This window comes from Streptomyces sp. WMMB303 (assembly GCF_029351045.1).
Classification (GTDB): Bacteria; Actinomycetota; Actinomycetes; order Streptomycetales; family Streptomycetaceae; genus Streptomyces.
The window spans coordinates 1,423,115-1,479,827 of the sequence record NZ_JARKIN010000001.1; the positions used below are offsets into that span (position 1 = coordinate 1,423,115).

Below are 56,713 nucleotides of genomic sequence, written 5' to 3' on the forward strand. Positions count from 1 at the left end.
GGTGCCGTTCAGCAGCCGCCAGTACCCGGCCGGGTCGGGGGCCCCGGGGAAGGCGCAGTCCAGGCCGACCACGGCGACGGCCCGCGGGTTCGCGCCGGGCGGCGGGGCCCCGGTCGCGGCGTCCGGCTGCGGCGCGGCGGCCTGGTGGGGCGCGGCGTCCTGAGGGGGCATCGTCACACCTCCGGTGGTCCGTCGGGGCGGGCGGGTCCGCCGCGCGCGTACTCGTCGGCCAGGCAGCGGGCCAGCGCTTCGACCGTCGGGTGGTCCCAGGCGACGGTGGGCTCCATGAAGAGCGCGAACTCGTCCTCGATGTCGCCGTAGAGGCTCAGTGCGGCCACGGAATCCAGCCCGTACTCCGCGAAGGGCGTGCGCGGGTCGATGTCCCCGGCGGGTCGGCCCAGGAACTCCGCGAGGCGGTCGGTCAGCCATCGCGCGAACTCGCGCTCCCCCAGGTCCGCGGGGAGCGCCGCCCGGGTCGGGCCCGGTGGACGGCTCCCCGGCGGATCCGGGACCCGGGCCCCGGTCGGTTGCGGCATCATGGCATGCTCCTCAGCCGGCGAGCGGAGTGTCGTACAGGTCGTAGCTGCGTCCCTCGTGGTAGCGCGCGAGTACCTCGTCCAGCAGGTGCCCCTCCCCGTCGGAGGGCAGCTCGGGCAGCGGGCGGCCGAGCCGTTTGACGAGCCGGGCGAGGGCGGCGGTCAGCCACCCGGGGCCGGCGAGGAAGCCGGCATCGGCCGGCTGCGGCCCGAGGGCACCGGCGGGGCGCCGGTCCCCGTCCGGGTCCCGGCCCTGCCGGCGCCAGACTCCGAGGCAGGCGGCGGCCGCCAGCAGCAGCGCGTAGCGGTCCGCGCTCGCGTAGGCGCGGGGACTGGCCAGTACGGTGCGGTCCCTGGCGGGCATGGCCGCGCACTCCTCCTGGAGGGCGCGCAGCTCCGCCTCCAGCTCGCCCGCCAGCGCGGTCAGCGCCGGGCGGTAGGCGCCGGTGCGCGCGCCGTCGGCCGCCAGTTCCCCGGCGGCCCCCACCAGGGAGCAGGCCAGCGAGTCGGACGTCGCCACGAGGGCGAGCCGTGCCGGGTCCAGGGGCGGCAGCGGTTCCCGGATCCGGAACAGCGCGTCGGGCGCGGGCGGGCCGCCGTACCAGGCGGTGCGGGCCAGCCGGGGAAGCTGCGGGATGATCGTGGCCTGGCAGGCGGCGGTGCCCGCGTGCCCCAGGCTGATCATCGGCAGGTCCCGTACGTGCTTCTGGAAGGCGCCGTACTCGCCGCCGCGCACATAGAAGTTGGCGCCCAGCACGACGGACAGGTCGTAGGTGGTCTCCGTCAGCAGCTTGGGCAGCAGATACTTGACGGCTGCCGCGTACACGCTGGTCTCCGATGGCAGCAGATGGACGGCGCGGGTGGCGGCCAGCGCCAGGCAGTCGCAGATCAGCAGGTCGGTGAAGGCGCCTACGAGGGTGGCGCGGGCGTGCGGGATCTCCAGCACCGAGCGGTTGTAGAGCTGCCGGTCGAGGGCGAAGCCCACGGCGGTGCGCAGGGCCGTGTCGCCTCCGCCCAGGATCATCGACGGGACGACGCTGCGGGTGATCTGGAAGGATCTCAGGGCCAGTTCGACGCCGTCGCCCACCTCTCCGACGAGCGCGTCGCCGCCGACGGGGCAGTCGGTGAACTCGATGCCCGCGTTCTGGCAGCCGCGCACCCCGACGGTGTGGTAGCGCGGCAGATAGCGCAGCCGTCCGGCGGGAAGGCGGTCCTTCTCGACCAGCAGCACGGAATGGCTGCGGCTGCCCGCGGCCTCGTCGGTCCGGCTGAAGAGGACGAGCGCCTCGGCCCGTTCGACGTTGTTGATGACCTGCTTGACGCCGTCGAGCCGGAACCCGCCGTCGGCGGTGGGAGTGGCGCGGAACTCGTTCCGTACGAAGTCGTTGCCGTGCGCCAGCTCGTGATACGCGATGGCCAGCCGGCCGCCGTTCAACAGGAGTCCGGCGACCCGGCGGCGCTGGTCCTCGGTCCCGGCCGCCCAGACCGCCACGGCCGCCAGGAACGTGGTGGCGCCGTAGCCCAGGCCCAGGCTGGCGTCCCGGCGGAAGACGGTGCGCAGCACCCGGCCCAGGGTGTCGATCCGGTCGAGCCGGCCGCCCCGCTCCCGGGGCACGAACTCGGCGTTGAGCCGGAAGTCGGTGAGCACGTCCTCCGCCTCGGCGAGCAATTCGCCGCGCTCGTCGGCGGCCAGCAGCGCTGCGGTGCCCAGCGGGTTGCCCGGATCGTCCGGAGCGCCGAAGCGGCGTTCCAGATCGGCGATCCGGTGCTGGATCCGGCGCTCCTCTTCGGTCCCGGTGACCTTTCCCTCGGTCGGCGTCAGCATGGCGGTCCCTCCGCTGTGCGGCAGGTGAGCAGCGAGAACAGCTCCCCCGCCGCGTACTGTGCGGCCATCCGTTCCAGCAGCCGCTCGTACAGCGGCTCCCGCGCCTCCTCCTCCACCCCCCGGGGCCGCGGCAACGGCCCCGTACTGCCGGGTACAGCCTCCTCCAGCCCGCTCGAGAGCCGGTCCAGCACCGCATGGAGCCACAGCGGCGACGGTGCGGTCCTTCCTTCGCCGCCTCCGCCGTTCCCGCCGTCCCTGCCGTACCGCCACAGGCCCAGCGCGCAGGCGGCGGCCAGGCAGGCGCTGTAGCCGCGGGCCAGGTCGAAGCTCTCCACGGGCGCACCGCCGGGCAGCAGCCGGGCCGCGCCCATCCGGGTGTGCAGCCCGCGGCAGGCGGCGGTGAGAGTGCGGGCCACGCGCGCCGCGGGCACCAGCCGGACGTCGTCCGCGGCGGCGCGGACGAGCACCGAGGTGCTTCCGGGCAGCGAGGCGGCCAGCGTGCTGCCGTGCCGGGCCAGCAGACTCAGCCGGTCCGGCCGCAGTCGCGGCAGCGGCAGGCCCGGGGAGAAGGTGGTGGCCTCCCGCTCCCGGTGCCCGGTCGCGCCGCGTCCGGCCGGTGCCGCGAACCCGCGGACCAGCGTGCGGAACTGGGCGGTGAGCGCGTAGAGGTTGACCATCGTGTTGCCGTCGAAGATCCCCACGATGCGGTGGTCGCGCTCCAGTTTCTGGAAGCGCCCGTGCGCGTGGTGGTCGCTGAGGAAGGCGCGCGCCCCCAGCACACCGCGCAGCCGCAGCAGGATCCGGTCCACCGTGGTGGGCACCAGGTACTTGGCGACCGCGGAGGTGACGCTCAACTCCTCGGGCAGCGTATGGATGCTGCGGGCCGCGACCAGGCTGAGCGCCTCGGCGGCCAGCAGGTCGGCGTAGCACTCCGCCAGCGTCCGCCGTACCAGGGGCAGGTCCAGCATCCGCCGCCCGTACAGTTCGCGCCCCGCGGCGAAGCCGTAGGCCAGCCGCAGCCCGTGGTCGGCGGCGCCCAGCGACAGCCCGGTGCACAGCGACCGGGTGATCTGCAGCGCCTTCAGCACGGTTTCGGGGCCCTCGCCCTCCCGGCCGACCAGCCCGTCCCGGCCGACCGGCGCCGCGTCGAAGGCGATGCCGCTGATGTCGGCGCCGCGGATGCCCAGCGTGCGCACCTTGGGCAGCGGGCGCCACGTGCCGTGCGGCAGCTCGGCCTTGTCGACGAGCAGCAGGCTGAAGCCGCGCGGCCCGCCCTCCGGCGCGGTGCGGGCCAGCAGGCAGACCAGCCGGCCCCGGGTGGCGTTGTTGATCAGCCACTTCTCGCCGGTGATGCGATAGCCCTCCGGCACCGCCTCGGCGACGACCTCGCCCGCCATCAGGTCGCTGCCGTGGGCACGTTCGGTGAGTCCGAGGGAGACCAGCTCCCCGGCGCGCACCAGATCGGCCAGCCGCGCGGTCCCGGCGTTCTCCTCCGCGACCCAGACGCAGACGGCGCCCAGGAAGGTCTTGCCGTGCGCCACGGCACTCGTCAGGTCCCGGCGGGCCAGGGTACGGACCACCTCCAGGAGCTGCGGCAGCCCGGTGAGCGCGCCGCCGTACCGCGCGGGTACGTAGTAGTGCTGCACTCCGATCCGGTCGAGTGCGGCGCAGGCGGCCGCCGGGAACTCCTCGGCGGCGTCCCGGCGGGCGGCGGCCGCGTAGCCGAGCGTCCCCGTACCGTCCTCGGGGTCGCCGAGCAGCGCGTCCAGCCGTTCGGCCAGCGGCAGCTCCGGGGCCGGTTCCGGGTGCGCCGGTCCGGGTGCCCGCTCCGGCGGTTCTTCCGGTTCCTCCCGTTCCTCCGCGGCCCCGGACGACGCTGCGGAGGCGGGAGGCGGGGCGCCGACGGCGGACGGTCCGGGCTGCGGCGTCCGCCGCCCGCGCACCACCCTCATCCTCGCTCCCGCGCGCCGTGCCGGCTGTCGGCCCGCGCGTCGGCGGCGGCCTCCACGAGCTTGCGCACCTCGGGCGCGACCACCTCGTGCAGCGGGTGGATCTGGCCCTCCAGGAACATCTGCCGCATGGCGCGGCGTTGCAGTTTGCCGCTGGTGGTCCGGCGCACCGTGCCGGGGCGCACCAGCAGCACGTTCTCGGCGGCGACCTCGAACTCGCTGGCCACACGCTGCTGCACGTCCGCCGCCAGCGACGCCAGCCGGGTGTCGTAGCTGCGGCTGGTGCGCACCTCCTGGACGACGACCACGTGGTCGCGCTCCGACTCCACCGAGAACGCGGCGCTGGACCCGAAGAGGGCGCTGACCTGCTGCACGCTGCGCTCGATGTCCTGCGGGTACAGATTGCGCCCGGAGACGATCATGATGTCCTTGAGCCGCCCGGTGACGAACAGTTCCCCGCCCTCCCGCACGCCCAGGTCCCCGGTGCGCAGGAAACCGTCGGTGCCGTCGGCCAGGGTGGCGCGGAAGGCGTGCGCGTTGTCCAGCGGCCGGTTCCAGTAGCCGTGCGCCACGCTCTCCCCGCGCACCCAGATCTCCCCGACGCGGCGGTCCGGCAGCGGCGCGTGGCTCTCCGGGTCCACGATCCGCACCTCGCAGCCGCGCGGGATGCCGGAGCTGACCAGGGTGCGGCTCGGCCTGCCCGGTCGGGCCGCGCGCACGGTGTGATGCTCCAGGTCGGCGCTGTCCACGGTGCGCTCCAGTGCCGGCGCTCCGGGCGACCCGCCGGAGACCAGCAGCGTGGCCTCGGCCAGCCCGTAACAGGGGTAGAACGCCTCGCGGCGGAAGCCGGTGGGCGCGAACCGCTCGGCGAACGCGTCCATGGTCTCCGCGCGTACGGGCTCGGCACCGTTGACGGCCGTCGTCCAGCGGGAGAGGTCCAGCCCGGTCAACTGCTCGTCGGTGACGCGGCGCAGGCACAGGTCGTAGCCCAGGTTCGGACCGCCGCCGGTGGTGATGCCGTAGGTGTCGATCATCCGCAGCCAGTTGACCGGGCGTTTGACGAAGCTGATCGGTGGCAGCAGTACGCCTCTGCTGCCCAGCCAAAGCGGGTGCAGCAGGTGGCCCGCCAGGCCCATGTCGTGGTGGAACGGCAGCCAGCCGCCGACCACCGAGTCCTCCGTGGTCCGCATCCCCTGCTGGATGGCCTCCTGGTTGGCGAGCAGGTTGCGGTGGGTCACCATGACGCCCTTGGGGTCGCTGACCGACCCGGAGGTGTACTGCAGGTAGGCGACATCGTCGGGGAACAGCCCGGGCTCGTGCCACTGCGGCTCCCCGCCGCCGGCCTCCGGGGTGCCCGCCGCACCCACCGCCCGGTCGGTGGCGAGGCAGACGACCTCGGGGTGGCCGATGGATGCCAGTAACTGGGAGACCGCGGAGGCGTTGGCCGAGTCCGTCATCAGATAGCTGACGGCGGCGTCCTTGATGATGTTGGCGACCCGCTCCACGTTCTGCCGGGCACCACCGGGCGGCGGTGCCGGGACGGCCACCGCTCCGGCGAACAGGCAGCCGAGGAAACTGGTGACGAACTGGGCTCCGTCGGTGTGCAGGATCAGCACCCGCTGGCCGTGGCAGCCGCGCGCCTGGAGCCAGGCGGCCAGGCGGAGGGAGCGCGCACCCACCTCCCCGTAGCTGAGGGAGTCGGCCTCGAGCCGGTCGTCGTGCCCGGCCCGGACGAACTGGTAGGCGGTCGCGTCGGGCCGCTCGTGGATCCTGCGCAGTGCGAGTTGCGTGAAGTTCCTGGGCACAGCAATCATCGCCCCCATAGCCCCGTTGGCGACCCGCCCGACGGGCGGGCCTTTACAGACGACCGCGAACGTGTCATCTCTGGCGAGAGCTTGACGTGGTCTTCTCAAGTCCCCCTTTATTCACCGTGGACCGGGCCTGTTCCTCCTCTTCCTGCTCCGTCACGTCGAAGTGCGGCACCACCCAGATCAGTCCGTACGTGGACAGCGCCCGCCACACCGCCGCCAACACCTTGCGCACCCACACCGTGACCTCCCGGGATTCCGAAACGGGCGCCCAGGATGCGCGCCACCGCTCGACGACGGCTCCAGAAATCCGCAGCGTTCGCCCGCCCCACCGGGCAGGTCCGCGCCGAGGGCCGGGGCCGGCCGCTCGTTCCGGAGCGGCCCCACGGCTCCATCAGCACAGACGGTCGCCGTGGAGCACCGCTGGAGCACCGCTGGGGTGCGGCGGCGGGCGAAGTCGCTTCCCCGGCCGCGGCGGGAGTGTGGCGCCGTCCGGAACGCGCGCCGGGACCGGATCAGCGACGGGGCGGCGGAGCCTGATGCGGGCCGCGGTCCTCGGCCGCCAGCACGTGGGTGAGCAGCCGCCGGCGGGCCGGGGAGAGCCGGCCCCGGTTCCAGTGCGAGGCGGTGAAGCAGGCCGCGGCCGTCCGGGGGCCGACGGTGGCCCGGCCCGCCTCGAAGTACCCTTCCCGCCAGCGGGCCGCCACCTTGCGCACCGCCTCGGCGTGCCGGGCCAGCGCGGCACGGTGCTCCGCGGGGAAGGCGTCCAGCGCCTCTTCGCGGGAGATGTGCCAGTACGCGGCGATCCGGGTGGCGGCCTGCTCCCGTGCCGCCCGAGCGCCGGCCACCGCGAAACCGCGTGGGCCGGCCCCGGCCTGGCGGCTCAGCGCGTGCCACACCCCGCGGTGCTCCCGGCCGACGATGCCCAGCCCGGCGAAGAGCTCGCGCAGGATCAGCAGCGAGTGCCGCCAGGCCGCGGACCGGTCCTCCCCGCCGGGATGCCGGGCGTGGTGGTCCAGCCAGGCGAAGGAGTCGACGCTGAAGAGATCGTGCGCGTACGACATCGAGGACGGGCCGCCGAACAGGTAGTGCTCGTGCTCGTAGACCACCGGCACCGGCCGGGTACGCGCTCCCCGGCAGCGTGCGAACCGGTGCAGCAGCGCGGCGCGCAGCTCGGCGGCGTCCTGCGGCCCGAACGCCTGGAAGCGCACCCGGACCGCGGGGTCCCGATGTGTGAAGAAGAAGTTCCGCGCCCGCTCGGCACCCAGGAACTCCCTCGCGACGACGCCGAGTTCGGCGCAGAACTCGGCCCGGGCCCGCGCGTCCCGCGCCACGGTCAGATTGACCTGCACCCAGGGCGCTCCGGCCTCGGCGTCCCGGGCCGCGGCGAGCCCGGCGGTGAGCCCCGCCGACAGCGCCGCCCGGCCCCGCGACCGCAGCTCCCGAAGCCGCCCCCCGGCTGCGGGCCGGGCACGCGCGGGACGCAGCAGATACCAACCCTCGGGCACTTCCCGCCCCCTTCACCAGTGACCGCGCCGGCCGCGATCACGTCCTGGAAGGGAGGTGCCCGCCCTCGGGAGCACCCAACAACCGCCCCCTGTTCTTCATATGACCGGCAGTTGTACGCCGGTGCGGAGAGGTGGAGCAGCGGGCGCCGGAGCATCTGCCGTACCCGGGTCCGGCGCGGGCGGCGCCGGGCGCGGAGACCGGCGCCCGAAGCCGATGCGAGCGCTCGGCGCTGCCGGCGCACCCCGCACAGGCGAGGCCGGTCGACGCAGACGAGAGCACCGGTCGCGAGCGCGGGCATGCGGCTCAGGCGAGAGCGCCCGTCACAAGAGAGAGCGCCTCAGCGGGTCTCCGCGCCGGGGAGGGCGCCCTCGCCGGCCGCGGGGCAGCCGTCCGGTGCGCTGCTCCTGCCGGGCGCGGCCAGCTCGGCGGCCCGTTCGCGTGCGGTGGCCGCCAGAGCCGCCCGGCCGACCGCGTCGGCGAGTCGGGCCTGGCCGAGCCAGTTGTAGGGGCTGGTGGGGCGCAGGGCGAGCCGTTCGCTCAGCAGGGTGCGGGCCAGGTCCAGCCGCCCGGCGCGCAGCGCCGCCTCCAGGAGGGTGCGCTGTACCGCGTCCCGCTGGGCATGGCTGCCGCCGAACGTCGCGAACCGGCCGCGCAGCGGGTAGAGCAGGTCGACGGCGTCCTCGTACCGCTCCTGGGTGAAGGCGAGGAGCGCGCGGCAGACCGGCAGCCCGATCTCGGCCGTCATGGCGTGGTCGGTGACGCCCGGATGCGGATGTGCCGCCCACTCCTCGCGGTCGGCCAGCAGTGCTTCGGCCTCACGCACCCGTCCCGCGCCGAGGTAGGCCATGACGGCATGGGTGTCGTTGAAGGCGTAGTGCGGTCCGTCGCCGCGGGCGGCCCAGGCATCCGCCAGCGGGGCCCACCGGTCCCCGACCGCCGAGCGGTCGTCGTCGCTTCCCAGGTGGAAGCGCCACAGCAGGGCGGAGGCGTCCAGCAGTTCGAGGGCGAGGCCGCTGGTGACCGCGGGGTCGAGGGCGGCGTCGTAGATCTCCAGCACCCGGCGCGTGTCGCCCGCCTCCAGCGCGTAGAGGGCGTAGTGCCACCAGTTGTGCACCGCCATCATGTTGCCGGCACCCCACTCCGGCCTGCGGGCGTCGAGGAACCGGATGCCTTCTGCGAACCTGCCCTGCATCTCCAGGGTGTGCACGACGGCGTGGATGCCCCAGACGTCGTTCGGCCGGCGCTCCACGGCCGCCCGGGCGGTCTCCTCGGCCCGGGCGTAGTGGCCGGACTCCTCCAGCCCGAAGCCGAGCATGCCCAGCAGCGGGCCGTAGTGCGGATCCTCCTCGTCCCAGGCCGTCAGCGCCCCGGCGATCCGGTCGCGCAGCGCGGCTGCGTTGCCGGTGAAGAAGTCGATCTGGTGTCCGACGGCCAGCGCCAGGGTGTCCTGGGGCCAGGCGACGGCGATGTCGCGCAGCACCGCGCCGGCCCGTGCGACGTTCCCCTCCAGCCAGGCGGCAGCGGCGGTCAGATGCGCCTGTTCGCGTGCGGTGCGAGCCCCGTCGTCCGCCGCGGCCCGGAAGCGGGTGAACTCCTGGCGAGCCGCGGCCGCCTGGCGCTGCTCGGTGCCGAGCAGCCCGAGATACGCGGCGAACGCCTGGCCCAGCGGCGCGCCGGGCGCCACTCGGCGCAGCTCCGCGACGGACTCCGCGACATCGCCGCGGAAGAAGAGCAGCGAGTCGACGGCGCTCTCGTACCAGGTGGCCGCAGCTTCGCCCGCCTCGCCGCTGCCGAGCCCGCTCATCTCCAGCCCGTGCCGGTCCCGCCGTCCGGAGAGGCGGCTCCCGGCAGCGGCCCCGACCGCACCGTGCGCACGGGAGACCGACATGCGGGCGTCGGCCGCTGCCGGCCCGCGCTGCGCGGCACCACCCGGCACCTCCGCGACCCGTACGGCGTCAGCCGGTACCGCCCCAGCCGGCACGGGGCCGGCCGGTGCCCAGTCAACCGATGCCATGTCAGCCCGTGCCATGTCAGCCGCTGCGGCGTCCGGACCCTTCGGTACCGCCGCCGGCCGTCCCGCCCTTCCGTCCGCCGCGTCCCCCGCGCCCGCTACGCCGCCGCCCATTGCCGCTCCTCCCGCCGAGACCGCTGCCCCCGCCGACCGCGGTGGCCTTCCCCCGCGGCATACCCCGCGCCTGGTGCGGAGCCTCGTGCCGCGCGGGTGAAGATCCGGACGGCCAGTGCGCGGGGCGGGTCAGTGCGCCGGGGACGGTGGTGGTCCCGTCGCCGTACGCGGCGTTCAGTTGCGGCTGGGTCAGGAAGAGCGCGTCGGTCAGGTCGGCGCCCCGCAGATCGGCGTCACGCAGATCGGCACCCAGCAGATCGGCCCGGCGCAGATCGCCCCCGCGCAGGTCGGCGGCGATCAGGAGTGCGCCGCGCAGCGTGGCTCCGTGCAGCTGCCCGCCCCGCAGCCGCGCACCCACCAGGTCGGCGCGCCGCAGGTCGCGGCCGCCGAGGCCGCGCCGAGCCCGCTCGCTGACCTGTTCGAGTACCGGCCCCACGCGCGCCCGCCAGGCGGCCACGTCCACGCCGCGCAGCTGTGCGACGTCCCCGTCGACCAGCGCCTCGATCTCCGCGATCAGGGGGCGCGCCGCAGCACCATGCCCGGTGGCCTCGGCTTCGGTGAGCAGCCACAGCAGTTCGTGCAGCGGTCTCGTCACCCGGAAGACGGCGAACATCTCCGGTCCCGGCGTCAGCTCGGACCGCGCGGTGACCCGCTGCCCGGCCCCGTAGCAGTCGAAGACGGCGCAGCCGGTGAAGCCGCTGTCGCGCAGCTCCGCATGGATCGAGCACCGGTTCTCCGCGGTCAGGTTGGTGCACCGCTGTCCGGCCGGCTTGTCGGCGGCGAAGTCCGCAGACGCGGTGAAGGGCAGCGCCACACAGCACAGCCCCGCGCACCGTTCGCAGTCGGCCCGCAGCCACTGCCCGCTCCCCTGGCTTCCGGACCAGCTCATCCCCCCAATCTAACCCGCCCCGGAGGTATGGGATCACGCGCGGGCAGCACGCATTGGGGCCCCACCGGGGTCGTGCGCGGTCGGTCCCGAGCCGGGCGATCGAACACGGTCAGGGCTTGCGGGCCACGGCGCCGAACTGGGCGACGCTCTTCTCGTCCTCGGCCGCGTATCCGGGGCGCCAGCGCGCGCACGAGACGATTCCGGGCTCCAGCAGCTCCAGTCCCCGGAAGAAACGGGCGACCTGGGTGCGGGCGCGGGCGGTGATGGGGGGCGTGGCATTCTCGTTCCAGAACTCCATCGCCTCGACGTTGGCCTCGCCTCCCAGTTCAAGCGTGGGATGGGTGAGGGCCAGAAAGCTGCCGGAGGGTACGGCCGACATCAGGGTCCGCACGATCTGCTCGGCCTCGTCCGTGTCGGCGACGAAGTTGAGGACGCCCAGCAGTATGACGGCGACCGGCCGGGTGAAGTCCAGGGTGTCCTCGGCGGCGTCCAGGATCGCCCGGGGCTGGTGGACGTCGGCCGCGATGTAGTCCGTCACTCCCTCCGGGGAGCCGACGAGGAGGGCGCGGGCGTGGGTGAGGACGGTGGGGTCGTTGTCGACGTAGACGATCCGCGCGGTGGGCGCCGTCCGCTGCGCCACCTGGTGGGTGTTGTCCGCCGTGGGCAGACCGGTGCCGATGTCGAGGAACTGTCGGATGCCCGCGTCGCCCGCCAGATATCGCACGGCGCGGCCGAGGAAGGCGCGGTCCGCGCGGGCCACCTCGCGGATGCTGGGGTACATCGTGGTGATGCGGTCGCCGACCTGCTGGTCGACGTCGTAGTAGTCCTTGCCGCCCAGCCAGTAGTTCCACACCCTGGCGTTCTGCGCGACGTGCGCGACGGGGGGCGGCTCTCCCGGCGGGTCGCTGCGTTCGCTCACGTTGGCGCCCTCTCCACTCGACGGCTGCACTCGAGCTGGCACCGAGTCTAGGCGGCCCCGCCGGTACTCCGGCAGCGCAGCGCGGCGGAAGACTCGGGTGGACGGCCCCGGCCGGGAGGGGTTGAGGGTTGGCGGTTCCTCCAGCCGGAGCTGGCAGATGCTATAGGAAGAGCGCTCACGCATTGCAGATGCGAGCGCAGAACCCATACGTTGACGCACATGCAGTCGTACACCATCGGGCAGGCCGCACGCCTGCTCGGCGTCAGTCCGGACACGGCCAGACGCTGGGCGGACGCCGGGCGGGTCGCCACCCACCGCGACGAGAGCGGGCGCCGGGTGATCCAGGGACGTGATCTGGCGGCCTTCTCCGTCGCCCTCGGCCGGCACACCGGCGACGACGACGAGGAGACGCCCTACACCTCGGCCCGCAACGCGTTCCCAGGCATCGTCACGGCCATCAAGCTGGGCGACGTCGCGGCGCAGGTCGAGATCCAGGCTGGGCCGCACCGGCTGGTCTCGCTGCTCACCCGGGAGGCCGTGGAGGAGCTGGGGCTGGAGGTCGGCATGCAGGCCACCGCCCGGGTGAAGTCGACGAACGTGCACATCGACCGCCCCTGAGCGCTGCGGGCGCAGCCGTCCAGGCCGCGCCCGCAGCCCCCGACGGCCTCGCACCGTCCCGTCCGTCTCGCCGCACCCGCCGCACCAGGAGTTGCTGAATGCCGTCAGCCGTCTTCCCCCGTCCGACACCCCGCCGGGCGTGCGCCGTGCTCGGCGCCGCCGCCCTGCTCCTCCCCCTCGCCGCGTGCGGCGACGACAGCGCCGACAGCCGCGGCGGCGGGGGACGGACGGAGCTGACGGTGCTCGGCGCCGCGTCCCTCACCGATGTCTTCAAGGCGGCGGGCACGGCGTACGAGAAGGAGCACCCCGGCACCCGGGTGAAGTTCTCCTTCGCCGGTTCGCAGGCGCTGGCGGCGCAGGTCGAGCAGGGCGTGCCCGCGGACGTGCTGGCCACCGCGGACACCACCACCATGCGCGGCGTGCGCAGCGAGACCGGCAAGCCCGCGGTCTTCGCCAGGAACCGGCTGGTCATCGCGACGGGCGAGGGCAACCCGAAGAAGGTGAAGGGCCTGGAGGACCTGACGGACAGCTCGCTCAAGGTGGTGCTGGCCGCACCCGAGGTGCCCGTCGGGCGCTACGGCGAGCAGGTGCTGGAGGCGCAGCGGCTGAAGGTCGAGCCCGTCTCGCAGGAGCCGGACGTCCGGGCCGTGCTCAGCAAGGTGGAGCTCGGCGAGGCGGACGCCGGGCTGGTCTACAAGACCGACGCAGCCACTGTGCCCGGGAAGGTCGACGCCGTCGACATACCCGACCGGCAGAACGCCCTCGCCTCCTACCCCGCCGCCACCCTGAAGAGTTCCGAACACCCCGAGGAGGCCGCCGCGTTCGTCCACTGGCTGAGCACGCCCCCCGCGCAGAAACTGCTGCGCAAGGCCGGCTTCCAGCACCCGTGACCGGCTCGCACCCGCGCACGCGCCGGCCCGGCCCGCACCCGTCCGCGTCCGCACCGGACCCGCGTCCGGTGCGGCGCCCGCGTCTCGGCAGGCGCCGCACCGGGCGCCGGACACCGCTCGTGCTGGCGGTGCCGGCGCTGCTGGCGACGGGCTTCCTGCTGGTGCCGCTGCTCGGCATCCTGACGCGCACGGAGTGGCGGGCGCTCGGCACCCACCTGGGCAGCGAGGGCGTCACCGACGCGGTGCGGCTCTCGCTGCTGGTCTCCTTCGGCGCGCTCGCGCTCTCCCTGGTGCTGGGGGTGCCGCTGGCCTGGCTGCTGGCGCGGGTGGACTTCCCCGGCAAGGCCCTGGTCCGGTCGCTGGTGCTGCTGCCGATGGTGCTGCCGCCGACCGTCGGCGGAGTGGCACTGCTGCTCGGCTTCGGCCGGCGGGGACTGCTGGGCCCCTGGCTGGAGGATTCCTTCGGCATCGTCCTGCCGTTCCACACCTCGGGCGCCGTGGTCGCGGCGACGTTCGTGTCGATGCCGTTCCTGGTGATCAGCCTGGAGGGGACGCTCGCGGGACTGCGGCCCGCCTACGAGGAGACGGCCGCCTCGCTGGGAGCCGGGCCGCTTCGGGTGTTCGGCACCGTGACGCTGCCGCTGGTGGCCCCGGGGCTGGCCGCGGGGGCGGCACTGACCTGGGCCCGGGCGCTGGGCGAGTTCGGGGCGACGATCACCTTCGCGGGAAATCTGCCGGAGTCGACGCAGACCCTGCCGCTCCAGGTGTATCTGCTGCTCCAGAACGAGCCGGAGGCGGCGACCTCGGTCTCCCTGCTGCTGCTCGCCCTCGCGATGGCGGTACTGATCGGGCTGCGCGGCCGGTGGACGGGGGCCGGCGGCTCTCCGCACACGGGCGGTGGGCCCCACCGCCTGCCGGGACGGCGGAGGCGGCCGGCCGAGGAGACGCCACCGGCCGCGCCGACCCCCGGCAGCACGCCGCCGCCCGGCACCGGCGGTCCCGGCGCGGGCGTCCCCGCGGCCCGCGAGCCGGGCGACCTCCCGGACCCCGGCGCCCAAGGCGGGAGCTGGCCGCTGCACGCCCGGGTCACCGGGTTCACCGAGCTCACGCTGGTGGCCGCACCCGGCACCACGGTGGCGGTCGTCGGCCCCAACGGAGCGGGCAAGACGACACTGCTGCGGGCCCTCCTCGGCCTGACCCCCCGCGCCCGCGCCGAACTGGCGCTCGGCGACAGCGAGGTCGGCTCGCTGCCCCCGCACCGGCGCGGGGTGGCCTGGGTCCCGCAGGACGGCGCGCTCTTCCCGCATCTGACGGCGCTGTCGAACACGGCCTACGGACTGCGCGCACAGGGCGTGGGCCGCGCCGAGGCACGCCGCCAGGCGCAGGAGTGGCTGTCGCGGCTGGGGGTCGGGCACCTGGCGCATCGCAGGCCGGGCCAGCTCTCCGGCGGTCAGGCGGGCCGGGTGGCGCTGGCCCGCGCGCTGGCGGCCCGGCCCCGGCTGCTGCTGCTCGACGAGCCGCTGGCCGCGCTCGACCAGACGACGCGCGCGCGGGTGCGGCACACGCTGCGCGATCATCTCACCGGTTTCGGCGGGGTGTGCATGCTGGTCACGCACGATCCGGTGGAGGCGGTGTCGCTGGCCGACCGGGTCCTGGTACTGGAGGACGGCCGGGCTCTCCAGGACGCTCCGCCCGCCCAGGTCACCCGGCATCCGCGGTCGCCGTGGGTGGCCCGGATGCTGGGCCGCAACGCGCTGCCGGGCACCGGAGGGGGCGGCAGCGTCCTGGCCCTGGACGACGGGGGCACCCTGGTTGTCGCGGACCCGGTACCCGAAGGCGGCGCCGTGCTGGCGGTCATCGCCCCCGAGGCGGTCGCCCTGCACCGCGCACGGCCGCACGGCAGTCCCCGCAACGTACGGCGCGGGACGGTACGCGAGATCACCGCGGTCGGCAGTCGGCTGCGGGTGCTGGTCGCGGCGGAGCCCGGCGGCTCGGCGGCCGAGGACGACCCGGCAGCCGGTCCGGCAGGCGGCGGTCCGGACCTGGTGGCCGAGATCACCGCGGAGGCCGCGGCCGAACTCGAACTGGCGGACGGCGCGGAGGTGTTCACCAGCGTCAAGGCCACGGAGATCACCCTCGTGGAGCGGTGACCGGCGGCCCGGCGGGTACGCGGCCCCGGCGGGCACGGGCGGCGGGCGGCGGGCAGTCCGGGACGGGCTGCGCCACACCGTTCGGGATAATGACCGCGGCCGCCTCAGCGGTCGTTCCGTATACCGAACAGAGCATCGCGAGGAAGGAGGGGTCGTGAGCGGTCCCCAGGGGTCGGTCCGGAGCATGCTGGCACTCAACCTGAAGCGGGTGCGGGCCCGGCGCGGACTGTCGATCTCCGAGCTCTCCCGCCGGTCGAAAATCGGCAAGGCGACGCTCTCCCAGCTGGAGTCGGGCACCGGCAATCCCACCATCGAGACGGTCTTCAGCCTCTCGCGGGTCCTGGAGGTGCCGATCTCCGACCTGTTGGACACCCAGCGGCCCGCGGGGCTGCGCGTGGTCCGCGGCGAGGACGTCGAGGTGCTCAGCGGCGAGGGGGTCGAGCTGCGCCCGCTGCAGCGGATCGAGTCGGGAGAGGCCATCTTCGAAGTCTACGACCAGCAGTTCCGGGCCGGTGAGCGGCGCGACTCACCGGGCCATGTGGGCATCGAGCACACCGTGGTGCAGGCCGGACGGCTGGAGGTGGCCGTCGACGGGGAGGAGGCCGAACTGACGGCCGGGGACTACGTCGCCTTCGACGCCGCCCTGCCGCACAGCTACGCCGCCGCGGAGGGGACGGTGCGCTCGGTACTGCTCCTCCAGTACCGGACGGACCAGCGGCTGCATCCCAGCGCCCCGCACGCGCTGCCCGACGCGGACGCCCCGCACGGCGCGTGAGCCGCCGTCCGCCCGCCAGGCCCGCCGCCCCGGCGCGCGGCCTCCCGCATCCGCCCTCCGGCGCCCTGCACATCCGTTGACACGCCCCGGACGCTGACATAGCGTCCCTCTCGTTCGCTTTGCCGAACAGGGAGGTTCGATGAACCGAACGCGGGTCGCAGTGCTCGGCGCCGGCATCATCGGAGTGGCCTGCGCGCGTGAACTCGCCCTGGCCGGGCTGGAGGTGACGCTGCTCGACCGCGGCGGCGCGGGCGCGGCCACCACGTCGCACGGCGAGGGCAACGTCCTGGTCTCCGACAAGGGGCCCGGCCCCGAACTGCGGCTGGCCCAGTTCTCCCGGCGGCTGTGGCCCGAGGTGCTGGCCGCGGTCGCGGAACGCTCCCGGGCCGGGCGGCAGGCGGTCGCGGCCGCCGAATGGAACCCCAAGGGCGGCATCGTCGTCGCCACCACCGACGCCGGGGCCCGCGGCCTGACGGAGTTCTCCGCGGCCCAGCGCGGCGCCGGCGTGCGGGCCGAGGAGCTGACGAGCGACGCGCTCCGCACCGCCGAACCCTTCGTCACCTCCGCACACACGGCGGCCGTCCACTATCCCGAGGACGCCCAGGTGCAGCCCGCGGGCGCGGCGGCGGCGCTGCTGACCGACGCATGCGCGGCGGGCGCCGCGCTGCGCACCGGCGAGGAGGTGCTGGCCGGGGTCGTGCGCGGCGGCCGGCTGACCGGGGTGCGCACCCGCGGCGGGCTGCTGGAGGCCGATCTGTTCGTCGACGCGGCCGGACCGTGGTCGGGGGTGCTCTCCGCCCGGCTCGGGGCGCCGATCGCCGTGGCACCGCGCCGGGGTGACGTGCTGGTGACGACACCGCTGCCGCCGACCGTCTTCCACAAGGTGTACGACGCGGACTATGTGGGCGCGGTCGGCAGCAGCGAGGAGGAGTTGCAGACCGCAGCCGTGGTGGAGTCCACCGCTGCGGGCAGCGTGCTGATCGGGTCCTCACGGCGCCGCGCGGGCTTCGACGACCGGCTGCGGCCCGAGGCGCTGTCGGCCGTCGCCGCCAAGGCGCTGCGCCTCTTCCCCTCCCTGGCGGGGGTGCCGGTGATGCGGGCGTACGGCGGATTCCGGCCGTACGTGCCGGATCATCTGCCGATCATCGGTGCCGACCCCCGGTTGCCGGGGCTCTGGCACGCGACCGGTCACGAAGGGGCCGGGATCGGGCTGTCGGTGGGCACCGGGCGGCTGCTGCGGCAGCTCGTGCTGGGCGAACCGGCCGGGGTCGGGAGTCATGCCTTCCGGGTTGACCGCCCGGCCGGGCCGGCAGCGCCGTCCTCCCGGCAGGAGGAGGAGCAGGAGCAGCCGCCGACCTCCCTGCGGCAGGAGCGGCGACAGGGACAGGAGGAGAGATGAGTCCGAGACGCGTACCGGCCCGCGGTGCCGCCGACGGCCGCGGTGAGCGCCCGCTGCGGATCACCGTCGACGGCCGGCCCGTCGACGGCGTCGCGGGGCAGACGGTGGCGGGAGTGCTGCTCGCCGCCGGCCGCACCGCGTGGCGCAGCGGGCCCTCCGGCGCCGCGCGCGGGGTGTTCTGCGGCATCGGCGTCTGCTTCGACTGCCTGGTGACCGTCAACGGGGACCGCGACGTACGTGCCTGTCTGCGGCGCGCGGCGGACGGCGACGAGGTGCGCACCCAGTCCCGGGCCCGGCCCGGTACCGGCGGGGCACAGCCCGCGGACACCGGAGCGGGCGGGTCCGCGGAGCGCGGGGAGGCTGCCGGATGACCCGTCGTCATGTCGCGGTGACCGGAGCCGGGCCGGCCGGGCTGGCCGCCGCGTACGCCGCGCTGGCGGCGGGCGCCCGGGTGACGCTGATCGACTCCGCCGAACAGCCGGGTGGCCAGTACCACCGGATGCCGCCCGAGGCGTACGCCGAGCACCCCGGCACGCGCCGGCGCGGCCGGGCCGCCTTCCTCCGGCGACGCCACCGGGTGCTGACGCATCCGCGATGCCGCTGGCTGCCGGAGACCTCGGTGTGGGCCCTGGAGCGTACCGGCCCCGGCGACGGCGCCCCCGCCGCGGGACCCCCCGCGGCGGGGGGCTTCGGGCCGCCGCCGCGGGTGCACCTGCTGTGCGGCGGCCCCGCGGACGGCGCCGGGCGCGCCCGGCGCACGCTGGACGCGGACGCGCTCGTGCTGGCGACCGGCGCACACGACCGGGTGCTGCCCTTCCCCGGCTGGGAGCTGCCGGGCGTCTGCACCGCCGGGGCCGCGCAGGCGCTGGTGAAGGGCGAACGCCTGGTGGTCGGCGACCATGTCGTCGTCGCGGGCAGCGGGCCCTTCCTGCTCGCGGTCGCCGCGTCGCTGCTGGAGGCGGGTGCGGGGGTGCGGGAGGTACTGGAGGCCGGCACCTTCCCCACCCTCGGCCGGAACTGGCTGGACCGGCCCTGGGAGTTGGCGGGGCAGTTCGGCAAGACGGCCGAACTCGCCGGAAGCGCGGCGGCGCTGGTGCGCCACCGGGTGCCCTACCGGCTCGGCCGCACGGTCGTGGAGGCGCGAGGCGACGGCCGGGTGGAGGAGGTCGTCACGGCGCGGCTGCGCCCGGACTGGTCGGTCGTGGCCGGGACGGAGCGCACGGTGCCGGTGGACGCGCTGTGCGTCGGGCACGGGTTCACCCCCCGTCTGGAGCTCCCGCTGGCCGCGGGCTGCGCGGTGCGGGACGCACCGGCCGATGCCGGTGGCGGCGCCGGACCGTTCGTGGTCGTGGACGGGGAGCAGCGCACCAGCGTGCCGGGCGTCTTCGCCGCCGGGGAGATCACCGGTATCGCCGGGGCCCCGGCAGCCCGGGCCGAGGGCGCCGTCGCGGGATGGGCGGCGGCCGGCGGCGACCGTTCGGTGCCCGCGCTGCGGGTGCTGCGGCGCAGCCGGGACGAAGGGCGGTCCTTCGCCCGCAGGCTGGCCAGAGCGCACCCGATCGGTGCGGGCTGGCCCGGCTGGCTGCGCCAGGACACGGTCGTGTGCCGCTGCGAGGAGACCGACTACGGCACGCTGTGCGCGGCGTTCGGCGATCCGGCGCAGGCGGCGCCGCGGGTCGCCAAGCTGAGCACCCGGGCCGGACTCGGCCCGTGCCAGGCCCGGGTCTGCGGCCCCACCGTCGCCGAGCTGCGTGCGCGGTACGGCGCCGCCGGGTCCGCGGGCCGCGGTACGGCCGCGGAGCCGCCCGGGCACACCCCGCACCGCAGACCGCTGGCCCAGCCCCTCCGCCTCGGTGAACTGGCTGCTCCATCGGAGCCGTTCGCCGACCCGGAGGACCCGTCCGACCCGATCGACCAGAGGTGAGACGCTCATGACCGGCGACAACCGAGCCGCCCGGCCCCAGCAGCCGCAGCGGAGCCCGCGGGGTCTCGGCGGTGTGCTGGTGGCCACCGCGCTGCCCTACCGCGAGAACGCCTCGGCCCCGGCGGGCCTGGCCGTGGACCACGACCGCTACGCCGCACACTGCCGGTGGCTGGTGGAGAGCGGCTGCGACGGCGTCGGGCCCAACGGCTCGCTGGGCGAGTACTCCTCCCTCACCGACCGGGAGCGCCGGGAGGTGGCCCGCACCGCCATCGAGGCGGTGAGTGGTACGGGCACCGTCGTCGTCGGGGTGCACGGTGTCGGCTCGCACCAGGCCCGCCGCTGGGCGGAGGCCGCCGCGGAGGACGGCGCGGACGGGGTGCTCTGCCTGCCGCCGACGATGTACCGCGCCAACCGGGGTGAGGTGCTGGCCCACTTCACGGAGGTGGCCGCCGTGGGTCTTCCGGTGATGGTCTACAACAACCCGATCGACACCAAGGTGGATCTCACCCCGGAACTGGTCGCGGAGATCGCGCAGATCGACAACGTCGTGGCCGTCAAGGAGTTCTCCGGGGACGTGCGGCGGGTGCTGGAGCTCAGGGAGCGGACCGCGGGAACCGGGCTGGAGGTGGTCAGCGGCGCCGACGACGTGGTGCTGGAGAGTGTGCTGATGGGTGCGACCGGCTGGTTCGCCGGGTTCCCCAACGTCTTCCCGGCCGAGTCGGCGCGGCTGTTCGAACTGGCCGCGGCGGGGAAGCTGGAGGAGGCGCGGGCCCTGTACGAGCCTCTGGTGGCCGCCTTCCGCTGGGATTCGCGCACCGAGTTCGTCCAGGCGATCAAGCTCGGCATGGAGCAGGTGGGCAGGTTCGGCGGGCCGTGCCGCCCGCCGCGCGGGCCACTGAGCCCGGCGCAGCGGGAGCAGGTCGAGGCCGACATGGCGCGCGCGGTCGCCGCACTCGCGCAGCGGGAGGCCTGATGCGCTCGGTCCGTTCGCTCAGTGCCGTCGACTCGCACACCGAGGGCATGCCGACCAGGGTCGTGACCGGCGGGGTGCCGCCGATCCCGGGTGCCACCATGGCCGAGCGCCGCCGCTGGGCTGTCGCGCACCTGGACGAGCTGCGCAGGTTCCTGGTGGACGAGCCGCGCGGGCACCCGGCGATGAGCGGCGCGCTGCTGCAGCCGCCGCTGCACCCGCAGGCCGACTGGGGTGTGGTCTACGTCGAGGTGAGCGGCTTCCTGCCGATGTGCGGACACGGCACCATCGGGGTGGCGACGGTGCTGGTGGAGACCGGCATGGTGGAGGTGACCGAGCCCGAGACCACGGTCCGGCTGGACACCCCCGCCGGTCTGGTGGAGGCGCGGGTGACCGTACGGGACGGAGCGGCCGAGCGGGTCACGCTGCGGAACGTGGACGCGTTCGCGCTGGAGCTGGACGCCGCCGTCCGGGTGCCGGGGCTGGGCGAGGTCGGCTACGACATGGCGTACGGCGGCAACTTCTACGCCATCACCGAACTCGACCGGCTCGGCCTGCCGTTCGACCGGGCACGGAAGGACGACATCCTCGCCGCGGGCCTCGCCCTGATGGACGCCGTAAACCAGCACAACCGGCCGGTTCACCCGGCCGATCCCGCGATCGGCGGCTGCAAGCATGTGCAGTTCCTGGCACCGGGCTCGGACGGGCGGCACTCGCGCAACGCCATGGCCATCCACCCCGGCTGGTTCGACCGCTCGCCCTGCGGCACCGGCACCTCGGCGCGGATGGCGCAACTGCACGCCCGCGGCGCGCTGCCGCTGCACACGGAGTTCGTGAACGAGTCGTTCATCGGCACCCGGTTCACCGGGCAGCTGCTGGAGACCACCGAGGTCGGCGGAGTACCCGCGGTCGTACCGGAGTTCTCCGGCCGCGCCTGGATCACCGGCATGGCCACCTATCTGCTCGACCCCCGGGACCCGTTCCCGCACGGCTTCGTCCTCTAGCCGACCGGACCGAACACGGGACCAGCCGACTGCCCCACCGCCGGACAGCGGGACCACCGGCCCGCCGGCCGGAAGTCGACCGGAGCTGCGGGTCGTCTTTCCGGCTGCGGTCGGGGCGGTCCGCCGGCGGCGGGATCGCTCGCAGCTGAACGCCGTGACAAAGGCGGTGCCCAGCGGGCAGGCTCGGGGCATGGAGAGACCTGAGTTCATCGAAGTCCTGGGCAAAGAGGCCCAGTTGTTCGCCGACGCGGTCGGCCGGGCCGAGCCCGGCACGCCGGTGCCGACCTGCCCGGAGTGGACCGTGCGGGACCTGGCCCTGCATCTGGGTACGGTGCACCGCTGGGCGGCCGGGATGGTGCGTGAGGGCCGCACGGAACCCGTACGGCCCTCGTCGCCGGCCGGACTGGCCGACGAGGCGCTCGCGCCCTGGCTGCGGGAGGGCGCCGAACTGCTGGTCGAGGTACTGGAGGCGGCGCCCGAGGACCTGGAATGCTGGACGTTCCTGCCCGCCGGGTCCGCCGCGGCCTTCTGGACCCGCAGGCAGGCCCACGAGACGGCGGTGCACCGGGTCGACGCCGAGGCGGCACTCGGGGCGCCCCTCTCCCCGCTGCCCGCCGGGTTCGCCGCCGACGGGGTCGACGAGCTGCTGTGCGGATTCTATCCGCGGGGCGGCACACCGGAGGGCTTCGCCTCCGATCCCCGCACCCTGCACCTCCGGGCGACGGATGTCGCCGGCGCCGCCTGGACCGCGGTCCTGGGCGACCCGGCGCGGGCGGAGCGCGCCACCGCGCCGCCGTCCGCGCCGGACTGCGTGTACGAGGGCACGGCACAGGACCTCTACCTCGCCCTGTGGAACCGGCTCCCGCTCTCGGAGCTGACCCTCAGTGGTGAGGTGTCCGTGGCGCACCGCTGGCGGGAGGTGTTCCGGCTGTGACCGCTGCCGCTGCCCGACGCCGCCGGATCGCGCCCCGGGTGGCGACGGCCTGCGCCGCCCCGCCCACCGCCCATGCGAGCAGCACCAGGAGGGCGCTGATCCACAGCGGGCCGCGGTAGCCGGATCCGCTGCTCAGCGCGAGGCCCCCGGCCCAGGGGCCCAGCGCAGCACCGACGTTGAGCGCCGCCGTCGCGAAACCGCCCGCGAGGGAGGGCGCCTCGGCGGCGGCGTACAGCGCCTGGGAGATCAGTGTGGAGCCGACGGCGAACGACAGCACGCCCTGGACCGGCACGAGGACGACGGCCGCGTACGGGTGCCCGGCTGTCAGCCCGAACAGGGCCCACCCGAGCGATAGTGCGGCGCCGGCCGCGACCAGCAGCCGCAGCGGATACCGGTCGGCGAGTCGGCCCGCGGCGGCGGTGCCCAGGAAGGAGCCGAGGCCGAAGAGGGCCAGCAGTCCCGGCACCCAGCCGTCCGCGAACCCGGCCACCTCGGTGAGCAGCGGAGCGAGGTAGGTGAAGGAGCAGAAGGTGGCGCCGTTGACCAGGGCGCCCAGCAGCAGTGTCACCAGCAGCCGCGGCTCGCGCAGAGCCCGCAGTTCCCGGCGGACGCCGGTGTTCGGTGCGGCTGCCGGGTGCGCCGGCCGCGGTGGGTCCGGCCGCGCTCCGGGCAGCGAGCGGACGAGGGCCGCGAGGGCCGGCGTCGAGAGCACCGCCACGGCCCAGAACGCCGTGCGCCACCCCCATGCCTGCCCCAGCAGAGCTCCGGCGGGCACTCCGGCGACGCAGGCGAGCGTGACCCCACCGAGCAGCACGGAGACGGCCCGCCCCTTGGCGTCGGGCGGCACCATCGCGGCCGCGGCGGCCAACGCGACGGCGAGGAACCCTGCGTTGGCCAGCGCCCCGACCACCCGGGTGGCGACCAGGACGGCGAAGCTCGTCGTGGACGCACCCACGACATGGGCCAGCAGGAACACGCTCAGGAAGCACAGCAGTGCCCCCCGCCTGTCCCAGCGGCTGCCGAGGGCCGCCATCAGCGGCGCGCCCACGACCATTCCGACGGCGAACGCCGAGGTCAGCGACCCGGCCGCCGCGAGAGACACCCCCATTCCGGCGGCGATGTCCGGCACGATCCCGGACAGCATGAACTCCGACATCCCCTGCGCGAAAACCGCCAACGCAAGTACGTACAGCACGAAAGGCATGAAACCCGCAATCCTCACTCGGATCGGAAAGGACGGCGGCAGGCGCGCGGCACCGGTGGCGGGGCCTGACGGAGGCAGCCTGAGCAGGCTGCACGGCGCCTCGTGCGGAGGCGCGTGGGTCAGGAGTGAGTCGGCCCGGCCGGGCGCATGGCGGCACTGCCGCGGAACAGCGCGGGGCACGGCGATCCGGTGGCGTGCGGCCGACGCGGACGGCGCGGGACAGCCACCGGAGAACCGGTGGCTAGCGTCTGGACGCCTCGGGGCTGGACATGCCCGCACTGTAACCGTGCGGGGCGCCGCGCTCCACGGGTTTTCCGGGCGGCCTCGCACGGGACGGGCGGTGCTGGGGGGGCAGGCGCGGCAGGCGGCACGGCCGTCGGGGCGCCGGCCGCCCGGAGGCGGGTGTTCAGCCGTCTGCGGGACCGTCCACGCGCTGGCCGACCCCCGCTCCCCGAACACCGACCTGATCCTCACCGGCCCGCAGGCGCTCTCCTACGACGACGTCGCCGCCGTCCTCAGCCGCGTCACCGGCCGCACCGTCACCCATCGGAAGCTCACCGGCGGCCAACTGCGCGACCGGCTGGCCGAGTCCCTGCCCACCACTTTCGCGACGCTGCTCGCCGGGCTGGACCGGGCCATCGCCGAGGGCGCCGAGGACCGCACCACCGACACCGTGCAGCACCTCACCGGCCGCCCGGCGGGCACTTTCGCCGCCTTCGCCGAACGAGAGCTGGCCTGAGCAACGTTCGCGGCAGGAGCGTCACAGGTTGCCCACGTAGGATGCCGCCGCCCCGGCGCCGACGGCGGGTTCGGGTACGGCCGCGGATGCGTCGGCAGCGGCACGGTCCGGCGCCCCGGTCTCCGCTTCGGCTTCGCCCTCGGCACGGGCCAGGAGCGCGAGCAGCCGCGCCGTCAGCCCGGCATCCGCGTCCAGGAGCGGGCCGCGTACCGGCCCCGCGGGCAGACCCCGCGCGTCGAGCAGCGCCTTCACCGCGACCGTACCCGGCTGCCCGGTCATCACCGCCTCCGTCAGCGGGGCGAGTGCGCGATGGCGGCGGGCCGCCAGGACCCGGTCTCCCGCGTCGTACGCGTCGAGCACCCCGCACACCAGCGGCGCCGCGATGTTGGCGACCGTGCTCACGCACCCCGCGCCGCCGATCGCCCGCAGCGGCAGCGCGAACTCGTCGCAGCCCGCGTAGTAGGCCAGCCCCGTCTCCGCCATCACCCGCGAGGACTTCAGCAGGTCGTAGGCGCAGTCCTTCACGCCCCGGATCCGCGGGTGCGCCGCCAGCCGCAGCAGGCTCCCGGTGGTGAGGGCGGTCCCGGTACGGCCGGGGATGTCGTACAGCATCACGGGCAGCCCGGTGGCGTCGGCGACGGTGCGCAGATGGTGGACCACGGCCTCCTGCGTGGGGCGCGAGTAGTACGGCGTCACCACCAGGAGGCCGTCCGCACCGCACGCTTCGGCGTCCCGGGCGAGCGCGGCAGTGTGGCGGGTGTCGCTCGAACCGACCCCCGCCACGATCCGGGCCCGGCCCCCCACCTCCGCCGCCACGGCACGCACCAGCGCGCTCTTCTCCTCGTGCGAGGTGGTCGGCGACTCCCCCGTCGTCCCGCTGAGCACGAGAGCGTCGCAACCCCCCTCGTCCACCAGCCGCACGGCGAGCCGCCGTGCGCCCTCGATGTCCAGCTCCCCCGTCTCGTCGAAGGGGGTGACCATGGCAGCTGCGACACGCCCGAACGGGCCTGTGGAGATCGGCATGCCAGGAGTGTGCGGGCGTCCCCGCCCGCGGGACCATTCAATTGCCGTGAACCCGTGGGATCAGCAGCGCTTCACGGTGCGGCGGAACCCGCACGCGGCGGGGCGGCCGTCCGGACCCGCACCGAGGACGGGACCCGGGCCCGCGCGGTCAGCGGGTGCCTCGCTCCCCGCCGTTGACGTTGAGCACCTGCGCGGTGATGTCGCGTGCCGCGGGCGAGGCCAGGAACGCGACGGCGCCTGCGATGTCCTCCGGGCGGCCCGGGCGGCCGACCGCGGTGGAGGCGATGAGGTGAGCGCGCCGCTCGGGGGTGAGGTGGTCGCCGAAGAACTCCGTGTCGGCCACGTATCCCGGTGCGACGACGTTCGCCGTGATGTCGCGCGCGCCCAGCTCACGGGCCAGGCCGAGGTTCCAGGAGGCGAGCCCCGCCTTGGCCGCGCCGTAGGCGCCCGCACCCTTGTCGGCCGCGATGGAACCGATACTGACGACAGCGCCGCCCTCGGCCAGCCGGTCCTCGACCGCCTTGGTCGTCAGCGCCGCGGTCAGCAGATTGGCGTCCAGATTGGCGCGGAAGCTCCGGGCGAACCGTGCCAGGGGGTTGAGCGCGGGATCCCCGGCCTCTTCCGCCGGGCCGAAGTCGGTGTTCCCGCCCGCGTTGTTGACGAGTACGTCGAGCCGCTCGGGCAGCGACGGCAGCAGCCGGGCCACCGCCTCCGGGTCGGTGTGGTCGCAGACCACGGCCTGTGCGCCGATCCGTTCGGCGGCCGCCGCCAGCGGAGCCTGCCGCCGCCCGGTCAGCACGACCGTGTCCCCCTGCTCCGCGAAGTGCCGCGCCACGGCAGCCCCGATGCCTGTCGCACCACCGGTGACCAGGATGCCGCGTGCCATAGAGTGTCCTCCGGATTCATTCAGGGCTAAATTTAGAACTAAACGTAGCGCGGAGAAGCGGACATGGCAAGCGACGAGCACCCACTGGACACCCCGACCGACTACCCGGTGGCGGACATCGCCGCCGCATGGGAACGCGAGCGTCCAGGTACCCCCGTCTCCTCGATCGGCATCGTCACGCCACTGTGGCGACTGGCCAAGCTCTTCGCCGACGACCGCCGCCGGGTACTCGCCCGCGCGGACGTCGACGTCGCCACTCTGGACCTGCTCAGCATGCTGCGGCGGGCGGGCGAACCGTACGCCCTCACCACCCGCGACCTGGCGGACCGCTCCATGGTCACCGCCGGCGCCATCTCCCAGCGGGTCACCCGGGCCGAACAGGAGGGGCTGGTCACCCGCCGCCCCGGCGAGGGCCGCCGCCGGTCGGTCGTCGTGGAATTGACCACCGCCGGACACCGGCTGGTCGAGTCCACCGTCGACCAGGTACTCACCCGTGAGGCCGAACTGCTGACGGGCCTCGCACCGGACCAGCAGGAGCAGCTCACCGGGTTGCTGCGGGTGCTCCTGCAGGACGTGCAGCACCGGTTGAACGACCACCGGCTGACCCAGGTGGGCGAACAGGAGTGACCAGCGACCAGGCGTACTTCCACGAGCGTGGGCGACGTCAGGCCTGCCTGATCACGGCGAGGAGAGAGGTACGGCAGAGTCCGACAGGGCCGGCCGGCAACAAGAGTGCCTCGCGGGCGGTGCGGGACCACTCGGCTCCTGGCCCGCCGCCGCTCTCACACGGCAATCGGAACCCAAGGCATCGCCTCACGCCATCCCCCGCGGTCGTACGCCCAGTCGATCATCACCTTGGCGATCGGCGCCGGACCGACCATCTCGTGGGGCCTGGGGACATGGGCCTGGAAGTGCTTGTCCGCGCTGCCTTCGCGGTACTCCACCTGGTAGCTCATGTCGTCGTTCAGACACACCTGCATGTAGTGCTGATCCACAGGCTCGAGGTCGAGCCTTTCCAAGATCACGAACCGGTGCCGCAGATTCATGTCCGCCAGCAGATCGTGCAGAACTTCCTCGCTCGGATCGTCCACCGCACGCCCGTCGTCTTCGATCGCCCGCAGTACTGGTTGCGCCATGCTCGCGACTCTACTGATCCACCACGGGTCACCCACCCACCCGTGCCCTTCCCGAGAAGGGGCCTCGGTCCGCGGGAGTAGGCCCCTCGCCTCATGTGCGCTTCGCTGCCGCTGGCTAGAGTCGCCGCCCATGCAGACCACGGGAACGGATCGCCGGGAGACGGCGGAACGCAGGCGCGACACTCTGGACCGGCTGACCACCGAACGGGACATCTGGGTGTCGACAGCACATCCTGAGTACGGCCCGCACCAGGTGCCGCTGTGGTTCTCATGGGACGGGCAGGCGGTGTGGATGTGCACCGGTGCCGCGTCCGCGACGGCGCGGAACGTCCGCGCCGAGCCGCGGGTGCGCCTGGCGCTGCCCGACACCTTCGACGTGGTGCTGCTCCAGGGCGCGGCGGAGTGCTTCCCGGACCAGGACGTCCCCGGCGACGCGGCCGATGCCTTCGCCACCGAGTTCGGCTGGGACCCGCGCAGGGAAGAAGAGCCCTTCGTCTACCTGCGTGTGGCGCCGAAGACCGTGCGCGCGTGGCGCGGCGAGCCGGAACTGCGCGGCCGGGTCATCATGCGCGACGGGACGTGGCAGGGCTAGCCTTCTCGCCGGCCCCGGCCCGGCCCCGGCCCGAGGACCGGACTCGGGGCACCTTCGGCCCCTCCCCCGTCCGGGGAGCGGTCCCGGCACCTCCCGCGTCCGCGCCGCACGCTCAGTCCGCCGTCCCGGCCGCCAACTCGCAGGCATGCGCGTACTCCCGCACCAGTGGGCGGCGGTCATCGGCACGCCAGGCCAGGACGTGAAGGCAACGTGCGGGGAGGCAGGGCAGCTACCGGTGGAAGACGATACTCGGGCAGGTGTCGGGGTCCGTTTCCACGAACAGATCGGGCTTGTTCCGGGTGCCGCCGATTTCCAGATACTGCGGCTCGGTGGGCATTCGTTGCTCGGGGGTGCCGCTGAGGAAGTCGAGCTTGATCTGGCGGAACTCTTCTCCACCGGTGGTCTCCTCCTTGCGGAACTCCCAGGTTCCCTCACCCTGGAACTCCTTGCCGGCAGGGCCGTTCTCGCCCAGTTCCTCCAGCGAGATCGCCCAATTCTTCACCCGTACTGAGCCGACCTGAGCCGTACGCCCTTCGGGATACCGGGTGGAGGCGTGCCCCAGGGTGAGGCGCATGCCGTGCGGGCCCTGGTAGTCCCCGTTCAGGTCCCTGGCGCGCACGGTGGTGCTCGACCTGGGACACGGGCCCGAAGCGTCGTCCAGGACAGTGCAGGAGCTCAGGGTGACCAGAGCGCACGCGGCCACCGCTGCCGTCTTGTGGGACACCGTGCCGCTCGGCCTTCGTGTGGGGACAGCCGAGCCGTGCGTCGTCATGGAAGCCATCGTTTCAGTGCTCATCCGGAGCTTCGAAGCGGGGCGGGTGGATGCGCTCCGTCCATGTCATCTTTTCGTGGATGCCGGTGCCGGCCCTCGTCCCGCAAGGGCTTCATCAGCTCCTTGTGGATCCGGCCGGGCAGACCGTCGATGGCGGTGATGACCTCTTTCCACTTCTGGACCAGGTCCGTAAGAACCGAGAAGTCAGTGGTCATCAACTCGTGATAGAAGTCTTCGTCCCTCATCGGTCGTACTCGTCAATCGCCGAACGACGCGGGGCCACGGGCGGCAGGGCCGGGCCAACAGGGCCAGGTGAGGGGACGCCGTGCCGCCCCGGCTGCCGCAACACCTTCTCCAAGTCGGCCCTGGCACCGTGGTCCTGAGTCTGGTACGCCCTCTTGGCGTCCCGCAGGCTCTGCTCGATCCTTGCCCAGCCACGCAGCCACGTTCCCGGCCTGGATCTCCCACTGCTCGTGTGACTTTCGCAGCCCCTGGGCGGCAGTCCAGCCCTCGAACTCAGTCGCCGCCGTGCCCGTGGACGTCTCCTACGAAGCCGCGGCCTCGTAGAAGGCCGTGTGGATCTCCCCAGCGCTGGTAGCGCCCTTGGCCAGCACGCTGTGGGTAACGTTCAATTGGGGCTTGAGGATCGAGCCACCGCCCGGCTGCCGGGGAAGGAGATCGCCTTCTTCCCGCGGCGGTTCGAGCATGCCCTGCTCACCCGGCGGAACCGGCGGTCCCGACGCCGGCTCCGGCAGCTCGCTGTCGCCTTTTGACTCCGAACCACTCACGTCCGCACCGTCCCCATCTCAGACTCCCCCGCCCACCACAGAACCGCTGCCCCCTCGCGGATTCGGCCACAGCTGTCACCAGGCCCAATCCTCGGAGATCCAGGAAGCGGTGATAGCACAGAAGTGCTCAGGTCCTTCTCCAAACAGCACGTTCAGTGACACGAAGTGCCGCTTCGCTGATCATTTTGTCAGGCGAGTATCGGCAAGGCTGTCGTCCCCCGACCCCGTCGCGGTCGGTCGCTCAACGCTACGAGGCGCAGTTCCTTCGCCGCGACCAGGTCACCACGGCGAATCGGACGAACGGCCTCGCTCCCAGCCTGGCTCATCCGCCCACCCTATGACCGGGGTCTGACAGGAAGCCCTGCCGTCTCCCAGGCCCGTGCCGACTGCCGGGGCTCCGCCCACCCTCTCGGCCTCGAACGGGAACCCGCCGAGTGACCTGCCGCGTGTTCTCCGACATGACGTGCAGCACCAGTCGAATGACCACCAGTTGACACAGACAGGAGAACTGCGGTGACTATCAGGGACTGTCGGCACTCCTTTCACTGTAGTAACTTTAAGTGATCAAAACTGCGGGTGATTCGAACCGCCGTCACCCACGGACAGAGAGCTGAGAGAACGTGCGCATGAACAAGCAGGCCAGCACGGCGATGTGGACCGCAGCGGCCCTCGCCGCGTCCCTCCTCCTGGGCGCGTGCGGGAGCGACGGCGGGTCGGACGGAAAGATCGACGGCGCCGACGACGGCGCCAAGAAGACGAGCAAGTCGTTCTCTCCGTCGCAGAGTTCGGATGCCCCCGGCCACCGGGAACCGGAGGACATCAAACTGGCGAAGGACGCCAAGAACGTCTTCGAGGAAGCCGAGACGGGCAACCCCGAGAAGGACGCGGTCCTGGCCGACAACCAGGCACGGATCAACGCGATCGACCGGGTCATCACCACGGGGAAAGACCCGAACCTGGTGAAGGTCTACGCCAAGGAGCAGTCACTGCTCGCCTCGAACAAGTACATCCTCGAAGCGAAGAAGGACCAGCAGAGCTGGGCCGGTGTTACGCGCTACTACGACCAGAGGGTCGAACTGGAGAGCGACACCGTAGCGCAGATCTACTTCTGCATCGACGAAAGCAAGGCCAAGAACAAGCTTCTCAAGACGGGGAAACTCGAACCGAACAACGGGGGCGACTTGAACTACATCTTCACCCGACTCCGAATGGAGCGGAACAAGGACGGAGTATGGCAGGCGACGTCAGGTCACGAGACCGCGAAGGCCAAGAAATGCATGGAGTGATTCGCAAGAACTCGATCATCGCGCTGACGACGGGACTTCTCCTCGCGGCCTCCGCCACCGCGCACGCGGACCCGAAGGGCTCCGGCGCGAGCAGAGCTTCGGGCGGAACCGACGGCGCCGACATCACCGCCAAGGTCTCGCACATCCGGATCGTCCAGGGCGACAGCAAGGGTGGCGGGAAGACGGTCAAGCTGGACCCGAAGGATCCCGACTGGGAAGCCCCGGCCTGCTGGTACGAGCCGAAGACGACGCCCAAGGAGCTCAAGAAGAAGATCGAGGACGCCAAGCCGGAGAAGCGGGAGGAGAAGGACGGGAAGAAGGACTCCGGCACGATCTTCGACGATCTCGAGGAAAGCAACCAGAAGGCGTCGGACGCGCTCTCGGAGCAGGTCGTCAACCTCTACGAGAACTACTACCAGACCGACAAGTACGACGACTACAACATGGACCAGCAGGGCAAGGGCTACTTCTGGGAAGGCGTGCGCAACCCCGACCGGGCGGACGATCCCGAGGCTGACGCGTGCAGCGAACACGCCATCTGGGTGCCGAAGGGGGATCCGCCCGAGGACATGCCGCTGGCCGTCAGCCCGAAGATCCTCGCGCAGTACGCCTACGAGCAGCTCCCCATCCCGGAAACGGAACTGTCGTTGAACCCCGACGGCAAGCAGACCGTCAACCTCGACACCTGGGTATGGCTGGACCGGAGCAGGTTCAAGCCGGTGAAGGCGGTCGCCGAACTCGATCTCATCGACGGGACCAGGCTCTCCGCGACCACCACCGCCACACCCGAGTCGCTGACCCTCGAACCCGGCACCGGCGACGCGAAGACCTATCCCGCTTCGGGAAAGTGCGAGTTCAAGAACGGCGCACTGGGTGAGAAGTACTCCGCCGGGAAGAAGGACCGCACACCGCCCTGCGGCCTCCGGTATCTGAGGGCCACCGGCGAGAACAGTTCCTACACGCTGAAGGCCACGCTCACCTGGAAGGTGGCGTGGAAGAGCACCGAGGACCCGGGGGGCACGTTCCCGTCGGGCACCTTCAGCACCACGAAGAACCTCACCGTGAAGGAGATCCAGTCCATCGTGCGTGACTGAGCCGTCAGCGGCGCGGACGCAGTGCGGCGCCTGCCACAAACCCGGTCGGGGACTGGCAGGCGCCGCTTCGTCCGTACGCCCTTGTACGGAAGTTCGGGGTGGTGCCCCGCCTCAGACCGCCAAGGCGCGGTCCGTGGGGCGGACGGGGGCGTGCAGGGTGCTGTGCTCGCCGGTGAGGTGGCGGTCGACGGCCTTGGCCGCCGAGCGGCCCTCGGCGATGGCCCAGACGATGAGGGACTGGCCCCGGCCGGCGTCCCCGGCGACGTAGACGCCGGGGACGTTGGTGGCGTAGTCGCCGTCCCGTGCGATGTTGCCGCGGGCGTCGAGTTCCACACCGAACTGCTCGACCAGCCCGTTCTCCCGGTCGACACCGGTGAAGCCCATGGCCAGGGTGACCAACTGGGCCGGGATCTTCCGCTCGGTGCCGGGCTTGGGCTCCAGCTTGCCGTCCACCATCTCGACCTCCACCAGGTGGAGCCACTGGACGTTGCCGTCCTCGTCGCCTTCGAAGTGGGTGGTGTTGACGGAGTAGACCCGCTCGCCGCCCTCCTCGTGGGCGCTGGTGACCTTGTAGAGCAGCGGGAACGTGGGCCACGGCTGGCGGCCCGGGTCCCGGTCCTCGCCCGGCTTGGGCATGATCTCCAGCTGGGTGACGGAGGCGGCGCCCTGGCGGTGCGCGGTGCCCACGCAGTCGGCACCGGTGTCGCCGCCGCCGATGACGACGACGTGCTTGCCCTCGGCGCTGATCGGGGAGACGGTCAGGTCTCCCTCCTGCACCTTGTTGGCCAGCGGCAGGTACTCCATCGCCTGGTGCACGCCGTTCAGCTCGCGGCCGGGCACCGGCAGGTCGCGGGCGGTGGTGGCGCCGGCCGCCACGACGACCGCGTCGTAGCGCTTGCGGAGCTTCTTCGCGTCGATGTCGCGGCCGATCTCCGTCTCGGTGCGGAATTTGGTGCCTTCCGCGCGCATCTGCTCGATACGGCGGTTGATGTGCCGCTTCTCCATCTTGAACTCGGGGATGCCGTAGCGCAGCAGTCCGCCGATGCGGTCGGCCCGCTCGTAGACCACGACGGTGTGTCCGGCCCGGGTGAGCTGCTGGGCGGCGGCCAGGCCCGACGGGCCGGAGCCGATGACGGCGACGGTCTTGCCGGAGAGGCGCTCGGGCGGCTGCGGGGTCACGTCCCCGTTCTCCCACGCCTTGTCGATGATGGAGACCTCGACGTTCTTGATGGTGACGGCCGGCTGGTTGATGCCCAGCACGCACGCCGACTCGCACGGGGCGGGGCAGAGCCGCCCGGTGAACTCGGGGAAGTTGTTGGTCGCGTGCAGCCGCTCGGAGGCGGCCTCCCAGTCGCCGCGGTAGGCGTAGTCGTTCCACTCGGGGATGAGGTTTCCCAGCGGACAGCCGTTGTGGCAGAAGGGGATGCCGCAGTCCATGCAGCGCCCGGCCTGCTTGCTGACGATGGGCAGCAGGGAGCCGGGGACGTAGACCTCGTTCCAGTCCTTGACCCGCTCCTCGACGGGACGGGTCTTCGCGACCTCGCGGTCGGTGTGCAGGAAGCCCTTGGGGTCAGCCATTGGTCGCCGCCTCCATCATCTTCTCGTGGGTCTCGGACTCGCTGAGTCCCGCGCGCTCGGCGGTGTCCTTGGCGGTGAGCACAGCCTTGTACGTGGCGGGCAGCACCCGGCTGAAGCGGCTGAGCGCTCCGTCGGGGCCGTCCCAGTCGGCGAGGAGCTTGGCGGCCACGGTGGAGCCGGTCTCCTCCTGGTGGCGTCGCACGACCTCGTGCAGCCACGTCTTGTCCTCGTCGGTCAGTTCCTCCACGGCGCCGCGCAGTCCGGCGTTCACGTTCGACAGGTCCAGGTCGATGACGTAGGCGGTGCCGCCGGACATCCCGGCGCCGAAGTTGCGGCCGGTGCCGCCGAGGACGACGGCCGCGCCGCCGGTCATGTACTCGCAGCCGTGGTCCCCCACGCCTTCGGAGACCACCAGGGCGCCGGAGTTGCGGACGCAGAAGCGTTCGCCGACCCGGCCGCGCAGGAAGATCTCGCCGCCGGTGGCGCCGTAGGCGAGGGTGTTGCCCGCGATGGTGGAGTACTCGGCGAGGTGGTCGGCGCCCCGGTCGGGGCGGACGATCAGCCGGCCGCCGGAGAGGCCCTTGCCGACGTAGTCGTTGGCGTCGCCCTCCAGCCGCAGCGTGATGCCGCGCGGGACGAAGGCGCCGAAGGACTGGCCCGCGGAGCCGGTGAAGGTGAGGTCCACGGTGTCGTCGGGCAGCCCGGCTCCGCCGAACTTCTTGGTGACCTCGTGGCCGAGCATGGTGCCCACGGTGCGGTTGACGTTCCGGATCGCGACCTGGGCCCGGACCGGCTGCGCCTGCTCGGCGGTGTCGGCCTGCAGCGCGTCGGCCGCCAGCTTGACGAGCTGGTTGTCGAGCGCCTTCTCCAGACCGTGGTCCTGAGCGGTGGCCTGGTGCAGCACCGCGCCCTCGGGGAGCTCGGGGACGTGCAGCAGCGGTGCCAGGTCGAAGCCCTGGGCCTTCCAGTGGGTCACGGCGCGCGAGGTGTCGAGCAGCTCCGCGTGCCCGATGGCCTCGTCCAGGGTGCGGAAGCCCAGCTCGGCGAGGAGTTCGCGGACCTCTTCGGCGATGAACTCGAAGAAGTTGACGACGTACTCGGCCTTGCCGCTGTAGCGGTCGCGCAGCACCGGGTTCTGGGTGGCGATGCCGACCGGGCAGGTGTCCAGGTGGCAGACGCGCATCATCACGCAGCCGGAGACCACCAGCGGCGCGGTGGCGAATCCGAACTCCTCGGCGCCGAGCAGCGCGGCGATGACGACGTCGCGGCCGGTCTTGAGCTGGCCGTCGGTCTGCACGACGATCCGGTCGCGCAGCCCGTTGAGCAGCAGCGTCTGCTGAGTCTCGGCCAGACCCAGCTCCCAGGGGCCGCCCGCGTGCTTGAGCGAGGTCAGCGGGGAGGCGCCGGTGCCGCCGTCGTGGCCGGAGATGAGGACGACGTCGGCGTGGGCCTTGGAGACGCCCGCCGCGACCGTGCCCACGCCGACCTCGGAGACCAGCTTCACGTGCACGCGGGCCCGCGGGTTGGCGTTCTTGAGGTCGTGGATGAGCTGGGCGAGGTCCTCGATCGAGTAGATGTCGTGGTGCGGTGGCGGCGAGATGAGGCCGACGCCCGGGGTGGAGTGCCGGGTCCTGGCCACCCACGGGTAGACCTTGTGGCCGGGGAGCTGGCCGCCCTCGCCGGGCTTGGCGCCCTGGGCCATCTTGATCTGGATGTCGTCGGAGTTGACGAGGTATTCGGAGGTGACGCCGAACCTGCCGGAGGCCACCTGCTTGATCGCGGAGCGCCGGGCCGGGTCGTAGAGCCGCTCGGGGTCCTCGCCGCCCTCGCCGGTGTTGGACTTGCCGCCGAGCTGGTTCATGGCGACGGCCAGCGTCTCGTGCGCCTCCTGCGAGATGGAGCCGTAGGACATGGCGCCGGTGGAGAACCGCTTGACGATCTCGCTCGCCGGCTCGACCTCCTCGACGGGGATCGAGGGCCGGTCGCTCTGGAAGCCGAACAGGCCGCGCAGGGTCATCAGCCGCTCGGACTGCTCGTCGACCCGCTGGGTGTACTGCTTGAAGATGTCGTAGCGGCGCCGGCTGGTGGAGTGCTGGAGGCGGAAGACGGTCTCCGGGTCGAACAGGTGCGGTTCGCCCTCGCGGCGCCACTGGTACTCGCCGCCGATGTCCAGCAGCCGGTGTGCGGGGGCGATGCCGGAGGAGGGGTACGCCTTGGCGTGCCGGGCGGCCACCTCCTTGGCGACGACGTCGATGCCGGCCCCGCCGATCTTGGTGGTGGTGCCGTGGAAGTACGCGTCGACGAACGAGGCGTCCAGGCCGACGGCCTCGAAGACCTGCGCGCCGCGGTAGGAGGCGACGGTGGAGATGCCCATCTTGGACATCACCTTCAGCACCCCCTTGCCCAGGGCGTAGATCAGGTTGCGGATGGCCTCCTCGGCCGGCAGCTCCGCGGCGCCGGGCAGGAAGGTGCCGGCCCGGACCAGGTCCTCGACCGACTCCATGGCCAGGTACGGGTTGACCGCGGCGGCGCCGTACCCGATGAGCAGCGCGACGTGGTGCACCTCGCGGACGTCACCGGCCTCGACCAGCAGCCCCACCTGGGTGCGCTGCTTGGTGCGGATGAGGTGGTGGTGCACCGCCGAGGTGAGCAGCAGGGACGGGATCGGCGCGTGTTCGGCGTCCGAGTGCCGGTCGGACAGCACGATGAGCCGGGCCCCGGACTCGATCGCCGTGTCGGCCTCCGCGCAGATCTGCTCGATGCGGGCCGCGAGGCCGTCCCCTCCTTCGGCGACGCGGTAGAGCCCGGAGAGCGTGGCGGACTTGAAGCCCGGCAGGTCGCCGTCGGCGTTGATGTGGATGAGCTTGGCCAGCTCGTCGTTGTCGATGACGGGGAACGGCAGGGTGACGCTGCGGCAGGAGGCTGCCGTCGGCTCCAACAGGTTGCCCTGCGGGCCCAGCGGCGAGTGCAGCGAGGTGACCAGTTCCTCGCGGATCGCGTCCAGCGGCGGGTTGGTGACCTGCGCGAACAGCTGGGTGAAGTAGTCGAAGATCAGCCGGGGCCGGTCCGAGAGCGCCGCGATCGGCGAGTCGGTGCCCATGGAGCCGATCGGCTCGGCGCCGCTGCGGGCCATCGGGGCGAGCAGGACGCGCAGTTCCTCCTCGGTGTAGCCGAAGGTCTGCTGACGGCGGGTGACCGAGGCGTGGGTGTGCACGATGTGCTCGCGCTCGGGCAGATCGGCGAGTTCGATGAGCCCCGCGTCCAGCCACTCCTGGTAGGGGTGCTCGGCGGCGAGCTGGGCCTTGATCTCGTCGTCCTCGATGATGCGGCGCTCGGCGGTGTCGACCAGGAACATCCGGCCGGGCTGGAGGCGCCCCTTGCGCACGACCTTGCCCGGGTCGATGTCCAGGACGCCGACCTCGGAGGCCAGGACGACGAGGCCGTCGTCGGTGACCCAGTACCGGCCCGGACGCAGCCCGTTGCGGTCCAGCACGGCGCCGACCTGGGTGCCGTCGGTGAAGGTGACACAGGCGGGGCCGTCCCAGGGCTCCATCATCGTGGAGTGGTACTGGTAGAAGGCGCGCCGCGCGGGGTCCATCGAGTCCTGCGACTCGGCGCTCTCCCACGCCTCCGGGACCATCATCAGCACCGAGTGCGGCAGCGAGCGGCCGCCCAGATGCAGCAGCTCCAGCACCTCGTCGAAGGTGGCCGAGTCGGAGGCGCCCGGCGTGTTGATGGGGAAGATCCGCTCCAGGCTCCCCTGGTCGCCGCCGTCCTTGCGGCCGGCGGAGCCGAACAGCTCGGAGTGCAGCTGGGACTCACGGGCCCGCATCCAGTTGCGGTTGCCCTGCACGGTGTTGATCTCGCCGTTGTGCGCGACGAACCGGTAGGGGTGGGCCAGCGGCCAGCTCGGGAAGGTGTTGGTGGAGAAGCGGGAGTGCACCAGCGCGATGGCGGTGGCGAACCGGCGGTCCGACAGGTCGGGGAAGAACGGCTCGAGCTGCCCGGTGGTCAGCATGCCCTTGTAGACGAGGGTGCGCGAGGACAGCGACGGGAAGTAGACGCCCGCCTCGCGCTCGGCGCGCTTGCGCAGCACGAACGCGAGCCGGTCCAGAGCGACGCCCTCGACCTTGCCCTGCGCTCCCCCGGCCTCGGGCCGCGAGCTGTCTCCGGCGACGAAGAGCTGCCGGAAGGTGGGCATGGTGGCGCGGGCCCCCGGGCCGAGCAGCTCGGGGGCGACCGGCACCTCGCGCCAGCCGAGGACGGTCAGCCCCTCCTCGGCCGCGAGTGTCTCGATCTGCGAGACGGCCGCCGAGGTGGCCGGTGCCTCGCCGCTCTCCTCCTCGCCGGGCAGGAAGGCGATACCCACCGCGTAGGAGCCCTGCTCGGGCAGCGCGAAGGGGACGCTCTCGCGGAGGAAGGCGTCGGGGATCTGCAGCAGGATGCCGGCGCCGTCACCGGTGTCCGGGTCCGACCCGGTGGCGCCCCGGTGCTCGAGGTTGCGGAGCACGGTCAGCGCCTGTTCGACCAGCTCGTGGCTGGGCTCACCGGTCAGGGTCGCCACGAAGCCGACGCCGCAGGCGTCGTGCTCGTATCGGGGGTCGTACATCCCCTGCTTGGCAGGGTGGTGGGCGGCCCAATCCGCTGTCGGCACAGCACGCATCGGCTCTCCCGTCGTCTCGTGGCAGTGGTACGTCTCGTGGCAGTGGTACGTACCGAGGGACGACGTTGGCCCTCATGTGGCAAAAATTTTCGTGCAGGTTACATGGTGGCGCACTTCCCGGAAAGTGGAAGACGCATCTCACCATACGAACACCGGGCGCGACCGTGTCAGCGCGCCGACGAGGGTGGCCCTTATGGGGCCGGACCAGACCTGCACAGGGGGTTCGGGGTGGGTCACCCCGAGTGACGAGCGGCTCTCTCTCGCACGCAGGCGTCGTTGCCGGCGGCGTTACGGACTACTGCCCCGCCTCACGCAAGATGAAACCGCCGAGTAACACGTGGATCATGTGTCGCCCTGTGCGGAGCCCCACCGCAGGGCCTCCGCTCCCTCAGAAACCCCAGGGACCACCACGTCTCCCGCCTCCTCCCTGTCCGGCGACCGCCCGGGGGCTTTCGTGTGCGGGAGCGCCCCCTGGGCAGTGAGCGTGGGGAACGCACCCCGCACACGGGGACGCGCCCCCGCGGGGGGAGGACCGTCAGCGCACACCCAGCCGTATCGGAAGGGACTCCAGCTCGTTCTGGGTGAGCACCGGCCGATTGCGCGTCTCCGCGGCAGCGGCAGCGCCGAGCGCGGGGAACCGCTCGAAGAGGGCGGGCAGCGCGACGGACGCCTCCAGCCGGGAGAGGCCCGCGCCGGGGCAGATGTGCGGTCCGTGCCCGAAGGCCAGGTGTCGGATGGGTAGGGGGCGGCGCACGTCGAAGCGGTCGGCGTCCTCGCCGTGCTGCGTCCGGTCGCGGCCGATGGCCCGGTAGGACATGGCGACCCCTTCGCCTTCCCGGATGACGGCGCCGCCGGTGCCGACCTCGATGTCCGAGGTCGCGAACCGCAGCAGCAGATGGGTGGAGGGCGACTCCCAGCGCAGCGTCTCCTCGATGACTGCGTCCCAGCCGACCTGGCCGTCGAGCACCAGGCGCAGCTGGTCCGGATGGATGAGCAGGGCCCGCACCGCACACAGGATCAGGGTCACCGTGGTCTCGTGCCCGGCCGCGACCATGGCCTCCAGGTTGCCCCGTACCTCTTCGGCGGTCAGCGGCTCGCCGCCCTCGTCGGCGAGGATGAGGGCGCTGGTGAGATCGTCGCCGGGGGACGCGGTCTTGTGCCGGACCATGTCGTGGCAGAGCTCGTCCAGCTCCCGCAGCACCGCGAGCCGCTCCTGCTGCGGGGTCAGGGTGGAGAAGAATGCCTCGTACAGGTGGTGGAGCCGCGGCTCCAGCGCGGGATCGACGCCCATCAGCGAGCAGACCACCGACATGGGCAGTGGCTGCGCGAAGGCGGACTTCAGGTCGATCGGCTCGTCCGGCTCCTCGGCGGCGTGCGCGGCCATCGCGTCCAGTAGTCGGGCGGTGACGCGTTCGACGACGGGGCGCAGCTCTTCCAGCCGGCGCGGGGTGAGCGCCTGCGCCGTCTTGGCGCGCAGGCGCCGGTGCTCGGCCCCGTCGACGGTGAACATGGAGCGGCCCGCGTCGACCATGCCGATCAGCGGCCAGCTCTCGTCGATGTCGCCGTCGCGCCACAGGTTCCAGCGGGTGATGTCCTTGACCAGTCGGGTGTCGGTGAGGAGCCGGCGAGCTTCGGCGTGGGTGGTGACCGTCCACACCTCGGCGCCCACCAGGTCGATCCGGGCGAGCGGTCCGGCGGTCCGCAGCGCCTCGGTCTCGGCGGCGAGGCTGCCGACCAGCGGGTCGATGGTGATCGGGCATCCCGGGGTGCCGGGCGCCGCTCCCCCGTCCGCCGGGCAGGTGCCGGGAGCCGGGCCGCCGGGCCGGGGTTCGCTCGCCAGGGGCTGTGCGTCGCCGTTCATCAGCGTCCTCCGTAGGGGGGTGTGGGCGCGAAGCGGACGGGCAGGACCGTCATTCCGCGCAGGAAGGGCGAGGGGCGCCGGGCCAGGGTTCGGGGCGCGACGGCCAGGTCGAGGTCGGGCAGCCGGTCGAGCAGCACCTCGATGCCGGTGCGGGCGATGACCTCGGCGATCTCCTGTGCCGGGAAGGGGCACCGGTACTCGCCGTGGCTGAAGGCGAAGTGGGCGAAGTTGCCTTCGCGCGGGCGGTCCGCGCCGTGCGGCGCGTGCGCGGCCGGGTCGCGGTTGGCGCCGGCGAGTCCCAGCAGGAGCAGGTCGCCGCGGGCGATCGTGCGGCCCGCCAGCCGGGTGTCGCGTGCGGCCCAGCGGCCGGCCAGGATCTGGGTGGGGGTGTCCTCCCGGAGCACTTCGTTCATGGCCTCGGGGACGGTGTGCCGTCCTCCGGAGAGCGAGGCGGCGAAACGGTCGTCGGTGAGCATGAGGCGCACCGAGTTGCCGATCCAGTCGGCGGTCGGCAGGAACCCGGCGGAGGTGACGGCCATGAGGTTGAGGACGTACGCCTCGTCGGTGAACTCCGCGGGGTGGGCCAGCATGGCGGAGAGTACGTCGGCTCCGGGCGCCGCGTGCCTGCGGGCGACGAGCCGCCGCATGAGGGAGAGCGCGTGTTCGAACCCGGCGAGCGCGTCGGGGCCGCCGTCGGCCATGTCGGTGAGGGAGCGGATCAGTTCCGGGCCGTCGGAGTCGGGGAAGCCCAGGATGCGGGCCAGGGTGAGGAGGGGCAGCGGTTTGGCGTAGGCGGAGACGATCTCGGACTCGCCCGCGCCGCAGAAGCTGTCGATGAGCCGGTCGGCGATCTCCTCGGTGGTGCGGCGGAGTTCGACGTGGTGCACGCCCTCCAGCGCGTCCTGGACCATGGCCAGGTGGCGGCGGTGCTCCTCGCCGACGGTGAAGTAGACGGAGGGCTGCGGGGTGCCGATCATCGGGCGCAGCGGCCAGTCCTCGGGGAGGTTCCCCACTGGTTTTACAGGCCCTGGTCCCGGGGGAAGAGCGTGGGGTCGCCGGTGACCTGGTGGAGTTCCCAGTAGCCGATGACGAGCCAGGCGGGTACGTCGCCGGGGAGGGTGACGGGGACGACGGGCCCGTGGTCGCGGCGCATGTCCCGGTAGACGGCCTCCAGGTCGGTGTGGAAGCGGGGACCCATGAGCGGTACGGCGCCGGGTGCGGTCCGGGCGCCCGTCGCGGCGGGGCAGCCGCGGGGCTCCGCGGGAGGGGGGCCGGATACCACGGGGCCGGGTGCGGGATCGTAGGGCTGGGGCTGACGGGTTTAGGTCGCAACTCCCCTGCGGGCGGTGGCACTTGGTGGTCTCAGGTGTCACTTCGCGCACAGCCTAGGCAGTTTCCCGATCAGTGGGGACCGTTCCCGACGATCGGCGACCGTTCGACGCCCTGATGCGTTCCGCCACAGGTACGCCCCGGCGCGCGGTGCGCCGGGGCGGCGGGGACGGCGCCGGGCTCGGGCCTCGCCCGCCCGCCGCGCCCCGCGGGGTCAGCCGACCGCGACTCCGAACAGGGCGCCCAGGCCGTAGGTGACAGCCGCGGCGGCGGCGCCGAGGGTGAGTTGGCGCAGGCCGCTGAACCACCAGCTCCGGGCAGTGACCCGGGCGACGACCGCACCGCAGACGAACAGCCCCAGCAGGGCGCACAGCACGGCGGGCCACAGCACGGTGGTCCCGAAGAGGTAGGGCAGCACCGGGAGCACGGCGCCCACGGCGAAGGAGAAGAACGAGGAGACGGCGGCGACGGTCGGAGAGGGCAGGTCACCGGGGTCGACGCCGAGTTCTTCCCGGGCGTGGATCTCCAGCGCCTGCTCCGGGTCGCGGTGCAGTTGCTCGGCGACCTTCCCGGCCAGCTCGGGGTCGACTCCGCGGGACTCGTACAGCGCTGCCAGTTCCTTGATCTCCGCACGCGGGCTGCGCCCCAGCTCGCGCCGCTCGATCTCCAGTTCGGCCTGGACGAGTTCGCGCTGCGAGGCGACGGAGGTGTACTCGCCGGCGGCCATGGAGAAGGCACCGGCCGCCAGCCCGGCGAGGCCCGCGATGACGATGGTCTGGGAGGAGGCGGCACTGCCGGCGACGCCGGTCATCAGACCGAGGTTGGAGACCAGCCCGTCCATCGCTCCGAAGACGGCGGGCCGCAGCCAGCCGCCGTTGACATCGCGGTGGGTGTGGTTGTCGCGGTGCGCGACGTGAGTCGGGTCGGTGACTCCGGCGAGGGACATGGCCGGTACGGCTCCTTCACTTCGAACAGCGGGCGCACGGCGCGCCCTCCTGTTCGAAGCGTAGGCACGAAGCGCCGTCCGCTGCCAGCAAGGAAGGCCGAACTTACCCACTTGACCTGCGGCTTTCCTCCGAGCCCTGGTCGGCTGCCGCACGCAGCGCCTCCGCCAGCTCGTCTCGGACCAGGTCCTCGCGATCCAGCCGCCCGGTCCGGTAGGCGGCTCGGCCCACCATGTGCGCGGCCACCGGGGAGGTCAGCAGTTGGAACAGGCCGACGAGCAGCAGGGTGCACAGGTCGATGAGGCTGCGCAGCCACAGTCCGGCACCGAGCAGGACCAGCAGCAGCCCGAAGGACTGGGGCTTGGTCGCGGCGTGCATCCGGGCCAGCACGTCCGGCAGCCGCACCATGCCGATCCCGGCCAGCAGGCAGAGCAGCCCGCCCGCCAGCATGCAGACGGCACCCACCACGTCCGCCACGCCCGTCCAGCTCATCGGTGCTCCTCCCGGCTCCGGTCCGTCACGGCGATCCCCGGTGCGGGCCCGGCCCCTCGCGACCGCCGCCGGGCGCGGGGCCCGAGGAGCCGGCGGGGGGCTCGCCGGTGCCCTCGCTCTCGTCCACGTCCTCGGTTCCGGCCTCGTCCCGCAGCGCCATGAAGCGCGCGACCCCGACCGAGCCGGTGAAGCCGAGAAAGGAGAGGACCAGCAGGACGGGCAGGTAGAAGGCGTTGCCGCGGATCGCCGACTGGAGGCCGATGCCGGCCATCACGACGGCCACCAGCACATCGAGCGCGACGGCGCGGTCCAGCGTCGAGGGTCCCCGCACCAGCCGCAGGGTGACCAGCAGACCGGCGGCCAGCAGCAGCCCGGCGATCACCGCGGCCGTGATCTCGAAGGCCGGGGCGTCGTGCACGGCGGCGGTCAGCACCCGGGCCGGTTCCGCCGGGAGCGCCGCGCACGCCTGCCGCACCGTCACCGCCACCGGCCGAACACCTCCTCCGCGGCCTCGGAGGCGCGGATCGCGGCGACGTCGGCGTGGGTGCCGAACGCCTCCACGACCCGGGTCTCCAGGCGGAGCGCGTCCCGCCGGGCCCGCGCCTGCTCCTCCTCGTTCTCGCCGCCGAGCACGTGCAGATAGAGGGTTCCGGAGCGGCGGTCGACCTCCAGGACGGTGCTGCCGGGTACGGCCGTGACCGCGACCGCCGTGACGGTCAGCATCAGGTCGCCGGGGCAGCGCATCTTCACCGCCAGCACGGCGCAGCGCGGGCGGCCGAACGCGAGCATGTAGCGGTTGATCCGCCAACTGGAGACGACCATGTCCAGCACGAACCGGACGACGAAGCGCAGAATGCCGAGCGGGTGGGCCCGGGCCTGCTTCTCCACCGGAGGCAGCGGGAAGACGAGCACCACCAGAAGCGCGACGAGCACCCCGGTCACGACGTTGGCCGGGGTGGGGGTGCCCCACAGCAGCAGCCACAGCAGGGTGAGGCCGCACACCATGGGCCACTGGGTGGCGCGCATCCGGCTCGCTTCGGGGAGCCGCTGAGGGGCCGTCATCTCCGCATCACCGCCTCGACGTAGGGGCGGCGGGCGAGCATCTCGTCCGCCGCGCGGCCGGTCAGTCCGAACAGAGGCCCCGCGAGCACGGTGAAGGCGAGCCCGAACAGGACGAGGGCCGCGGTGGCCCCGGCCATGCTGGCGGGGAGCGAGCTGGTGGTGGTGATCTCCTGGCCGCCGAAGGTGGTCGTCACCCGGCGCCGCATAAGCACCGAGAGGCCGCCGGTCGGCCACCCTCCGGCGGCGCCGGGCTGCCGCCCCGGCGACCCGGCGCCGGGGCCCGCGCCCCCGGCCGGCGCGCCGGAGCCGGCCGTGTCGCCGGTGCCCGCTTCGGGGGTGTCCTCCTCCCGGGACTCCAGCACCGTGCCGGCCGCGCACATCTCCGGTGTCGCGGCGCGCCAGAAGGCCACGTTCCACGCCTTGGTCAGCGCGTACAGGGTGAGGAGGCTGGTGACCGTGCCGCCCGCCACCAGCAGATAGGCGAGCACCCCGCCGTCGTCCACCCCGGCCCGCAGCAGCCCGAGCTTGCCGAGGAACCCGGAGAGCGGCGGGATCCCGGCGAGGTTCAGCGCGGGGACGAAGAACAGCACGGCCAGCAGCGGGGAGAGGCGTGCGAGGCCGCCGAGGCTCTGCAGGTCCGTGGTGCCGGTGCGGCGCTCGATCAGTCCGGCGACGAGGAAGAGGGTGGTCTGGACGGTGATGTGGTGGGCGACGTAGAACACCGCGCCGGAGATCCCGGCGGGGCTGCCCAGCCCGATCCCGAAGACCATGTACCCCATGTGGCTGACCAGGGTGAAGGAGAGCAGCCGTTTGAGGTCGGTCTGCGCGACCGCGCCCAGGATGCCGACGAGCAGCGAGAGCAGGGCCAGGACCAGCAGGACGTCGCCGATGCCGTCACCGGGGAACAGCAGCGTCTGGGTGCGCAGTATCGCGTAGATGCCGACCTTGGTGAGCAGTCCCGCGAACACGGCGGTGACCGGCGCCGGGGCGGTGGGATAGGAGTCGGGCAGCCAGGCGGCCAGCGGGAAGACGGCCGCCTTGATGGCGAACACGCCCAGCAGCGCGATCTGCAGGACCATGGCCACGCCGTCGGGCAGGACGTCCAGCCGGGAGGGCAGTTGGGCCATGGTGACGGTGCCCGCCGCCGCGTACACCATGGCGACGGCGGCCAGGAACAGCATGGAGGACAGCAGCGAGACGATCGCGTACGTGGCCCCGGCGCGGATCCGCGCCAGAGTGCCGCCGATCGTCATCAGCACGTAGCTGGCCGTCAGCATCAGCTCGAAGCCGACGTAGAGGTTGAACAGGTCGCCGGCCAGGAAGGTGTCCGAGACCCCGGCCACCAGCACCAGATAGGACGGGTGGAAGACGGACAGCGGAGTGGCCTCGTCGTTGTCGGCCAGGCCCTGGCCCACCGAGTAGACAAGGACGGCCAGCGTCACCGACGAGGAGATCACCAGCATCAGCGCCGCGAGCCGGTCGGCGACCAGCACGATCCCGACCGGCGGCGCCCAGCCGCCCGCGAACATCACCTGCGGACCGTGCCGGTCGGCGGCCACCAGCAGCAGCAGTGAGACGACGAGGACGGCGAGCAGCACGGCGGCGCTGATGAACCGCTGCACCCGCTCCAGCCGGGCCCCGATGGCCAGTTTCAGTCCGGCCGCGCACAGCGGCAGGATCACCGGCAGCGGCACCAGGAGTCCGGCCGCGGCCGCCCCGCCGGCCGGGCCGGCTCCGCCGCTCACCATGCGCGCCCGCCCGCGGTGCGGCTCCGGCCGGGTGCGGGCCCCGGGCCGGGGACGGTGCGCCGCCCCGCCGGGTGCGGGCCGGTCACCGGTCGGCTCCCAGGATGGTCTGCCACGGGTCGTCCTCCCCTACGATCTCGTCCGCCGTCTCCTCCGCGCGGGCCTGCCGGACGCGGAAGGCCCGCGCGTCGGCGCGGGCGCGCCGGCGCAGTTCCCGGTAGCGGTCGCGGGCCGTGCCCAGCCGCTCGAAGGCGGTGTGCTCCCGCGCCTCGCGCTCCTCCTCGCTGCGGGCCAGCGCCCGGTACTCCAGGCGCCGCTTGTGGTAGGCGGCGCGGAGCCGTTCGCGTTCCTCCGCGTAGGTGGCGCGGCGCACGATGCGGATGTCCTCGGTGTCGTCGGGGACGTCGTCGTTGCCGGAGTGCTGCCAGGCGCGGTAGGCCATCGTCGCCAGGAACGCGGTCAGCGCGAGGGTGATGACGATGGCGGTCAGGATGAACGCCTGGGGCAGCGGGTCGGACATCGTCCGCGGCGAGGTGCCCGGGTAGAGCAGCGCGGCGTCGCCGTCCGGCCCGGAGGTGGCCAGCACCAGCAGGTTGATGCCGTTGCCGATGAGGACCGCGCCCAGCACGATGCGGGTCAGCGGCCGGGCCAGCAGCAGCGCCGTTCCGCAGGCGAACAGCACGCCGCCGCAGCCCACCAGGGCGATCGACCCGGTCGTCATGGGCGGCCCTCCCCGCCGCCGGCCGGGCCGGTGCCCCGCTCGCGCTCCAGGCGGCGGTCGATCTCCGAGCCCAGGCTGCGCAGCACGTCCAGGACGACGCCGAGGACCAGCACGTAGACCCCGGTGTCGAAGAGCACCGGGCTGGCCGCGTGGAAGGGCCCGACCAGCCAGAAGTCGCCGGTCACCTTGCCGGAGGCCAGCACGCTGCCGCCCAGCCACAGGCCCGCCAGACCGGTGCCGGTGATGATCAGCAGTCCGAGGCCGAGCAGGAAGCCGGCGTCCACGGGTGCGGCGGCGGCCAACTCCAGGCGGCCGCCCGCCAGATAGCGCACGGCCAGTGCGAGCCCGGCCACCAGCCCCGCGGTGAAGCCGCCGCCGGGCTGGTTCTCGGCGGAGAAGAGCAGGTAGAGGGAGAGCACCACGATGGGGTGGAAGACCAGCCGGGCCATCACCTCGAACATCACCGAGCGGCCCTCGGGCGCGAGTGTGGAGCTGGCCGCCAGCCAGGTGCGGCGGGGCGCGACGGGCGAGCCGCGGGGCGGCCGGGCACCGGGGCGCAGCGGCAGCTTCCAGGCGTCCCGGCGGCCGGCGCGCGGTCCGGTGTCCCCGCCGGCGCCGGGCGCCGCTGCCGAGCGGTCCAGGGCGATGCTCGCGGAGCCGGGGACGGCCCCGGTGGGCGCTCCGGGGCCGGCGACGGGCGCGGTCGGCGGCGGGCCGCCGGTCTCCTCGGTGCCCGGTACGGGCTGCGCGACGGGCACCCGGACGCGGCGGCGCAGATAGACGAGGCTGGTCACGCCGACGGCGGCGGCGGCCAGTACGGCCGACTCGCCCATGGTGTCCCAGGCGCGCAGGTCCACCAGGGTGGTGGCGACCACGTTGCGGACGCCTTCGTGTGCTGTCGCCGAGAACAGCCCGGGGCCGGAGGGCAGGGCGGTGCGTGCGGCGAGGCAGAGGTGCAGCAGCGCGGCGAGCAGTCCTCCGGCGGCGGCGGAGAGGACGAGCTGCACCCCCCGGCGCGTGCGCCACCTGCGGCTGCCGTCGGGGAAGCGGGCGGGCAGTCTGCGCAGGACGAGGACGAAGACGGTGAGCGAGACCGTCTCGACGGCGAACTGGGTCAGCGCCAGGTCGGGCGCGCCGTGCAGCACGTAGAGGAGTCCGGCGCCGTATCCGGTGACCCCGGCCAGGACGGCCGCCTTCATCCGCTGCTGCGCCAGGACGCACAGCACGGCGACTCCGGCGACGCCGACCGCGACGACGAGTTGCGGGACCGAGTCGTACCAGCGCACTGCGCCCGGGGCGGACCAGGGCGCGCCCGCGATCAGCCGGGCGGTCTGGAAGCCGAACAGGACGATCAGTGCGGTGCCGAGGTAGACGGGCAGCGAGCCGCGCTGCACGGCGCCGGTGACCTGGAGCGAGAGCCGCTCCAGCGCCCACAGGGAACGGGCGAACACCTGGTCGCCGTCGACCTGTGAGAGCCGTCCGCCCAGTGCGGCCAGTGGACGGCCGGCCAGGAAGACCGCCGCACCCAGTACCCAGGAGACCGCCGAGAGGCCCAGTGCGGGGCCCCAGCCGTGCCAGAGGGCGAGGTGGTAGGGGGAGACGCCGCTGGGGAAGGTGTCGGCGTACCGGGCCAGCAGCGGGTCGAGCCACTGGGAGCCGGGGCCGAGCAGGAGGCCGGCGAGCGCGCACAGCAGGGGCGGACCCAGCAGCAGCGGTGCCACGCGGGTGCCGGGGGCCACGGTGACCGGGGCCAGCGGCGGGGCGCCGCTCTTGCGCGCGAAGGCACCCCACAGGAAGCGGAGCGTGTAGGCGGTGGTGAGTGCGGAGCCCAGGACGACGGCCGCCAGGGCCCATGCCTCGCCGGGTCCGGCCGCCAGCAGTGCCGAGACGGCGGCTTCCTTGCCGACGAACCCGAGCAGCGGCGGCAGCCCCGCCATCGAGAGCCCGGCGAGCACGGCGACGGCGGCCAGTGCGGGCAGCGACCGGCCGACCCCGGAGAGCCTGGTGAGGTCGCGGGTGCCGGTGAGGTGGTCGATGGCGCCGACGGTGAGGAAGAGCGGCGCCTTGAACAGGGCGTGCGCCAGGATCACATCGGCGCCCGCCAGTGCGGCGTCCCGGGTGCCGTCGCCGACCAGCACGGTGAGGAAGCCGAGCTGGCTGACGGTGCCGAAGGCCAGCAGCAGCTTCAGGTCCGTCTCGCGCAGCGCCCGCCAGCCGCCGAGCAGCATGGTCGCGCTGCCGAGCACGAGGACCATGGGCCGCCAGGGCGGTACGTCGGCGAAGCCGGGGGCGAGCCGCGCGATCAGATAGACACCGGCCTTGACCATGGCGGCGGCGTGCAGATACGCGGAGACCGGGGTGGCCGCTGCCATCGCTCCGGGCAGCCAGAAGCTGAACGGCCACACGGCGGACTTGGACAGCGCCCCCACCAGCACCAGCACCAGGCCGCCCGCGACAAGCGCTCCTCCTCCGGGCGGATCGGCGAGCATGCGGGAGATCCGGTAGGTGTGCGCGGCGTGCCCCAGCATCAGGAATCCGACCAGCATCACCAGTCCGCCCAGTGTGGTGACCAGCAGCGCCTGGAGGGCGGCGCGCCGGTTGGTGCGGTACTGGGAGCTGTGCCCGATGAGCAGGAAGGAGAAGACCGTGGTGAGTTCCCACAGCACGTACAGCACGATCAGGTCGTCGGCCAGCACCAGGCCGAGCATGGCCCCGGCGAAGGCGGTGAGTGCTCCGGCGAAGGCGCCGAGCTGCGGGGTGCCGGGCGCGAAGTAGGCCGCGCAGTAGAGCATCACCAGGGCACCGATGCCCCCGGCGATCAGCACCATCACCAGTGCGAGCGCGTCACATCGCAGTGCGAGGTCGACCCCGAGCGCCGGGATCCACGGGGTGTGCGCGCTGAGCGCGCCGCCGTCGGCCACCTGGTCGTAGTGCGCCGCCGCCCACCCGGCCGCGGCGGCGGGCGCCGCCGCGAGCAGCAGGAACGCGCGCGGGCCGAGCAGCCGCACCAGCGGCGCGGCACAGCACGCGGCCACGACGTGGACGACGATCAACCACAGCACTCACCGAGAATTGCATACATAGCCGCCCGATTCGGACAGGCGGCTCGCCCCCTGCCCCGCCAGGGGCCCCGGCGGACCGGTGTGTCAGGAAGCGGGTCCGTCGGCCGTCTTCCGGGACGACTGCGACTTCTCCGCCGCGGACCGCGCCTCCCCGGCGTCCTCGCCGGACTCGGAGGGCTCCTCGGACGGCTTCTCGGACGACTCGGCCGCGGCGGGCTCGTCCTCCGCCGACTCCGCGTCCGGGGCCGGATCCGCGTCGGCACCCGCGTCCGGTTCGGCCGGCTCCAGCTCGACGACCTCCTCGCGGCCGGGCCGCTTCCTCGCGGAGACGACGATGTAGAGGACCGCCAGCAGGAAGACGACGATCGCCGTCCAGTTGTTCAGCCGCATCCCGAACACGTGATGCGCGTCGTCCACCCGCATGTACTCGATCCAGAACCGTCCCACCGTGTAGGCAGCGACGTAGAGCGCGAACGCCCGGCCGTGCCCCAGCTTGAAGCGGCGGTCCGCCCAGATCACCAGCAGGGCGACCCCGACGCACCACAGCGACTCGTACAGAAAGGTGGGGTGATAGGTCGCCAGATCGGGCGTGTCGACCGGCCGGTGCGCAGGGTCGATCTCCAGGGCCCACGGCAGATCGGTCGGCCGCCCGTACAGCTCCTGGTTGAACCAGTTGCCCCAGCGGCCCAGCGCCTGCGCCAGCACGATCCCCGGCGCCACGGCGTCCGCGTACGCGGGCAGCGGGATGCCGCGGCGGCGGCAGCCGATCCAGGCCCCGAGCGCGCCGAGCGCGATGGCGCCCCAGATGCCCAGCCCGCCGTCCCAGATACGGAAGGCGTCGACGGGGTTGCGGCCCTCGCCGAAGTAGAGCTGGTAGTCGGTGATGACGTGGTACAGCCGACCGCCGAGGAGGCCGAAGGGAACGGCCCAGACGGCGATGTCGGCGACCGTGCCCGGCTGCCCGCCCCGAGCGACCCACCGGCGCCCGCCGAGCCAGACCGCGGCGAAGACGCCGAGGATGATGCAGAGCGCGTAGCCGCGCAGCGGGAGCGGCCCGAGGTGAATCTCACCGGCCGACGGACTGGGGATAAAGGCAAGGGTCTCCATGGCGCCCCTGACGGTACCGTGCCCGGCCGCACCCCGGACAATCAGCCCGCACAACGGCTGGATAACACCGGGGGCGCCTGCCGGACCCGCGGGCACGGCGAGGACCGCGCCCGCGGCCGCCGGCGGCCGCCGAGGGGCGGAGGGAGGCGGGCTAGCTCTTGCGCTCCACCAGTTTCCGCAGCCCGTCCGGGGTCAGCTGCTCCGAGGGGTCGCTGAAGACGTCCTTGCCGTTCAGCAGGACGGTGGGGGTGCCCTGGTGGCCGGACTTGCGGAAGTCCTCGTCGGAGCGCTTCACCCAGTCGTCGTGCCGGCCGCCGGTCACACACGAGCGGAACTCGGGGTCGACCAGTCCCTCCACCTTGCCCGCCAGCCGGATCAGCCGCTCGGTGCTGGCGAAGGCGTCCTCCTGCTCGCGGGGCTGGTTGCGGTAGAGCACGTCGTGGTACGGGCCGAACTTCCCCTTGTCACGGGCGCAGGCCACCGCGTTGGCCGCCTCGTGCGAGCCCCGGCCGCCCATGTTGCCGTCGATCAGCGTCACCAGGTGGTATTCGGTCCGGAGCTTGCCCGCCCGCTCCAGGCTCTTGATCGTGTCCCGGAAGGAGTTCTCGAACTGGGCGCACGCCGGGCAGCGGAAGTCCTCGTAGACCGTGAGCCGGGCCGGGGCGCCGCGCTGCCCCACGGTGACCGGCTTCGCCGACTGCGAGCCCTGGTCGTCACCGCCCCGGGCGGCCAGGGTGATCCCGACCCCGGCGGCGACGGCCAGCACCCCGGCGACCACCGCGCCCACCTTGAGCGAGCGCCACCGGCGCTCAGTTGCCTTGTCGCGCTCCCGCTGGGCCCGCAGGCGTTCGCGGGCCGAGCGCTTGCCGCCGTCATTGCTGTTCTGGCTCATCACGCCCGACCCAACGAGAGGGGCCGGTCGCCGACGGGCGCGCTGCGCCCTATTTCACCCGAAAGAGCCGTTCGGTGGGGCGGGGACGCGACGGGACCGAGGCCGGTGGCCGAGGGGCCGGTGGCCGAGGGGCCGGTGGCCTGCCGAGAGCCGCGGCGCGGGGCCGGGAGCCGCGGGATGCCGCGACCCCCGGCCCCGGCCGAGGCCCGGCGCGGTGCCTCAGCAGCGCCTCAGCGCCGGACGCCCTCCGCGAGGGCCGCGGCGAGCTGCCGCACCTCGTCCAGCCCGGCCGCCAGGGTGTCGGCCTCCAGCAGCCGCTTGACGAACGCCGAGCCCACGATGACCCCGTCGGCGAACGCCGCGACCTCGGTCGCCTGCGCGGGGTTGGACACCCCGAGGCCCACGCAGACCGGCAGGTCGGTGGTGGAGCGGACCCGCTCGACCAGTTCGCGGGCTTCCTCGCCCACCGACTCCCGGGGCCCGGTGACCCCCATCAGCGAGGCGGCGTAGACGAAGCCGCTGCCCGCCGCGGTGATCCGGGCGAGGCGCGCCTCCCGGCTGCTGGGGGCGACGACGAAGACCGTGCCGAGCCCGGCGTGCTCGGCCGCCTTCCGCCACCCCTCGGACTCCTCGACCGGCAGGTCGGGCAGGATGCATCCGGCTCCGCCCGCCGCCGCCAGCTCCTCGGCGAACCGCTCGGCGCCGTACCGGTCGACGGGATTCCAGTACGTCATGACCAGCACCGGCTTCCCGGTCGCCGCGTGCGCCTCGCGGACTGTGCGCAGCACGTCCGCGATCCGCACCCCGCCCTCCAGCGCGATGGTGTCCGCGGTCTGGATGACGGGCCCGTCCATCACCGGGTCGCTGTGCGGCAGCCCCACCTCGACCACGTCGCAGCCGCTCTCCAGCAGCGCCGTGCAGGCGGCGATACCGCCGTCGACGGTGGGGAAGCCGGCCGGGAGGTAGCCGACGAGCGCGGCCCGGTTCTCGGCCCTGGCCCGCGCGAGCGTCTCGTCCAGCAGCCGCACGTTGCCGCCCGCGGCGGCGGAGACTTCGGTGGCTCCCGTTTCCTCGGTGTGCCCGCTCATGCCCGTTCCCCTTCCGCGCCGTCCAGCAGGCCGAAGTACCGCGCGGCCGTGTCCATGTCCTTGTCGCCACGGCCCGAGAGGTTCACCAGGACGATTCCCTCGGGGCCCAGCTCCCTGCCCAGGTCCAGGGCGCCCGCCAGCGCGTGCGCGCTCTCGATGGCCGGGATGATGCCCTCGGTCTCGGAGAGCAGCCGCAGCGCCCGCATCGCCTGGTCGTCGGTGACCGGCCGGTACTCGCCCCGGCCGCTGTCCTTGAGGTGGGCGTGTTCGGGGCCGATGCCCGGGTAGTCCAGCCCGGCGGAGATCGAGTAGGGCTCGGTGATCTGTCCCTCTTCGTCCTGCAGCACGTAGGAGCGCGAGCCGTGCAGGATGCCGGGCTCGCCCGCGGTCAGCGTGGCCGCGTGCTCCCCGGACTCGACGCCGTGCCCCGCCGCCTCGAAACCGACCAGCCGCACGCCGGTGTCCGGCAGGAAGGCGTGGAAGAGCCCGATCGCGTTGGAGCCGCCGCCCACGCAGGCGGCGACGGCGTCCGGCAGCCGTCCGGTGCGCTCCAGCACCTGCCGCCGCGCCTCGACACCGATCACGCGGTGGAAGTCGCGCACGATCTGCGGGAAGGGGTGCGGTCCGGCGACCGTGCCGAAGAGGTAGTGGGTGCGGTCGACGTTGGCGACCCAGTCGCGGAACGCCTCGTTGATGGCGTCCTTGAGAGTGCGGCTGCCCGAGGCGACGGGCACGACCTCGGCCCCGAGCATCCGCATCCGGGCGACGTTCAGAGCCTGCCGCTCGGTGTCGATCTCGCCCATGTAGATGGTGCATTCGAGCCCGAAGAGGGCGCACGCGGTGGCCGTGGCCACGCCGTGCTGGCCCGCGCCGGTCTCGGCGATGACCCGGGGCTTGCCCATCCGCTTGGTGAGCAGGGCCTGCCCCAGCACGTTGTTGATCTTGTGCGAGCCGGTGTGGTTGAGGTCCTCGCGCTTGAGGAGGACCCGGGCACCGCCCGCGTGCTCGGCGAACCGCGTGACCTCGGTCAGCGCGCTGGGCCGACCGGTGTAGTTGACCAGCAGGTCGTCGAGCTCGGCGGCGAAGGCGGGGTCCGCCTTCGCCTTCTCGTACTCCGCGGCCACCTCGTCGACGGCGGCGACCAGGGCCTCGGGGATGAACTTGCCGCCGAACGCGCCGAAGTATCCGGCGACGCTGGGGCTGTGACCCTCGGGATCGGGAATGAAGTAGTCGGACGGCATACCGAACGCTGCTCCTTGCGAGTGGGCTGATGTGACGGCTCCGGGCCCCGGCTCCTCCCCGGGCTCCGGCCGGCAGCCGGAGGCGCGCCCGCGCGGGGGCGGGCGGGCAGGGGCGCTCCCCTCAGCGGGGTGCGGGCGGGCAGGGGCGGGTCAGCGCCATCGGCGGCCGCGGATCACGCCCGGCTCGCATCCGATGTGGTATCGGACGGACCGGCCGCGCACCCGGCGCGCGGGCGCCCGGCACCCGCGCGGACGGCACCCGCGCGCCAGCGCGAGGGAGCACAGGGAGACCACAGCCGTCATCGCGTGTCAGTCCCTCCCCCCGTGGCGGAGCGCGGGGTGAGCGCCCGCGGCCACGAGGTCGGAGACAGCGGTGCGCGGATCCTTGCCCGTCACCAGCGACTCCCCCACCAGGACGGCGTCGGCCCCCTCGTTCGCGTACGCGATCAGGTCGTGCGGACCGCGGACACCGGACTCGGCGATCCTGACGATGTGGTCGGGGATCTCGGGAGCGATCCGGGTGAAGTTGCCGCGGTCCACCTCGAGGGTCTTCAGGTTCCGTGCGTTGACGCCGATGATCTTCGCCCCGGCCGCCACCGCACGCTCGGCCTCGTCCTCGTCGTGCACCTCGACCAGCGGGGTGAGACCGATGGACTCGGCACGCTCGATCAGCGAGACCAGGGCCTCCTGCTCCAGCGCGGCGACGATCAGCAGCACCAGGTCGGCGCCGTGCGCGCGGGCCTCCCACAGTTGGTAGGAGGAGAAGACGAAGTCCTTGCGCAGGACGGGGATGTCGACGCGGGCCCGGACCGCCTCCAGGTCAGCCAGCGAGCCGCCGAACCGGCGGCGCTCGGTGAGGACGGAGATGACGGCGGCGCCGCCGGCCTCGTAGTCGGCGGCGAGCCCGGCCGGGTCGGCGATGGCCGCCAGCGCGCCCTTGGACGGGCTGGAGCGCTTCACCTCGCAGATCACCCGTACCCCGGCCGCACTGTCGCCCTTGAGTGCCGCGAGCCCGTCCTTGGCCTGGGGTGCCCGGGCGACGCGCTCCTTGAGCTCCTCGAGGCTGACGCGCGCCTGCCGCTCGGCGAGGTCTTCCCGCACGCCTTCGATGATCTCGTCGAGCACACTCACCGAGCGGCCTCCTTGCTGGCTGGGGTTCGGGCTGGATACGGGTCGGGCGCCGGGCCGGCGGCGGATAAAGGTTCCGGGGCGCTCCTCGGAGGCGGAGCAGGGGATGGTCGGGTGGGCCCCTGTGATGGTATCCGCCCCGGCACGGAGGTCCCGCATCCGGTTGACCACAGTCCCATATAGCGGACAAATCACCGCCCCGGTGGCCGTGCGGGCGCGGCTGCTCAAGGAGCCAGGCCGGCTCCGAGGGGCGTATTCCGGACAACCGTGAACGCGACCGCCAGCGCCCCGAGGGCCCACCAGTGCCAGGCCCGCAGCCGCACCGGGAAGGTGTAGCGGCGGCCCCGGACCGCGCCGACGGCCCAGTGCAGCCAGCCCAGCGCGAAGCCCGCGAAGAGCAGCACGGCGAGGACGTTCGCGCCCAGCGCGGTGCCCAGGTCGCCCTGGGTGACGGCGTGCGCGCTGCGCAGCCCGCCGCAGCCGGGGCAGTACAGGCCGGCGACGGTCAGGAAGGGGCAGGCCGGGTAGTGGCCGGGCTCGTTGGGATCGACGACGGCCACAACCGCGAAGGCCGCGCCCACCGCGGCGAGACTGCCGAGGGGCACGGCCAGCCGCGGCACCGCTCCGGTGAGGCGGTGCCGCACGGTCGCGGCGTCCTGCCGGTCGCTCAGGAGTGCGCCTTGTCGGCGACCGGCCGGTGCGCCTGCTCGTGCGCCAGCTTGTGGGCCCGGGCCTGCTCGGCCGTCAGACCGGGGGACTTCGACTGGCCCATCCCCGCCGCCCGCATGATGCCGCCGATCACAGCGCCCGCCCCGATGACGACCAGCCCTGCGATCACACCGACGGGCTGCGCCAGCACCGTGAAGGCGGAGGCGACGCAGAAGCCGACGAAGGCGGTGATCGAGCCGGTCCAGGCGGCCGGGGTGTGTCCGTGGCTGTGCGCCATGAATGCTCCTTGAGTCACAACATGAGGTGGGGCCACCCGGCCCGTTCGCCGCCCATTCTCCCCCTTCAGCGCCCGCGCGGGGGCACGGGGGTCGACCGTACGGCCGCGGCGGACCACGGGCCGGTGCCGGACGCGCGCGCGGACGCCGCGGAGCCGCGGCTCAGGCGGTGCCGTGCGTGGGGTCCTCGCCGCGGTCCAGGGCCTTCCACAGGTCCTCGGGCCGGTCGGGGTCGACACGGCGCGTCCGGGCGGCGCGCTGCCGCAGCGGGGTGCGCTCGTAGCGGGCACTGCCGGACATCGAGGGCCAGCCCGCGCCGTACCGTAGCGCCAGCAGCCCGGCGACCAGGAGCAGCGCCCCGCCCACCGCTGACACGTACGGCCAGGCGCTGACGTCCGCGGCGCCGATACCGCTGTCGGTCAGGCCGCTGGTCTCGGCGGCCTCGGCGGAGAGCGCGCCGGTGTCGTCGGCCCCCAGCAGCGCCGAGGCCAGGACGGCGGCGCCGCACAGCGCGAGCAGCCCGGCGACGATCCGGCGCACGGCGCGGCGTACGGCGAAGACGGCGACGAGCGCGGCGAGGCCGACCAGCGCCAGTGCGCTGGGCAGGCCGGTGACGTCGCCGCCCTCGGCCCTGACCGGCACCTGACCCTCGGCGAACTCGGCGGTGGAGGTGCTCCAGGTCTGCCCCGCGGAGACCAGCGCGAGGGCCGCGCCCACCGCGCCGCACAGCAGGGCCGCCGCCAGCGCGGTGCGGGCCGCGCGGGAGCGCGATGTGCCCGGGCGGCCGGCGTGCGGGGCGGGCTCCGCTTCCGGCCGGCCGGGGTGCGGGCCCCCCTCGGTACCGTCCGGATCCTGCGCGGGGGTCGAAGAAGTCACGCCTCCACGCTACCCCCGAGGCGTTCGGCCGTCCGGACCGCCCTCAGCACGGCCGCGGCCTTGTTGGCGCACTCGGTGTCCTCGGCCTCGGGGTCGGAGTCGGCGACGACTCCGGCGCCCGCCTGGACGTACGCGGTCCCGTCCCGCAGCAGTGCGGTGCGGATGGCGATGGCGGTGTCGGAGTCGCCCGCGAAGTCGAGATATCCGACACATCCGCCGTAGACGCCGCGCCGGGT

The 56,713-nt window shown here is 73.4% G+C and carries 49 protein-coding genes and 2 pseudogenes (2 of these 51 cut by a window edge); 15 read left to right on the forward strand and 36 right to left on the reverse strand.

The genetic code is table 11. The annotated features are described in order from the left end of the window. From P2424_RS06455 to P2424_RS06495, 9 genes are all read right to left on the reverse strand, one after another. Nucleotides 1–171 carry the beginning of a beta-ketoacyl synthase N-terminal-like domain-containing protein gene (locus tag P2424_RS06455; protein WP_276474821.1) on the reverse strand. It extends 2,856 nt beyond the left edge of the window, so the window shows 171 of its 3,027 coding nt (coding positions 1–171); the start codon lies at nt 169–171; its stop codon lies beyond the left edge, outside the window. A gap of 2 nt (nt 172–173) precedes the next feature. Continuing rightward, nucleotides 174–539 carry an acyl carrier protein gene (locus P2424_RS06460; RefSeq protein WP_276474822.1) on the reverse strand — a complete coding sequence of 122 codons (366 nt, stop codon included), beginning with the start codon at nt 537–539 and terminating at the stop codon, nt 174–176. Nucleotides 540–549: 10 nt separating this feature from the next. After that, nucleotides 550–2,361: an acyl-CoA dehydrogenase family protein gene (locus tag P2424_RS06465; protein ID WP_276474823.1), complete on the reverse strand. Its 1,812-nt coding sequence runs from the start codon at nt 2,359–2,361 to the stop codon at nt 550–552. Then, entirely contained in the window at nt 2,355–4,313 is a 1,959-nt protein-coding gene (locus P2424_RS06470) for an acyl-CoA dehydrogenase (RefSeq protein ID WP_276474824.1), read from the reverse strand. The genes P2424_RS06465 and P2424_RS06470 overlap by 7 nt, the downstream gene beginning before the upstream one ends. Then, nucleotides 4,310–6,124, reverse strand: coding sequence for a fatty acyl-AMP ligase (locus P2424_RS06475; RefSeq protein ID WP_276474825.1), 1,815 nt, complete (start codon nt 6,122–6,124; stop codon nt 4,310–4,312). Before P2424_RS06475 ends, P2424_RS06470 begins: the two co-directional genes overlap by 4 nt. A gap of 509 nt (nt 6,125–6,633) precedes the next feature. Continuing rightward, nucleotides 6,634–7,626, reverse strand: a complete 993-nt coding sequence (locus tag P2424_RS06480; protein WP_276474826.1) for a thiopeptide-type bacteriocin biosynthesis protein — start codon at nt 7,624–7,626, stop codon at nt 6,634–6,636. 338 nt (nt 7,627–7,964) lie between these two features. Next, on the reverse strand, nt 7,965–9,431 hold the full coding sequence (locus P2424_RS06485; RefSeq protein ID WP_276478850.1) for a tetratricopeptide repeat protein: 1,467 nt from the start codon (nt 9,429–9,431) through the stop codon (nt 7,965–7,967). A 226-nt stretch (nt 9,432–9,657) separates the two neighbouring features. Next, complete coding sequence (locus P2424_RS06490; RefSeq protein ID WP_346660068.1) at nt 9,658–10,641, reverse strand: pentapeptide repeat-containing protein; 984 nt, start codon at nt 10,639–10,641, stop codon at nt 9,658–9,660. Nucleotides 10,642–10,750: 109 nt separating this feature from the next. After that, the gene (locus P2424_RS06495; protein ID WP_276474827.1) at nt 10,751–11,560 is read right to left on the reverse strand and encodes an SAM-dependent methyltransferase; all 810 of its coding nucleotides are present in this window, start codon (nt 11,558–11,560) and stop codon (nt 10,751–10,753) included. A gap of 219 nt (nt 11,561–11,779) precedes the next feature. Here P2424_RS06495 and P2424_RS06500 point away from each other — a divergent pair, with 219 nt between their 5' ends. From P2424_RS06500 to P2424_RS06545, 10 genes are all read left to right on the forward strand, one after another. Further along, on the forward strand, nt 11,780–12,178 hold the full coding sequence (locus P2424_RS06500; protein ID WP_276474828.1) for a helix-turn-helix transcriptional regulator: 399 nt from the start codon (nt 11,780–11,782) through the stop codon (nt 12,176–12,178). Between the two features lie 98 nt (nt 12,179–12,276). Then, a complete protein-coding gene (modA, locus tag P2424_RS06505; protein WP_276474829.1) occupies nt 12,277–13,068 on the forward strand; it encodes a molybdate ABC transporter substrate-binding protein in 792 nt (263 codons plus the stop codon). 68 nt (nt 13,069–13,136) lie between these two features. Further along, nucleotides 13,137–15,218 carry an ABC transporter permease gene (locus P2424_RS06510; RefSeq protein WP_276474830.1) on the forward strand — a complete coding sequence of 694 codons (2,082 nt, stop codon included), beginning with the start codon at nt 13,137–13,139 and terminating at the stop codon, nt 15,216–15,218. A 154-nt stretch (nt 15,219–15,372) separates the two neighbouring features. Further along, nucleotides 15,373–15,993: an XRE family transcriptional regulator gene (locus P2424_RS06515; protein WP_276474831.1), complete on the forward strand. Its 621-nt coding sequence runs from the start codon at nt 15,373–15,375 to the stop codon at nt 15,991–15,993. A 139-nt stretch (nt 15,994–16,132) separates the two neighbouring features. Further along, nucleotides 16,133–17,392, forward strand: coding sequence for an FAD-dependent oxidoreductase (locus P2424_RS06520; RefSeq protein ID WP_276474832.1), 1,260 nt, complete (start codon nt 16,133–16,135; stop codon nt 17,390–17,392). Continuing rightward, nucleotides 17,389–17,763, forward strand: a complete 375-nt coding sequence (locus tag P2424_RS06525) for a (2Fe-2S)-binding protein (protein ID WP_276474833.1) — start codon at nt 17,389–17,391, stop codon at nt 17,761–17,763. The genes P2424_RS06520 and P2424_RS06525 overlap by 4 nt, the downstream gene beginning before the upstream one ends. Then, entirely contained in the window at nt 17,760–19,316 is a 1,557-nt protein-coding gene (locus tag P2424_RS06530; protein ID WP_276474834.1) for an FAD/NAD(P)-binding oxidoreductase, read from the forward strand. Before P2424_RS06525 ends, P2424_RS06530 begins: the two co-directional genes overlap by 4 nt. Nucleotides 19,317–19,323: 7 nt before the next feature. Further along, complete coding sequence (locus tag P2424_RS06535; RefSeq protein WP_276474835.1) at nt 19,324–20,289, forward strand: dihydrodipicolinate synthase family protein; 966 nt, start codon at nt 19,324–19,326, stop codon at nt 20,287–20,289. Beyond that, nucleotides 20,289–21,290 (forward strand): proline racemase family protein, encoded by a 1,002-nt coding sequence (locus P2424_RS06540; protein ID WP_276474836.1) that lies wholly within the window; start codon nt 20,289–20,291, stop codon nt 21,288–21,290. The genes P2424_RS06535 and P2424_RS06540 overlap by 1 nt, the downstream gene beginning before the upstream one ends. A gap of 190 nt (nt 21,291–21,480) precedes the next feature. Further along, nucleotides 21,481–22,224 (forward strand): maleylpyruvate isomerase family mycothiol-dependent enzyme, encoded by a 744-nt coding sequence (locus P2424_RS06545; RefSeq protein WP_276474837.1) that lies wholly within the window; start codon nt 21,481–21,483, stop codon nt 22,222–22,224. Here the strand turns inward: P2424_RS06545 and P2424_RS06550 are convergent. Further along, complete coding sequence (locus P2424_RS06550; protein WP_276474838.1) at nt 22,172–23,428, reverse strand: Cmx/CmrA family chloramphenicol efflux MFS transporter; 1,257 nt, start codon at nt 23,426–23,428, stop codon at nt 22,172–22,174. The genes P2424_RS06545 and P2424_RS06550 overlap by 53 nt on opposite strands. Nucleotides 23,429–23,852: 424 nt before the next feature. Between P2424_RS06550 and P2424_RS06555 the strand changes: the two are divergent. After that, a pseudogene (locus P2424_RS06555) lies at nt 23,853–24,167 on the forward strand (ergot alkaloid biosynthesis protein); the annotation flags it as partial. 21 nt (nt 24,168–24,188) lie between these two features. On the opposite strand, the gene dapA reads toward P2424_RS06555, so the two are convergent. Then, nucleotides 24,189–25,190, reverse strand: a complete 1,002-nt coding sequence (gene dapA / locus P2424_RS06560) for a 4-hydroxy-tetrahydrodipicolinate synthase (RefSeq protein ID WP_276474839.1) — start codon at nt 25,188–25,190, stop codon at nt 24,189–24,191. A 148-nt stretch (nt 25,191–25,338) separates the two neighbouring features. Then, nucleotides 25,339–26,076 carry an SDR family oxidoreductase gene (locus tag P2424_RS06565; protein ID WP_276474840.1) on the reverse strand — a complete coding sequence of 246 codons (738 nt, stop codon included), beginning with the start codon at nt 26,074–26,076 and terminating at the stop codon, nt 25,339–25,341. Between the two features lie 63 nt (nt 26,077–26,139). Here P2424_RS06565 and P2424_RS06570 point away from each other — a divergent pair, with 63 nt between their 5' ends. Continuing rightward, complete coding sequence (locus P2424_RS06570) at nt 26,140–26,703, forward strand: MarR family transcriptional regulator (RefSeq protein ID WP_276474841.1); 564 nt, start codon at nt 26,140–26,142, stop codon at nt 26,701–26,703. Between the two features lie 155 nt (nt 26,704–26,858). Here the strand turns inward: P2424_RS06570 and P2424_RS06575 are convergent, their stop codons facing one another. Beyond that, complete coding sequence (locus P2424_RS06575) at nt 26,859–27,212, reverse strand: hypothetical protein (RefSeq protein ID WP_276474842.1); 354 nt, start codon at nt 27,210–27,212, stop codon at nt 26,859–26,861. A gap of 130 nt (nt 27,213–27,342) precedes the next feature. On the opposite strand from P2424_RS06575, the gene P2424_RS06580 reads away from it, so the two are divergent. Next, complete coding sequence (locus tag P2424_RS06580) at nt 27,343–27,804, forward strand: pyridoxamine 5'-phosphate oxidase family protein (protein WP_276474843.1); 462 nt, start codon at nt 27,343–27,345, stop codon at nt 27,802–27,804. A 229-nt stretch (nt 27,805–28,033) separates the two neighbouring features. On the opposite strand, the gene P2424_RS06585 is transcribed toward P2424_RS06580, so the two are convergent. The 3 genes from P2424_RS06585 to P2424_RS06595 form a co-directional block, all read right to left on the reverse strand. Further along, nucleotides 28,034–28,600 carry a hypothetical protein gene (locus P2424_RS06585; RefSeq protein ID WP_276474844.1) on the reverse strand — a complete coding sequence of 189 codons (567 nt, stop codon included), beginning with the start codon at nt 28,598–28,600 and terminating at the stop codon, nt 28,034–28,036. Then, nucleotides 28,597–28,791, reverse strand: a complete 195-nt coding sequence (locus P2424_RS06590; protein ID WP_276474845.1) for a hypothetical protein — start codon at nt 28,789–28,791, stop codon at nt 28,597–28,599. The genes P2424_RS06585 and P2424_RS06590 overlap by 4 nt, the downstream gene beginning before the upstream one ends. 330 nt (nt 28,792–29,121) lie before the next feature. Then, complete coding sequence (locus tag P2424_RS06595; RefSeq protein ID WP_276474846.1) at nt 29,122–29,364, reverse strand: hypothetical protein; 243 nt, start codon at nt 29,362–29,364, stop codon at nt 29,122–29,124. A gap of 626 nt (nt 29,365–29,990) precedes the next feature. On the opposite strand from P2424_RS06595, the gene P2424_RS06600 reads away from it, so the two are divergent. Both P2424_RS06600 and P2424_RS06605 read left to right on the forward strand, forming a co-directional pair. Further along, complete coding sequence (locus P2424_RS06600; protein WP_276474847.1) at nt 29,991–30,650, forward strand: hypothetical protein; 660 nt, start codon at nt 29,991–29,993, stop codon at nt 30,648–30,650. Beyond that, entirely contained in the window at nt 30,638–31,744 is a 1,107-nt protein-coding gene (locus P2424_RS06605) for a hypothetical protein (RefSeq protein ID WP_276474848.1), read from the forward strand. The genes P2424_RS06600 and P2424_RS06605 overlap by 13 nt, the downstream gene beginning before the upstream one ends. Before the next feature lie 111 nt (nt 31,745–31,855). Here the strand turns inward: P2424_RS06605 and P2424_RS06610 are convergent, their stop codons facing one another. The 20 genes and pseudogenes from P2424_RS06610 to P2424_RS06705 all read right to left on the reverse strand — a co-directional run. Further along, nucleotides 31,856–33,322, reverse strand: coding sequence for a glutamate synthase subunit beta (locus P2424_RS06610; protein WP_276474849.1), 1,467 nt, complete (start codon nt 33,320–33,322; stop codon nt 31,856–31,858). Next, nucleotides 33,315–37,985: a glutamate synthase large subunit gene (gene gltB / locus P2424_RS06615; RefSeq protein WP_276474850.1), complete on the reverse strand. Its 4,671-nt coding sequence runs from the start codon at nt 37,983–37,985 to the stop codon at nt 33,315–33,317. Before gltB ends, P2424_RS06610 begins: the two co-directional genes overlap by 8 nt. Before the next feature lie 535 nt (nt 37,986–38,520). Then, a complete protein-coding gene (locus P2424_RS06620; RefSeq protein ID WP_276474851.1) occupies nt 38,521–39,846 on the reverse strand; it encodes a cytochrome P450 in 1,326 nt (441 codons plus the stop codon). Then, nucleotides 39,846–41,044, reverse strand: a pseudogene (locus P2424_RS06625) (cytochrome P450). The gene P2424_RS06620 and the pseudogene P2424_RS06625 overlap by 1 nt, the downstream one beginning before the upstream one ends. A gap of 345 nt (nt 41,045–41,389) precedes the next feature. Further along, nucleotides 41,390–42,121, reverse strand: coding sequence for a VIT1/CCC1 transporter family protein (locus P2424_RS06630; RefSeq protein ID WP_276474852.1), 732 nt, complete (start codon nt 42,119–42,121; stop codon nt 41,390–41,392). A gap of 103 nt (nt 42,122–42,224) precedes the next feature. Then, nucleotides 42,225–42,611: a monovalent cation/H(+) antiporter subunit G gene (gene mnhG / locus P2424_RS06635; RefSeq protein WP_276474853.1), complete on the reverse strand. Its 387-nt coding sequence runs from the start codon at nt 42,609–42,611 to the stop codon at nt 42,225–42,227. A gap of 25 nt (nt 42,612–42,636) precedes the next feature. After that, nucleotides 42,637–43,098, reverse strand: coding sequence for a monovalent cation/H+ antiporter complex subunit F (locus P2424_RS06640; RefSeq protein WP_346660069.1), 462 nt, complete (start codon nt 43,096–43,098; stop codon nt 42,637–42,639). Beyond that, nucleotides 43,089–43,673 carry a Na+/H+ antiporter subunit E gene (locus P2424_RS06645; RefSeq protein ID WP_276474854.1) on the reverse strand — a complete coding sequence of 195 codons (585 nt, stop codon included), beginning with the start codon at nt 43,671–43,673 and terminating at the stop codon, nt 43,089–43,091. Before P2424_RS06645 ends, P2424_RS06640 begins: the two co-directional genes overlap by 10 nt. Then, the gene (locus P2424_RS06650; RefSeq protein WP_276474855.1) at nt 43,670–45,421 is read right to left on the reverse strand and encodes a Na+/H+ antiporter subunit D; all 1,752 of its coding nucleotides are present in this window, start codon (nt 45,419–45,421) and stop codon (nt 43,670–43,672) included. Before P2424_RS06650 ends, P2424_RS06645 begins: the two co-directional genes overlap by 4 nt. Nucleotides 45,422–45,503: 82 nt before the next feature. Continuing rightward, nucleotides 45,504–46,139, reverse strand: a complete 636-nt coding sequence (locus P2424_RS06655) for a Na(+)/H(+) antiporter subunit C (protein WP_276474856.1) — start codon at nt 46,137–46,139, stop codon at nt 45,504–45,506. Next, nucleotides 46,136–49,201 (reverse strand): Na+/H+ antiporter subunit A, encoded by a 3,066-nt coding sequence (locus tag P2424_RS06660; RefSeq protein ID WP_276474857.1) that lies wholly within the window; start codon nt 49,199–49,201, stop codon nt 46,136–46,138. The genes P2424_RS06655 and P2424_RS06660 overlap by 4 nt, the downstream gene beginning before the upstream one ends. 84 nt (nt 49,202–49,285) lie before the next feature. Next, complete coding sequence (gene lgt, locus P2424_RS06665) at nt 49,286–50,308, reverse strand: prolipoprotein diacylglyceryl transferase (RefSeq protein ID WP_276474858.1); 1,023 nt, start codon at nt 50,306–50,308, stop codon at nt 49,286–49,288. A gap of 151 nt (nt 50,309–50,459) precedes the next feature. Next, nucleotides 50,460–51,200: a thioredoxin domain-containing protein gene (locus tag P2424_RS06670; RefSeq protein WP_276474859.1), complete on the reverse strand. Its 741-nt coding sequence runs from the start codon at nt 51,198–51,200 to the stop codon at nt 50,460–50,462. Between the two features lie 230 nt (nt 51,201–51,430). Next, nucleotides 51,431–52,288 carry a tryptophan synthase subunit alpha gene (gene trpA / locus P2424_RS06675; RefSeq protein ID WP_276474860.1) on the reverse strand — a complete coding sequence of 286 codons (858 nt, stop codon included), beginning with the start codon at nt 52,286–52,288 and terminating at the stop codon, nt 51,431–51,433. Then, nucleotides 52,285–53,529: a tryptophan synthase subunit beta gene (trpB, locus tag P2424_RS06680; protein WP_276474861.1), complete on the reverse strand. Its 1,245-nt coding sequence runs from the start codon at nt 53,527–53,529 to the stop codon at nt 52,285–52,287. Before trpB ends, trpA begins: the two co-directional genes overlap by 4 nt. A gap of 309 nt (nt 53,530–53,838) precedes the next feature. Beyond that, entirely contained in the window at nt 53,839–54,660 is an 822-nt protein-coding gene (gene trpC / locus P2424_RS06685; protein ID WP_276474862.1) for an indole-3-glycerol phosphate synthase TrpC, read from the reverse strand. A 221-nt stretch (nt 54,661–54,881) separates the two neighbouring features. Next, nucleotides 54,882–55,301 (reverse strand): DUF2752 domain-containing protein, encoded by a 420-nt coding sequence (locus P2424_RS06690; protein WP_276474863.1) that lies wholly within the window; start codon nt 55,299–55,301, stop codon nt 54,882–54,884. A gap of 23 nt (nt 55,302–55,324) precedes the next feature. After that, complete coding sequence (locus tag P2424_RS06695) at nt 55,325–55,603, reverse strand: HGxxPAAW family protein (RefSeq protein ID WP_276474864.1); 279 nt, start codon at nt 55,601–55,603, stop codon at nt 55,325–55,327. 160 nt (nt 55,604–55,763) lie between these two features. Then, nucleotides 55,764–56,477 carry a TIGR02234 family membrane protein gene (locus P2424_RS06700; protein ID WP_276474865.1) on the reverse strand — a complete coding sequence of 238 codons (714 nt, stop codon included), beginning with the start codon at nt 56,475–56,477 and terminating at the stop codon, nt 55,764–55,766. Next, on the reverse strand, nt 56,474–56,713 hold the end of the coding sequence (locus P2424_RS06705) for an anthranilate synthase component I (RefSeq protein WP_276474866.1). Its footprint extends 1,278 nt past the window's final position; 240 of the gene's 1,518 nt are visible here — the last part of the coding sequence; its start codon lies off the right edge, out of view; its stop codon occupies nt 56,474–56,476. Before P2424_RS06705 ends, P2424_RS06700 begins: the two co-directional genes overlap by 4 nt.

Excerpts from the sequence above, each read along its gene's own strand:
- P2424_RS06460 (WP_276474822.1), bottom strand. The coding sequence starts at position 539 with ATGATGCCGCAACCGACCGGGGCCCGGGTCCCGGATCCGCCGGGGAGC.
- P2424_RS06465 (WP_276474823.1), bottom strand. The coding sequence starts at position 2,361 with ATGCTGACGCCGACCGAGGGAAAGGTCACCGGGACCGAAGAGGAGCGC.
- P2424_RS06470 (WP_276474824.1), bottom strand. The coding sequence starts at position 4,313 with ATGAGGGTGGTGCGCGGGCGGCGGACGCCGCAGCCCGGACCGTCCGCC.
- P2424_RS06475 (WP_276474825.1), bottom strand. The coding sequence starts at position 6,124 with ATGATTGCTGTGCCCAGGAACTTCACGCAACTCGCACTGCGCAGGATC.
- P2424_RS06485 (WP_276478850.1), bottom strand. The coding sequence starts at position 9,431 with ATGAGCGGGCTCGGCAGCGGCGAGGCGGGCGAAGCTGCGGCCACCTGG.
- P2424_RS06490 (WP_346660068.1), bottom strand. The coding sequence starts at position 10,641 with ATGAGCTGGTCCGGAAGCCAGGGGAGCGGGCAGTGGCTGCGGGCCGAC.
- P2424_RS06500 (WP_276474828.1), top strand. The coding sequence starts at position 11,780 with ATGCAGTCGTACACCATCGGGCAGGCCGCACGCCTGCTCGGCGTCAGT.
- modA (WP_276474829.1), top strand. The coding sequence starts at position 12,277 with ATGCCGTCAGCCGTCTTCCCCCGTCCGACACCCCGCCGGGCGTGCGCC.
- P2424_RS06520 (WP_276474832.1), top strand. The coding sequence starts at position 16,133 with ATGAACCGAACGCGGGTCGCAGTGCTCGGCGCCGGCATCATCGGAGTG.
- P2424_RS06525 (WP_276474833.1), top strand. The coding sequence starts at position 17,389 with ATGAGTCCGAGACGCGTACCGGCCCGCGGTGCCGCCGACGGCCGCGGT.
- P2424_RS06530 (WP_276474834.1), top strand. The coding sequence starts at position 17,760 with ATGACCCGTCGTCATGTCGCGGTGACCGGAGCCGGGCCGGCCGGGCTG.
- P2424_RS06535 (WP_276474835.1), top strand. The coding sequence starts at position 19,324 with ATGACCGGCGACAACCGAGCCGCCCGGCCCCAGCAGCCGCAGCGGAGC.
- P2424_RS06540 (WP_276474836.1), top strand. The coding sequence starts at position 20,289 with ATGCGCTCGGTCCGTTCGCTCAGTGCCGTCGACTCGCACACCGAGGGC.
- P2424_RS06545 (WP_276474837.1), top strand. The coding sequence starts at position 21,481 with ATGGAGAGACCTGAGTTCATCGAAGTCCTGGGCAAAGAGGCCCAGTTG.
- P2424_RS06550 (WP_276474838.1), bottom strand. The coding sequence starts at position 23,428 with ATGCCTTTCGTGCTGTACGTACTTGCGTTGGCGGTTTTCGCGCAGGGG.
- dapA (WP_276474839.1), bottom strand. The coding sequence starts at position 25,190 with ATGCCGATCTCCACAGGCCCGTTCGGGCGTGTCGCAGCTGCCATGGTC.
- P2424_RS06565 (WP_276474840.1), bottom strand. The coding sequence starts at position 26,076 with ATGGCACGCGGCATCCTGGTCACCGGTGGTGCGACAGGCATCGGGGCT.
- P2424_RS06570 (WP_276474841.1), top strand. The coding sequence starts at position 26,140 with ATGGCAAGCGACGAGCACCCACTGGACACCCCGACCGACTACCCGGTG.
- P2424_RS06575 (WP_276474842.1), bottom strand. The coding sequence starts at position 27,212 with ATGGCGCAACCAGTACTGCGGGCGATCGAAGACGACGGGCGTGCGGTG.
- P2424_RS06580 (WP_276474843.1), top strand. The coding sequence starts at position 27,343 with ATGCAGACCACGGGAACGGATCGCCGGGAGACGGCGGAACGCAGGCGC.
- P2424_RS06585 (WP_276474844.1), bottom strand. The coding sequence starts at position 28,600 with ATGAGCACTGAAACGATGGCTTCCATGACGACGCACGGCTCGGCTGTC.
- P2424_RS06590 (WP_276474845.1), bottom strand. The coding sequence starts at position 28,791 with ATGACCACTGACTTCTCGGTTCTTACGGACCTGGTCCAGAAGTGGAAA.
- P2424_RS06600 (WP_276474847.1), top strand. The coding sequence starts at position 29,991 with ATGAACAAGCAGGCCAGCACGGCGATGTGGACCGCAGCGGCCCTCGCC.
- P2424_RS06605 (WP_276474848.1), top strand. The coding sequence starts at position 30,638 with ATGCATGGAGTGATTCGCAAGAACTCGATCATCGCGCTGACGACGGGA.
- P2424_RS06610 (WP_276474849.1), bottom strand. The coding sequence starts at position 33,322 with ATGGCTGACCCCAAGGGCTTCCTGCACACCGACCGCGAGGTCGCGAAG.
- gltB (WP_276474850.1), bottom strand. The coding sequence starts at position 37,985 with ATGCGTGCTGTGCCGACAGCGGATTGGGCCGCCCACCACCCTGCCAAG.
- P2424_RS06620 (WP_276474851.1), bottom strand. The coding sequence starts at position 39,846 with ATGAACGGCGACGCACAGCCCCTGGCGAGCGAACCCCGGCCCGGCGGC.
- P2424_RS06630 (WP_276474852.1), bottom strand. The coding sequence starts at position 42,121 with ATGTCCCTCGCCGGAGTCACCGACCCGACTCACGTCGCGCACCGCGAC.
- mnhG (WP_276474853.1), bottom strand. The coding sequence starts at position 42,611 with ATGAGCTGGACGGGCGTGGCGGACGTGGTGGGTGCCGTCTGCATGCTG.
- P2424_RS06645 (WP_276474854.1), bottom strand. The coding sequence starts at position 43,673 with ATGACGGCCCCTCAGCGGCTCCCCGAAGCGAGCCGGATGCGCGCCACC.
- P2424_RS06650 (WP_276474855.1), bottom strand. The coding sequence starts at position 45,421 with ATGGTGAGCGGCGGAGCCGGCCCGGCCGGCGGGGCGGCCGCGGCCGGA.
- P2424_RS06655 (WP_276474856.1), bottom strand. The coding sequence starts at position 46,139 with ATGACGACCGGGTCGATCGCCCTGGTGGGCTGCGGCGGCGTGCTGTTC.
- lgt (WP_276474858.1), bottom strand. The coding sequence starts at position 50,308 with ATGGAGACCCTTGCCTTTATCCCCAGTCCGTCGGCCGGTGAGATTCAC.
- P2424_RS06670 (WP_276474859.1), bottom strand. The coding sequence starts at position 51,200 with ATGAGCCAGAACAGCAATGACGGCGGCAAGCGCTCGGCCCGCGAACGC.
- trpA (WP_276474860.1), bottom strand. The coding sequence starts at position 52,288 with ATGAGCGGGCACACCGAGGAAACGGGAGCCACCGAAGTCTCCGCCGCC.
- trpB (WP_276474861.1), bottom strand. The coding sequence starts at position 53,529 with ATGCCGTCCGACTACTTCATTCCCGATCCCGAGGGTCACAGCCCCAGC.
- P2424_RS06695 (WP_276474864.1), bottom strand. The coding sequence starts at position 55,603 with ATGGCGCACAGCCACGGACACACCCCGGCCGCCTGGACCGGCTCGATC.